The organism is Cupriavidus sp. WS (assembly GCF_000395345.1).
GTDB lineage: Bacteria > Pseudomonadota > Gammaproteobacteria > Burkholderiales > Burkholderiaceae > Cupriavidus > Cupriavidus basilensis_B.
In genome coordinates this window covers 1-57,377 of record NZ_AQPL01000034.1, presented here as the reverse complement: position 1 = coordinate 57,377, position 57,377 = coordinate 1, and the positions used below count along the sequence as shown (strand labels likewise).

General features: G+C 71.5%; 48 protein-coding genes and 1 pseudogene (1 of these 49 running past the window's edge). 24 read left to right on the top strand and 25 right to left on the bottom strand.

Annotated elements, in window-relative coordinates; genetic code table 11:
* On the top strand, positions 1 to 407 hold the end of the coding sequence (locus K206_RS0103820) for a LysR family transcriptional regulator (protein WP_020201088.1). 511 nt of this gene lie to the left of the window's left edge; 407 of the gene's 918 nt are visible here — the last part of the coding sequence; its start codon lies beyond the left edge, outside the window; its stop codon occupies positions 405 to 407.
* 16 nt (positions 408 to 423) lie between these two features.
* Here K206_RS0103820 and K206_RS0103815 read toward each other — a convergent pair whose 3' ends face one another.
* Entirely contained in the window at positions 424 to 1,212 is a 789-nt protein-coding gene (locus K206_RS0103815; RefSeq protein ID WP_020201087.1) for a carboxymuconolactone decarboxylase family protein, read from the bottom strand.
* Between the two features lie 158 nt (positions 1,213 to 1,370).
* Between K206_RS0103815 and K206_RS0103810 the strand changes: the two genes are divergently transcribed.
* The 5 genes from K206_RS0103810 to K206_RS0103790 all read left to right on the top strand — a co-directional run bounded on the left by K206_RS0103810 (position 1,371) and on the right by K206_RS0103790 (position 6,688).
* Positions 1,371 to 2,303: a LysR family transcriptional regulator gene (locus K206_RS0103810; protein ID WP_020201086.1), complete on the top strand. Its 933-nt coding sequence runs from the start codon at positions 1,371 to 1,373 to the stop codon at positions 2,301 to 2,303.
* A 172-nt stretch (positions 2,304 to 2,475) separates the two neighbouring features.
* Positions 2,476 to 3,360: a LysR family transcriptional regulator gene (locus K206_RS0103805; protein WP_020201085.1), complete on the top strand. Its 885-nt coding sequence runs from the start codon at positions 2,476 to 2,478 to the stop codon at positions 3,358 to 3,360.
* Positions 3,353 to 4,621, top strand: coding sequence for a YbfB/YjiJ family MFS transporter (locus K206_RS0103800; protein ID WP_020201084.1), 1,269 nt, complete (start codon positions 3,353 to 3,355; stop codon positions 4,619 to 4,621). The genes K206_RS0103805 and K206_RS0103800 overlap by 8 nt, the downstream gene beginning before the upstream one ends.
* The gene (locus K206_RS0103795; protein ID WP_020201083.1) at positions 4,618 to 5,736 is read left to right on the top strand and encodes a nitronate monooxygenase family protein; all 1,119 of its coding nucleotides are present in this window, start codon (positions 4,618 to 4,620) and stop codon (positions 5,734 to 5,736) included. The genes K206_RS0103800 and K206_RS0103795 overlap by 4 nt, the downstream gene beginning before the upstream one ends.
* 40 nt (positions 5,737 to 5,776) lie before the next feature.
* Entirely contained in the window at positions 5,777 to 6,688 is a 912-nt protein-coding gene (locus K206_RS0103790; RefSeq protein ID WP_020201082.1) for a LysR family transcriptional regulator, read from the top strand.
* Between the two features lies 1 nt (position 6,689).
* Here K206_RS0103790 and K206_RS37440 read toward each other — a convergent pair whose 3' ends face one another.
* From K206_RS37440 to K206_RS37435, 5 genes are all read right to left on the bottom strand, one after another.
* Positions 6,690 to 7,190, bottom strand: a complete 501-nt coding sequence (locus K206_RS37440) for a RidA family protein (protein ID WP_052165780.1) — start codon at positions 7,188 to 7,190, stop codon at positions 6,690 to 6,692.
* 66 nt (positions 7,191 to 7,256) lie between these two features.
* Complete coding sequence (locus K206_RS0103780) at positions 7,257 to 7,994, bottom strand: SDR family NAD(P)-dependent oxidoreductase (protein ID WP_020201080.1); 738 nt, start codon at positions 7,992 to 7,994, stop codon at positions 7,257 to 7,259.
* Between the two features lie 309 nt (positions 7,995 to 8,303).
* Entirely contained in the window at positions 8,304 to 8,780 is a 477-nt protein-coding gene (locus K206_RS0103775) for a nuclear transport factor 2 family protein (RefSeq protein ID WP_020201079.1), read from the bottom strand.
* 170 nt (positions 8,781 to 8,950) lie between these two features.
* Positions 8,951 to 9,571, bottom strand: coding sequence for a flavin reductase family protein (locus K206_RS0103770; RefSeq protein WP_029043201.1), 621 nt, complete (start codon positions 9,569 to 9,571; stop codon positions 8,951 to 8,953).
* 143 nt (positions 9,572 to 9,714) lie between these two features.
* Positions 9,715 to 10,419: a GntR family transcriptional regulator gene (locus tag K206_RS37435; protein ID WP_052165779.1), complete on the bottom strand. Its 705-nt coding sequence runs from the start codon at positions 10,417 to 10,419 to the stop codon at positions 9,715 to 9,717.
* Between the two features lie 40 nt (positions 10,420 to 10,459).
* On the opposite strand from K206_RS37435, the gene K206_RS42605 reads away from it, so the two are divergent.
* From K206_RS42605 to K206_RS0103745, 3 genes are all read left to right on the top strand, one after another.
* Positions 10,460 to 10,678: a hypothetical protein gene (locus K206_RS42605; RefSeq protein ID WP_155887937.1), complete on the top strand. Its 219-nt coding sequence runs from the start codon at positions 10,460 to 10,462 to the stop codon at positions 10,676 to 10,678.
* Positions 10,679 to 10,737: 59 nt separating this feature from the next.
* Positions 10,738 to 11,712 (top strand): tripartite tricarboxylate transporter substrate binding protein, encoded by a 975-nt coding sequence (locus K206_RS0103755; protein ID WP_020201075.1) that lies wholly within the window; start codon positions 10,738 to 10,740, stop codon positions 11,710 to 11,712.
* A 550-nt stretch (positions 11,713 to 12,262) separates the two neighbouring features.
* A complete protein-coding gene (locus tag K206_RS0103745) occupies positions 12,263 to 13,663 on the top strand; it encodes an NCS2 family permease (protein WP_020201073.1) in 1,401 nt (466 codons plus the stop codon).
* Between the two features lie 109 nt (positions 13,664 to 13,772).
* Here the strand turns inward: K206_RS0103745 and metC are convergent, their stop codons facing one another.
* From metC to K206_RS0103720, 5 genes are read right to left on the bottom strand one after another with little or no spacing between them, the layout of a single operon-like run.
* Positions 13,773 to 14,978: a cystathionine beta-lyase gene (gene metC, locus K206_RS0103740; RefSeq protein WP_020201072.1), complete on the bottom strand. Its 1,206-nt coding sequence runs from the start codon at positions 14,976 to 14,978 to the stop codon at positions 13,773 to 13,775.
* A gap of 28 nt (positions 14,979 to 15,006) precedes the next feature.
* Entirely contained in the window at positions 15,007 to 15,864 is an 858-nt protein-coding gene (locus K206_RS0103735) for an amino acid ABC transporter ATP-binding protein (RefSeq protein ID WP_020201071.1), read from the bottom strand.
* Complete coding sequence (locus K206_RS0103730) at positions 15,851 to 16,657, bottom strand: amino acid ABC transporter permease (protein WP_020201070.1); 807 nt, start codon at positions 16,655 to 16,657, stop codon at positions 15,851 to 15,853. Before K206_RS0103730 ends, K206_RS0103735 begins: the two co-directional genes overlap by 14 nt.
* Positions 16,644 to 17,390, bottom strand: a complete 747-nt coding sequence (locus K206_RS0103725; protein WP_020201069.1) for an amino acid ABC transporter permease — start codon at positions 17,388 to 17,390, stop codon at positions 16,644 to 16,646. Before K206_RS0103725 ends, K206_RS0103730 begins: the two co-directional genes overlap by 14 nt.
* Entirely contained in the window at positions 17,390 to 18,238 is an 849-nt protein-coding gene (locus K206_RS0103720; RefSeq protein ID WP_029043198.1) for a transporter substrate-binding domain-containing protein, read from the bottom strand. The genes K206_RS0103725 and K206_RS0103720 overlap by 1 nt, the downstream gene beginning before the upstream one ends.
* Before the next feature lie 262 nt (positions 18,239 to 18,500).
* Here K206_RS0103720 and K206_RS0103715 point away from each other — a divergent pair, with 262 nt between their 5' ends.
* A complete protein-coding gene (locus tag K206_RS0103715) occupies positions 18,501 to 19,508 on the top strand; it encodes a tripartite tricarboxylate transporter substrate binding protein (RefSeq protein ID WP_020201067.1) in 1,008 nt (335 codons plus the stop codon).
* A gap of 31 nt (positions 19,509 to 19,539) precedes the next feature.
* Here the strand turns inward: K206_RS0103715 and K206_RS0103710 are convergent, their stop codons facing one another.
* Positions 19,540 to 21,258 (bottom strand): rhodanese-like domain-containing protein, encoded by a 1,719-nt coding sequence (locus K206_RS0103710; protein WP_020201066.1) that lies wholly within the window; start codon positions 21,256 to 21,258, stop codon positions 19,540 to 19,542.
* Positions 21,259 to 21,280: 22 nt separating this feature from the next.
* Positions 21,281 to 22,501, bottom strand: coding sequence for a succinyldiaminopimelate transaminase (gene dapC, locus K206_RS0103705; protein WP_020201065.1), 1,221 nt, complete (start codon positions 22,499 to 22,501; stop codon positions 21,281 to 21,283).
* A gap of 258 nt (positions 22,502 to 22,759) precedes the next feature.
* On the opposite strand from dapC, the gene K206_RS0103700 reads away from it, so the two are divergent.
* The 4 genes from K206_RS0103700 (at position 22,760) to K206_RS0103685 (ending at position 26,926) form a co-directional block, all read left to right on the top strand.
* Positions 22,760 to 23,374 (top strand): cysteine dioxygenase family protein, encoded by a 615-nt coding sequence (locus K206_RS0103700; protein WP_020201064.1) that lies wholly within the window; start codon positions 22,760 to 22,762, stop codon positions 23,372 to 23,374.
* Between the two features lie 33 nt (positions 23,375 to 23,407).
* Positions 23,408 to 25,027, top strand: a complete 1,620-nt coding sequence (locus tag K206_RS0103695) for a rhodanese-like domain-containing protein (protein WP_020201063.1) — start codon at positions 23,408 to 23,410, stop codon at positions 25,025 to 25,027.
* 301 nt (positions 25,028 to 25,328) lie between these two features.
* The gene (locus K206_RS0103690; RefSeq protein WP_029043197.1) at positions 25,329 to 25,622 is read left to right on the top strand and encodes a helix-turn-helix domain-containing protein; all 294 of its coding nucleotides are present in this window, start codon (positions 25,329 to 25,331) and stop codon (positions 25,620 to 25,622) included.
* Complete coding sequence (locus tag K206_RS0103685; protein ID WP_020201061.1) at positions 25,619 to 26,926, top strand: type II toxin-antitoxin system HipA family toxin; 1,308 nt, start codon at positions 25,619 to 25,621, stop codon at positions 26,924 to 26,926. The genes K206_RS0103690 and K206_RS0103685 overlap by 4 nt, the downstream gene beginning before the upstream one ends.
* 22 nt (positions 26,927 to 26,948) lie before the next feature.
* Here the strand turns inward: K206_RS0103685 and K206_RS0103680 are convergent, their stop codons facing one another.
* Positions 26,949 to 27,665: an SDR family oxidoreductase gene (locus K206_RS0103680; protein ID WP_020201060.1), complete on the bottom strand. Its 717-nt coding sequence runs from the start codon at positions 27,663 to 27,665 to the stop codon at positions 26,949 to 26,951.
* Between the two features lie 263 nt (positions 27,666 to 27,928).
* Here K206_RS0103680 and K206_RS0103675 point away from each other — a divergent pair, with 263 nt between their 5' ends.
* Positions 27,929 to 28,813, top strand: coding sequence for a DMT family transporter (locus tag K206_RS0103675; RefSeq protein WP_081651310.1), 885 nt, complete (start codon positions 27,929 to 27,931; stop codon positions 28,811 to 28,813).
* 18 nt (positions 28,814 to 28,831) lie between these two features.
* Here the strand turns inward: K206_RS0103675 and K206_RS0103670 are convergent, their stop codons facing one another.
* Positions 28,832 to 29,425, bottom strand: a complete 594-nt coding sequence (locus K206_RS0103670) for a GNAT family N-acetyltransferase (protein WP_020423656.1) — start codon at positions 29,423 to 29,425, stop codon at positions 28,832 to 28,834.
* Positions 29,426 to 29,502: 77 nt separating this feature from the next.
* On the opposite strand from K206_RS0103670, the gene K206_RS0103665 reads away from it, so the two are divergent.
* The 8 genes from K206_RS0103665 (at position 29,503) to K206_RS0103630 (ending at position 43,828) form a co-directional block, all read left to right on the top strand.
* Positions 29,503 to 30,012: a winged helix-turn-helix transcriptional regulator gene (locus K206_RS0103665; RefSeq protein ID WP_020201057.1), complete on the top strand. Its 510-nt coding sequence runs from the start codon at positions 29,503 to 29,505 to the stop codon at positions 30,010 to 30,012.
* A gap of 318 nt (positions 30,013 to 30,330) precedes the next feature.
* Positions 30,331 to 31,647, top strand: a complete 1,317-nt coding sequence (locus tag K206_RS0103660) for an MFS transporter (protein ID WP_029043195.1) — start codon at positions 30,331 to 30,333, stop codon at positions 31,645 to 31,647.
* Positions 31,648 to 31,707: 60 nt separating this feature from the next.
* Positions 31,708 to 34,260 carry a nitrite reductase large subunit NirB gene (nirB, locus tag K206_RS0103655; protein ID WP_020201055.1) on the top strand — a complete coding sequence of 851 codons (2,553 nt, stop codon included), beginning with the start codon at positions 31,708 to 31,710 and terminating at the stop codon, positions 34,258 to 34,260.
* Between the two features lie 53 nt (positions 34,261 to 34,313).
* Positions 34,314 to 34,664 (top strand): nitrite reductase small subunit NirD, encoded by a 351-nt coding sequence (gene nirD, locus K206_RS0103650; RefSeq protein WP_020201054.1) that lies wholly within the window; start codon positions 34,314 to 34,316, stop codon positions 34,662 to 34,664.
* A complete protein-coding gene (locus K206_RS37430) occupies positions 34,661 to 35,890 on the top strand; it encodes an NAD(P)/FAD-dependent oxidoreductase (RefSeq protein ID WP_020201053.1) in 1,230 nt (409 codons plus the stop codon). Before nirD ends, K206_RS37430 begins: the two co-directional genes overlap by 4 nt.
* 44 nt (positions 35,891 to 35,934) lie before the next feature.
* Positions 35,935 to 38,694, top strand: a complete 2,760-nt coding sequence (locus K206_RS0103640) for a nitrate reductase (protein ID WP_020201052.1) — start codon at positions 35,935 to 35,937, stop codon at positions 38,692 to 38,694.
* A gap of 218 nt (positions 38,695 to 38,912) precedes the next feature.
* Positions 38,913 to 40,178, top strand: coding sequence for an MFS transporter (locus K206_RS0103635; protein ID WP_052165778.1), 1,266 nt, complete (start codon positions 38,913 to 38,915; stop codon positions 40,176 to 40,178).
* A 731-nt stretch (positions 40,179 to 40,909) separates the two neighbouring features.
* Complete coding sequence (locus K206_RS0103630) at positions 40,910 to 43,828, top strand: HD domain-containing phosphohydrolase (protein ID WP_020201050.1); 2,919 nt, start codon at positions 40,910 to 40,912, stop codon at positions 43,826 to 43,828.
* Positions 43,829 to 43,949: 121 nt separating this feature from the next.
* On the opposite strand, the gene pcaD is transcribed toward K206_RS0103630, so the two are convergent.
* The 6 genes from pcaD to K206_RS0103600 all read right to left on the bottom strand — a co-directional run bounded on the left by pcaD (position 43,950) and on the right by K206_RS0103600 (position 53,725).
* Positions 43,950 to 44,786 carry a 3-oxoadipate enol-lactonase gene (pcaD, locus tag K206_RS0103625; protein ID WP_020201049.1) on the bottom strand — a complete coding sequence of 279 codons (837 nt, stop codon included), beginning with the start codon at positions 44,784 to 44,786 and terminating at the stop codon, positions 43,950 to 43,952.
* 56 nt (positions 44,787 to 44,842) lie between these two features.
* Entirely contained in the window at positions 44,843 to 46,231 is a 1,389-nt protein-coding gene (gene mdtD / locus K206_RS37425; RefSeq protein ID WP_020201048.1) for a multidrug transporter subunit MdtD, read from the bottom strand.
* 229 nt (positions 46,232 to 46,460) lie between these two features.
* On the bottom strand, positions 46,461 to 48,623 hold the full coding sequence (locus K206_RS0103615) for a TonB-dependent receptor (RefSeq protein ID WP_020201046.1): 2,163 nt from the start codon (positions 48,621 to 48,623) through the stop codon (positions 46,461 to 46,463).
* An 89-nt stretch (positions 48,624 to 48,712) separates the two neighbouring features.
* Positions 48,713 to 50,875 (bottom strand): PQQ-dependent dehydrogenase, methanol/ethanol family, encoded by a 2,163-nt coding sequence (locus K206_RS0103610; RefSeq protein WP_020423654.1) that lies wholly within the window; start codon positions 50,873 to 50,875, stop codon positions 48,713 to 48,715.
* 188 nt (positions 50,876 to 51,063) lie between these two features.
* Positions 51,064 to 52,554: a phenylacetaldehyde dehydrogenase StyD gene (gene styD / locus K206_RS0103605; RefSeq protein ID WP_020201044.1), complete on the bottom strand. Its 1,491-nt coding sequence runs from the start codon at positions 52,552 to 52,554 to the stop codon at positions 51,064 to 51,066.
* Positions 52,555 to 52,699: 145 nt separating this feature from the next.
* Positions 52,700 to 53,725, bottom strand: a complete 1,026-nt coding sequence (locus K206_RS0103600) for a helix-turn-helix domain-containing protein (protein ID WP_020201043.1) — start codon at positions 53,723 to 53,725, stop codon at positions 52,700 to 52,702.
* Positions 53,726 to 54,057: 332 nt separating this feature from the next.
* Here K206_RS0103600 and K206_RS43565 point away from each other — a divergent pair, with 332 nt between their 5' ends.
* Complete coding sequence (locus K206_RS43565) at positions 54,058 to 54,228, top strand: hypothetical protein (protein ID WP_020201042.1); 171 nt, start codon at positions 54,058 to 54,060, stop codon at positions 54,226 to 54,228.
* Positions 54,229 to 54,418: 190 nt separating this feature from the next.
* On the opposite strand, the gene K206_RS0103590 is transcribed toward K206_RS43565, so the two are convergent.
* The 4 genes and pseudogenes from K206_RS0103590 to K206_RS0103575 form a co-directional block, all read right to left on the bottom strand.
* A complete protein-coding gene (locus tag K206_RS0103590) occupies positions 54,419 to 55,498 on the bottom strand; it encodes a porin (RefSeq protein ID WP_029043193.1) in 1,080 nt (359 codons plus the stop codon).
* A 373-nt stretch (positions 55,499 to 55,871) separates the two neighbouring features.
* Complete coding sequence (locus K206_RS44225; RefSeq protein WP_231401546.1) at positions 55,872 to 56,477, bottom strand: Wadjet anti-phage system protein JetD domain-containing protein; 606 nt, start codon at positions 56,475 to 56,477, stop codon at positions 55,872 to 55,874.
* A gap of 51 nt (positions 56,478 to 56,528) precedes the next feature.
* Positions 56,529 to 57,025: pseudogene (locus K206_RS44220) on the bottom strand (DUF3322 domain-containing protein); the annotation flags it as partial.
* A partial coding sequence (locus K206_RS0103575; RefSeq protein WP_304413121.1) for an SbcC/MukB-like Walker B domain-containing protein occupies positions 57,009 to 57,377 on the bottom strand: 369 nt, incomplete at its 5' end. The gene K206_RS0103575 and the pseudogene K206_RS44220, both read right to left, overlap by 17 nt.

Below are 57,377 nucleotides of genomic sequence, written 5' to 3'. Positions count from 1 at the left end.
CGGCCTACCTGCAGCGCCACGGCATGCCCGCCACGCTGGCCGACCTCGACCGGCACCGCTTCGTGAACTTCTTCTCGGCCAAGACCGGGCGCGTGTTCCCGTTCGATTTCCGGCGCGGCGACGAGGCGCATGAAATCAGCCGCCCGCACTGGGTCGCGGCCAACGATGCCGACACCTGCATCGCCGCCGCCGTGGCCGGCATGGGCCTGATGCAAAGCCCGCTCAACGGCGTCGTGCGCGCGCACCTCGCCAGCGGCCGGCTGGTGCCGGTGCTGCCGGACTGGAATGCCGGCACGCTGCCGATGCTGGCCCTGTACCCGCGCAACCGCCACCTGAGCGCCAAGGTGCGGGTCTTCATCGACTGGGTCGCGGGCCTGCTCGAGGCCAGGCAAGGCGTGGCGCCGTGAGGCGGCCTCGCTGCCGTCAGTGCGCGGCCACCACCTCCCTGGCCGCCAGCGCCGCATTGATGGCGCGCGGGAAACCGGCATAGGCCGCGATCTGGATGATGGCCTCCACGAGCTGCTGCCGCGTGCCGCCCACGTTCAGCAGGCCATGCATGTGCACCTTCAGTTGTGGCGTGGCCGAGCCCATCGCCGCCAGCGCGGCCACCGTCACCAGCTCGCGGCTGGCCAGATCGAGGCCGGGCCGCGCGTAGATGTCGCCGAAGGCGAACTCGATGATGAAGCGACCCAGGTCCGGCGCGATGTCCTGCAGCGAGGCGATCACGCGCACGCCGGCCTCGCCGTCGATCTCGCGCAGGCGCGCGAGCCCGGCCTCGTAGCGCGAGCCGGCGGCGGCCGGCCGCGCGGCCGCCGCCGCCACCACGACACCCGCGCGGGCAAACACGGCCCGCGCCGCCGCAATGCCGTTGAGCGCCGCCGGAAAACCCGCGTACACAGCCAGGTGGATCATGGCCTCGACCAGCTCCGCCGGCTGGCAGCCAACGTTCAGCGCGCCGGCCAGGTGGAACTCCAGTTGCGGCGCGAGCCCGCCCATCGCGGCGAGCGCGGCCACCGTGACCAGTTGCCGCTCGGGCAGCGACAGGCCCGCGCGCGGATAGATCTCGCCATAGACGAAGCCGATGGCGAGGCTGGCCAGATCGGGCGCGATGTCGCCGAGCGCGTCGAGAATGGAGGCATCGGCGCTGCCTTCGATGGCGGCAAGCCGGGCCCGGCCGAGAGACAGCGTGTGCGGAAGAGTATGCGGATTCATCGGGAAGGTGTTCCTTGGTTCGGTGACGAGTTGGAGATGTGAAGAGGTGAAGAGGTGAAGCAAACGGTGAAGCAAGCTTAGCCAGCGCGTGCGCGCGCCGCCAATGCCTTCGGCGTGATACCTTGCACGTATCAGCAACCCGTCCGAGCGCACCCCGCATGCAGCCCCGCCTGGAACTCTGGCAACTCGAATACTTCGTGGCCGTGGCCGACGAACTGAGCTTTCGCCGCGCGGCGGAGCGCCTGTCGATCACCCAGCCGCCGCTGACCCGGCAGATCCAGGCGCTCGAGGAAACCGTCGGCGCGCGCCTGTTCGAGCGCGACCGCAATGGCGTGGCGCTCACGCCCGCCGGCAGCCAGTTGCTGCCCGAGGCGCGCGCGCTGCTGGCCGGCGCCGACGCCATGCTCGCCCGCGCGCGCAAGCGCGCGCGGCGCAACGCCGGGCTGCGCCTGGGCATCACCACGGTGGTCGACGCCGCGCTGTTCACATGGCTGGCGCCGGCCCTGCAGGCGCGCGCGCCGGACGTGCGGCTGCTGCAGAAACGGCAGATCTCGCAGCAGTCGATCGCCGACCTGCGGCGCGGCGCGCTCGACGCCGCGCTGATCGGCCTGCCGTCCGGCACCGGCGAGCTGCACGTCGAGCACCTGTTCGACGATCCGCTGGTCGCCGCGCTGCCGGCCACGCACCGGCTGGCCCGGCGCAAGCGCCTCTCCATCCTGGAGCTGCAGGCCGATCCGCTGTTCTGGTTCCAGCGGCGCCTCAACCCCGCCTACTTCGACCACTACGAAGCGCTGTTCCGCACGCTGGGCTTCTCGCCGCCGCGCGTGCCCGAGCCGGCCGACCACCACGTGCTGCTCGGCCTCATCGCCGACGGCCAGGGCGTGGCGCTGGTGCCGGCCTCGCTGCAGGCGATGGCGCGCGCGGGCGTGGTCTACAAGCCGCTCAAGGAAGCCGCCGTGCTGCGGATCGGCGTGGCCGTGGTCCACGCGCCCGGCAATCCGGCGCCGGCCCTGCCGCTGCTGCTGGAAACGCTGCGCGAGCGCTACCGGCCAGCCCGGCCAGCCGCGAGGCCGCCCGCGCGCCGGCGCTGAACGCGCTGCCCTTCTCCTTACCCTTCCCCTCCCGCCTTGCAAGTCACCCCGGCGCGCGCAAACCCTGCGCGCGGCAAGGTCTTCTTGACTTAACCATCCCAATAAATGATAGTTAACTGAAATTTGTTCTTTTTTAAAGAACACACTTCAATCCCATATCGAGGAACCCGCCGTGGATCTGGCCGAGCTGGAAATCTTCAGGACGGTGGCGCGCGAGGAAAGCGTGACGCGCGCCGCCCGGGCGCTGGACCGCGTGCAGTCCAACGTCACCACGCGCGTCAAGCAGCTCGAGGAAGAGCTTGGCGTGGCGCTGTTCCTGCGCGACAGCAAGCGCATGACGCTCACGCCCGAAGGCCAGCGCTTCCTGGGCTACGCCGAGCAACTGCTGGCGCTGGCCGAGGAAGCCCGCCAGTCGATGCGCGCCGGCGAGCCCTCCGGCCGGCTGCGCGTGGGCAGCATGGAAAGCTCGGCCGCGGCGCGGCTGCCGCGCCCGCTGGCGCGCTACCACGGCAAGTGGCCGCAGGTGCAGATCGAGATCCAGACCGGCACCACGCAGGCGCTGGTGGACGCGCTGCTGGCGCACCGCATCGACTGCGCGGTGGTGGCGCATCCCGGCGAAGGCGCGCCGGACACGCTGGACATGGACGAGCTCGGCCCCGGGCTGGAAGGCAGCTTCCTGTTCTCCGAGGAACTGCTGCTGGTGCTGCCGCCCAGCCACCCGCCGGTGCGCGCGCCGCAGGACCTCGTGCTGCGCAGCCTGGCCACCTTCTCGCGCGGCTGCACCTACCGCCTGTGCGCCGAGAACTGGCTCGCCGGCGGCGCGGGCCCGCGCCCGGCGCTCAACATGCTGGAGCTGGCGTCCTACCATGCAATCCTGGCCTGCGTGACGGCCGGCTCGGCGGTCGCCGTCGTGCCCCGCTCGCTGCTCGCGCTGCACCCGGACGCGGCGGGCCTGCAGACCGTGCCGGTGCGCACCGCGCATACCTTCCTGGTGCGCCGCCAGGGTTTCACGACCGCGGCATACCAGGCCTTCCTGCAGGAGCTGCAACATGGCTGAAGCCCGACCTGCCTGCGCCGCCCGGCCCGCCGGCGACATCGAGAGCGGCAGCGAGCGCGGCGCCGAGCGCGCCGGCGCGCCCTGGCTGCCGGCGTTGGCTGCCTCCCTGGTGCTGGCGGTCGGCATGGGCTTCGGCCGCTTCGCCTTCACCGGCATGTATCCGCTGATGGTGCGCGACGGGCTGCTGAGCGTCGGCGCCGGCTCGCTGGCCGCGTCCGCCAACTACGCGGGCTACCTGGCCGGCGCGCTCGCGGTGACGCGCCTGTCGCCGCGCGCCACGCCGCGGCTGTGCCGCATCGCGCTGGCCGGCACCGTGCTGTGCCTGCTCGTACTGGCGCTGCCGGCGGCGCCGTGGTTCGTTGCCGGCACGCGCTTCGTGGCCGGCTTTTTCAGCGCGCTGGCGCTGGTGGCCGCCTCGGTGTGGCTGTTCCAGCTCGTGGGCCAGCCGCACGGCGCGCCGCTGCTGTTCGCGGGCGTGGGCAGCGGCATCCTGCTGTCGGCCGAGGCCATCGCCGCCGGCAACCTCGCCGGCTGGCGCAGTCCCGCGCTGTGGGCCGCGCTGGCCGCCGGCGCGCTGGCGCTGTCGCTGCCGGCATGGCGCCTGCTCGGCGGGCGCGCGCTGCCGCCGCATCCGGCCGGCGCGGCCGTGGCCGCCGTCGGCGCGGCCGATGCCGCCGATGCGGCCAACGTCCCGGGACCGTGGCCGCTGATCGCCAGCTATGGCCTGGCCGGCTTCGGTTACATCGTGACCGCCACCTACCTGCCGCTGTTCGTGCGCGACGCGCTCGGCCAGGTCGACCCGATCCACGTGTGGGCCGTGTTCGGCCTGGGCGCGGCGCCGTCGTGCTACCTGTGGCACGCCCTGCATGGGCGCCTCGGCACGCGGCGCGCGCTCGCGCTCAACCTGCTGGTGCAGGCCGCGGGCGTAATCCTGCCCGCGCTCAGCCATGCCGCGTGGTCCTACCTGGCCAGCGCGCTGCTGGTCGGCGGCACCTTCGTGGGCACCGTGACCATCGCCATGCCGGCGGCCAGGCGCGTGGCCCACGCGGTGCCATTCAACCTGCTGGCCGCCATGACCTCGGCCTACGGCGTCGGCCAGATCGCCGGGCCGCTGGCAGCGGGCGCGCTGATGGCCCGCAGCCACAGCTTCAACGGGCCGCTGGCCGCCGCCGCCGCGGCGCTGCTGGCGGCCGCCGCCGTCATCTTCGTGCGCGCGCCGGGAGCCGGCAAGCGCCCCTCTTCCGAAGGAGTCACGCAATGAACACCCCCAATTCCGCCACCCCGCCGCGCGCGCTGCTGTCCCGGCTCGGCCTTGCCGTGCCGCTCATCCAGGCGCCGATGGCCGGCATCGGCACGCCGGCGCTGGCCGCGGCCGTCTCGAATGCCGGCGGGCTGGGCTCGCTCGGCGTCGGCGCCACGGACGCCGAAGGCGCCCGCAAGATGATCCGCGACACCCGCGCCCTGACCGGCAAGCCGTTCAACGTCAACCTGTTCTGCCACGCGCCCGCGGTGGCGGACGCCGCGCGGGAGGCGCGCTGGCTGGCCTATCTCGCGCCGAGCTTCGCCGAGTTCGGCGCCACGCCGCCGGCCGCGCTGCGCGAGATCTACCAGAGCTTCGTGGCCGACGAAGCCATGTTCGCGATGCTGCTCGAGGAGCGCCCGGCGGTGGCGAGCTTTCATTTCGGCCTGCCGCCGCAGCCGTGGATCGCCGCGCTGCGCGAGGCCGGCATCTACCTGATGGCCACCGCCACCAGCGTGGAAGAGGCCCGCCAGGTGGCCGACGCCGGCGTGCACGCCATCGTGGCGCAGGGCGTGGAAGCGGGCGGCCATCGCGGCATCTTCGAGCCGGCCGCGCGCGACGAGCGGCTCGGCACGCTGGCGCTGGTGCGCCTGCTGGTGCGCAACACCACGCTGCCCGTGGTGGCGGCCGGCGGCATCATGGACGGCGCCGGCATCGCCGCCGCGCTGGCGCTGGGCGCGCAGGCCGCGCAGCTCGGCACCGCCTTCGTGCCGTGCCCGGAAAGCGCGGCCGACGCCGCCTACCGCGCCGCCCTGCTCGCCGGCCAGCCGGTCCGCACCACGCTGACGCGCTCGGTGTCCGGGCGCACCGCACGCGGCATCGTCAACCGGCTGACCGAGCTGGGCGAGGCGCCGGACTGCCCGCCGATCCCCGACTACCCCATCACCTACGACGCCGGCAAGGCACTGCACGCCGCGGCCAAGGCACGGGGCAGCGCCGGCTTCGCCGCGCAGTGGGCCGGCCAGGCCGCGCAACTCTCGCGCAGCCTGCCGGCGGCGGAGCTGGTGGCGCAGTTGCGCGCGGAGCTCGCGCAGGCGGTGGCGGACCTCGCCCACGCCGCCGGCGCCGCTGCCTGAATCAGGCCAGAACCCGAACGGGAACGCGGATGACACACCGATGAAGCGCCAGTTCGACGACCTCCAGCTTGGCAGCATCGAGCTGTTCTGCCTGGCGGCGGAACTGGGCGGCTTCACCGCCGCGGCGGTGGCGGCCAGCGTCACGCCGGCGGCGGTGAGCCGCTCGGTGTCGCGGCTGGAAGAGCGGCTCGGCGTGCGGCTGTTCGTGCGCACCACGCGGCAGATCCGCCTGACCGACGAAGGCCGCGCGTATTTCGAGCGGGCCCGGCGCGCGCTGTCGCAACTGGTGGATGCCGAGCGCGAGGCCACCGGCCAGCACGCCAGCCCGGCCGGCCTGCTGCGCATCAGCCTGCCCACGCCCTACGCGCATTACCGCGTGCTGCCGGTGCTGCCCGAGTTCCGGGCGCGCTACCCGCAGGTGGAGATCGAGACCCACATCAGCAACAGCAACGTGGATTTCGCCGACGACGGCTTCGACCTCGCGGTGCGAGGCCGCGCGCCGGACGACTCCAATCTCATCGCGCGCAAGCTGGAGGACGCCGAGCTGGTGCTGGTGGCGGCGCCGTCCTACCTCGCGCGCGCCGGCGTGCCCGGCACGCTGGACGCGCTGCAGGCGCACGACTGCATCCAGTTCGAGCTGCCCAGCAGCGGCCGGCGCATTCCGTGGCTGTTCATGGAGGACGGCGAGCTGGCCGAGGTGACCACGCGCGGCGGCTACGGCTGCTCGGACGACGTGCTCGGCGGCGTCACGCTGGCGCGCAGCGGCGCGGGCCTGTTCCAGACCTACCGCTTCGTGGCGGAGCAGGACCTGCGCGATGGCCGGCTGGTGGAACTGCTGCCGCAATTCGGCGGCGCCAGCCGGCCCTTCGTGCTGCTTTATCCGCATGCGCGGCATATGTCGTCGCGCGTGCGGGCCTTCGTCGATTTCCTGGTCGACAAGTTCGCCGGCTAGCTCAGGCCGGGGACACGCGCGGCGCGGGCGCCGTCGGCGCGATCGGCGTGACCTGCGCGATCACCACCAGGATCACCGCGGCATCGGCCGGCAGCTGCGTCTGCGAGAACGCGGCGCGCGCGTGTCCGGCCTTGTCGCCCAGCACCGCGGCGAACAGGTCGGAGGCGCCGTCGAGCACGGCCGGCTGGCCGAAGAAGCCCTGCGCGCTGCTGACGTGCCCCTCCACGCGGACGATGCGCGCCAGCCGGTCGAAGCCGCCCAGGTGCGCGCGGATCTGCGCCAGCACGTTGAGCGCGGCCAGTTGCGCCGCCTGGCGCCCGTCTTCCGGCGTCAGCCCGGCGCCGACCTGGCCCCGGTACAGGAGCTTGCCGTCGCGCAGCGGCAGTTGCCCCGAGATGAACAGCAGGTCGCCGGCCTCGCTCGCCGCCGTATAGCTGCCCAGCGGCTGCGGCGGCGCCGGCAGCGTCAGCCCGAGCGCCGCGATGCGTTGTTCCACTGACATGATCGTCTCCGTCATGTTGCCCGCATGCCGGGCGGCAACGGCATGCCGCCGCCCCGCATGGCCTGCTTACCAGCGGCCCGCCGTCGCGCCGCCGTCCACCGGCAGCACCACGCCGCTGGTGAACGCCGCGCCGGTCAGGTACAGCACCGCGTCCACCACGTCCCTGACCTGCCCGATCTCGCCGCTGGGCGACAGCGTCTTGAGGAAGTCGTGCGTGCCGGCGCCGTGCAGCGGCGTATCGATGATCCCGGGCGCGACCGCCGACACCTTGACCCCGTGCGGCGCCAGTTCCAGCGCCAGGCCGCGCGTGGCGTGGTTCAGGCCGCCCTTGATCAGCACCGGCAGCAGCGCCGGCACCTGCGCGGTCGGCTGCATGGCGAGGCTGGCGGTAATGCTGACGATATGTCCCGCGCGATTCGCTCTCATATGCGCGGCGGCCTGCTGGGTAATATAAAAAAATCCCTTGAGGTTGGTATTGACGATATTCTCGACGTCCTCCTCGGTATATTCGCCGACCGGCTTGGCGATAAAGATGCCGGCATTATTGACCAGCACGTCGACCTTGCCGAAGCGCGCGCTGGCGCGCTCGAAGATGGCGCGCGCGGTGGCGGGCAGCGCGATGTCGCCGGCCACCGGCAGGAAGTTGTCGGGATGGCCCAGGCGCGCGGCGGCGGCGTCCAGCCGTTGCTGCGTGCGGGCGTTGCCCACCACGTTGTCGCCACGCGCGAGATAGGCCTCGGCCAGGGCGAAGCCGATGCCGCTGGAAGCGCCGGTGATGACGACGGTCTTGGGATGGTTGCTCATTGCAGACTCCAAATGGTTTGACGGTTGGAAAATCGCGCCGTTAATCGATCGATTCAGTCGGGCGATTCATCGCGGATCTCGGTGTCGGCTGCTTGTCGGAAAATGCCAGAAACCTTGAGTCGAACTATAGGCAGGCGCCGCGGCGGGATAAACGGGCGGCCCGGTACATGACTTGATACATGGCGGAACAAGTCGCGGCGCGCCGGCGGGAGAATGCCGAGCGGGAATGAGGGGAAGGGAAAAGCAGAAGCGAAAACGCCGCCGCCCCGATCGGGACGGCGGCGTTCCCGCAAGAACAAGACGGCGCGCTTACAACCCGAGGTCGCTCAGGCCGGGATGGTCGTCCGGGCGGCGGCCCAGCGGCCAGAAGAACTTGCGGTCGGATTCCTTGATCGGCGCGTCGTTGATGCAGGCGAAGCGGCGCTGCATCAGGCCGGCCTCGTTGAACTCCCAGTTCTCGTTGCCGTAGGAGCGGTACCAGTTGCCGGAATCGTCATGCCATTCGTAGGCAAAGCGCACGGCGATGCGGTTGCCGTCGAAGGCCCACAGTTCCTTGATCAGGCGGTAGTCGAGCTCCTTCTGCCACTTGCGCGTCAGCAGGCCGACGATGGCTTCGCGGCCGTTGACGAACTCGGCGCGGTTGCGCCATGCGCTGTCGACGGTGTAGGCCAGCGACACGCGCTCGGGGTCGCGGCTGTTCCAGCCGTCTTCGGCGCCGCGCACCTTCTGGATGGCGGTCTCGCGGGTGAACGGGGGAAACGGCGGACGGGATTCGGCTTGGGACATGGGTGTTCTCCTGGCTAGGGTGCGGCTGGGGCGCGGTTGGGGGTGAAGAGATGATACAGGTCTGTCTACACATTGTTTGAGTAGACAGATCTGTATGTCAAGGAGAAATTCGAAAACCCCACGGCGGACGGCCCGCGGGCCGCCGCCCGCACCCCGCCCACACCCCGCGCTCAGCCCGGGCGCCGCATGCGGAACAGCATCTCGGGCACGATCTCGAAGTAGTCCGCCGGACCGCCGCCGCGCAGGATCGGCCGGGCGGCGGCCGTGTCATAGATGCCGTCCTTGAACAGCGACTTCTCCACGTGCACGCCGACCACCTCGCCCAGCACCAGCCATGTGGGCACCTTGTGGCCGTCCGCGCCCTGGAGCTGGATCAGCTGCGTGAGCTTGCACTCGAACGAGACCGGGCTTTCCGCCACGCGCGGCACCGCCACCATGCGCGAGGCCGCCGGCGTCAGGCCGGCCAGCGCGAATTCGTCCACCTCGGGCGGCACCGCCGCGCAACTGGCGTTCATCTGCTCGGCCAGCGCGCGCGTGGCGAGGTTCCAGCAGAACTCGCCGGTCTGCTCGATGTTGCGCACGCTGTCCTTGTAGCCCACGCTCGAGAACCCGACGATCGGCGGCGTGTAGTTGAAGGCGTTGAAGAAGCTGTACGGCGCGAGATTGGCGATGCCGTCGGCGGCGCGCGAGGAGATCCAGCCGATCGGGCGCGGCCCGACGATGGCGTTGAAGGGATCGTGCGGCAGGCCGTGGCCGCGCGCGGGTTCGTAGAAGTAGAAGTCGTGGGACACGGAGCGGGACACCCGGGAAAGACTGCGTTGAAGACCATGCCGGGCGGCGCAGGGGCCGCCCGGCAAGCTGCCTGCGATGCTACCAGTTGCGGGCGCCGCGCGTTTTGTGGCGCCGCGTTGTGGCGTCACGTCATGGCGCCACGTCATGGCGCCGCAGGCTCGTCGTAGGCGTCCCGCGCCAGCAGCACGAGGTCCGCGATGGCCTTGCCGCCCGCGGAGACATGCGCGCGCATGGCCGCCGCCGCGGCATCCGCGTCGCCGGCCAGCACCGCCGCCACGATCGCGCCGTGCTCGCGGAACGAGCTGGGCACGCGCGCCGCGTTGATGAGCCCGCGCTGGCGCCAGTAGATCGCCAGGCGCCGGCGCAGCATGCGGATCTGCTCGGCGAGGTAGGGATTGGCGCCGGCGTGGTACAGCACGTCGTGGAAGGCGCGGTTGGCCTCCACGTAGCCGGGCGTGTCGGCCGCCTCGACGTAGGCGCGCCCCTGCTCGAAGGCCGCCGCCAGCGCGGTCCGGCCCGCCTCGGTGATGCGCTGCGTGGCCAGCCGCGCCACCACGCCCTCCATCTCGGCCAGCGTCTCGAACATCGCCACCAGCTCGGCCACCGTCGGCTTGTGCACGAAGATCCCGGCGCGCGGCGCGATCGTCACCAGCCCCTGCGCCGCCAGCATCAGCAGCGCCTCCCGCACCGGCGTGCGCGAGCTGTCGAAGCGCTCGGCCAGCGCGCGCTCGTCGAGCTGCGAGCCCGGCTTGAGCTTGCCCGCGTGGATGTCCGCCTCGATGGCCTCGCGCACGCGGTCCTGGAGCGACTGACCGGGTAAACCTCGATTTGACTGCTCTTTTGGCATATCTAGAATCGTCTTAAATATATCTATACATCAATCTTATATGCAAAACCACGGCGAGCCACGGCTTCGCGTCGAAGAACGCGCAGCAATCATCACGTTGAGCCGCCCCCAGATGACCAGCCGCCTCAGCCCGCGCGACCTCGAGGTACTGCGCGAGCATATCAATGCCGTCGACGGCATGGAGCAGGCCCCGAACCGGATCGCGCGCAGCGCCACCGCGTGGCGCGGGAAGCGGCCGCCGACGTTCGCCGGCGGCTAGGCGCGCGCAGCCCAAAAAACCGCGAAGAAAACGCGGACAAACCGAGAAAGGAGACAAGCATGACCAAGCGGCACCCGATCTTGCTGTTCATGACGATGGCCTGCGCGCTGGCCGGCCCGGCGCTGGCCTCGGACTCGTTCCCGTCCAGGCCGGTGCGCCTCGTGATCGGCTTTCCCGCCGGCGGCGGCGCCGACAACGTGGCGCGGCTGTACGGCGACGCGCTGTCCAAGGAGCTGGGCCAGCCGGTCATCATCGACAACAAGCCGGGCGCCGGCACCACCATCGCCGCCGAAACCGTGGCCAAGGCGCCGCCCGACGGCTACACGCTGTACATCGCCACGGCCAGCGTGATAGGCGGCGACAAGGTGCTGTACAAGAACATCCACTACGAGCCGGCGGACTTCGCTCCCATCACGCGGCTGACGGTGTCGCCGCTGCTGCTGGCGGCCAACAAGGCGGCGGGCATCAACAGCGTGGCGGACCTCGTGGCCAGGGCGCGCCAGCAGCCCGGCTCGCTCAACTATTCGTCGTCCGGCAACGGCGTCATCACGCACCTGGCCGGCGTGCAGTTCGCCAAGCTGGCCGACGTGCGGCTCACCCACGTGCCGTACAAGGGCGGCGCGCCGTCCGCGCAGGCGGTCGCCGCCGGCGACGCGCAGCTTACCTTCGCCACGCCGGCCTCGGTGCAGGCGGTGATCGACACCGGCAAGGTGGTCGGCATCGCCGTGACCTCGGCCACGCGCTCGCCGGTGCTGCCCAACTACCCGACCATCGCCGAGGCCGGCATCAAGGGCTATGACATAACCAACTGGTACGGCCTGTTCGCGCCCGCGCAGACCCCGCCCGCGGTGATCGACAAGCTGTTCGCGGCCTCGGCCAGGGCGCTCGCCAGGCCCGATCTGCGCGCGCGGCTGGCCAGCCGCGGCGAGGAGGTCTCGCCGTCGGCCTCGCCGGCCGAGTTCAGGCAGTTCGCGCTGCGCGAAGGCAAGACCGTGACCGAGCTCACGCTCAGCAGCGGCGCCCGCATCGACTGACTTCCCGCGTTCTTCCAAGGAGCAAGATGAACCGCAATGCCGCGGGCCGCCCGCCCGCGGGCTTCACCGCCGCGCCGCGGCTCGATCAGCATCGCGAGCCGTTGCTGGCGGAATTCGCGGCGGCGCGCGACGACTGACCACTGACGACGGCGGCATCACCGGCTGTTGTCTCCGCTCTCCCGCGAAGTGGGCGAGCGGAGACAACCATCGGCATCTGGACCGGGGCGGCGCTACCCGAAGCGCATGCCAGCCTCGTGCGCCGACCTGCGCCCTTTCCCTCATACAAAAGCCGCAATGCCCGCCATGCGCCGCCGCGTATGGAGAATCGCCGCGTCTCCCTTAGTCTTCGCCATGCCGGACCACGGCCGCCAGCACGGAGTGGCGTCCACGTGGCCGGCACCCGCGCACCGCGGCATGCAGTGCAGCGCGCGGCACAGGCAACCGGCCTGTGCCGCCGCACCCGCCCGGCGACGACGAAAACAAAGCGAGACAGCCCGGATGCGAGTGGCGACGCCACCGCCCCGGCGCACCACAAAGGAGACACTCCGCCATGCTTGAGCAGCCCTTCCCCGGCACCGATGCCGTCGAGGCCAAGGCCGTCGATGCGATCGAAGCCATCGAGGTCAACGGATTCCTCGACAAGTATTTCCAGATCAGCGCGCGCGGCAGCACCGGCCGCCGCGAGGCCGTGGCCGGCGTGACCACGTTCATGGCGATGGTCTACTCGGTCTTCGTGGTGCCGGGCATGCTCGGCAAGGCGGGCTTCGACACCAGCGCGGTGTTCGTCGCGACCTGCCTGACCGCGGCCTTCGGCTCGCTGCTGATGGGCATGTGGGCGCGGCTGCCGATCGCCATCGGCTGCGCCATCTCGCTGACCGCGTTCACCGCGTTCGGGCTGGTGCTGGGCCAGGGCCTGTCGCCGGCGGTGGCGCTCGGCGCGATCTTCCTGATGGGCGTGGTGTTCACCGCGATTTCCGTCACCGGCGTGCGCGCGTGGATCCTGCGCAACCTGCCGGCCGGCGTGGCGCACGGCACCGGCATCGGCATCGGCCTGTTCCTGCTGCTGATCGCCTCCAGCGACGTGGGCCTGGTGGTGAAGAACGCCGGCGCCGGCCTGCCGGTCTCGCTGGGCAAGATCACGGCCTTCCCGGTGGTGATGTCGATCGTCGGGCTGGCCGCCATCTTCGGGCTGGAGCGGCGCCGCGTGCCGGGCGGCATCCTGCTGGTGATCGTCGCCATCTCGGCGCTGGGGCTGGCCTTCGACCCCGCGGTCAGGTTCGGCGGCGTGTTCGCGCTGCCCGCGCTGAGCGCGCCGGGGCACGCCTCGCTGATCGGCGCGATGGACATCAAGGGCGCGCTCTCGCTGGCGGTGCTGCCGAGCGTGCTGGCGCTGGTGATGACCGCCGTGTTCGACGCCACCGGCACCATCCGCGCCGTGGCCGGGCAGGCCGGCCAGCTCGACGAGAAGGGCCGGATCCCCAACGGCGGCCGCGCGCTGACCGCCGATTCGCTCAGCTCGATCTTCTCGGCGTGCTTCGGTGGCGCGCCGGCCGCGGCCTACATCGAATCGAGCGTGGGGGTGGCCGCCGGCGCCAAGACGGGCCTCGCCGCGGTGGTGGTGGGCCTGCTGTTCCTGGCGGTGATCTTCTTCTCGCCGCTGGCCGCGCTGGTGCCGTCCTACGCCACCGCGCCCGCGCTGATGTATGTCGGCCTGCTGATGCTCGGCAGCGTCGGCAAGCTGCATATGGACGATCTGGTCGACGCGATGGCCGGCCTGGTGTGCGCGGTGTTCATCGTGCTGACCTGCAATATCGTCACCGGCATCATGCTGGGCTTCTGCACGCTGGTGATCGGCCGCGTGGTGGCCGGCGAATTCCGCAAGCTCAACGTGGGCACGGTGGGCATCGCGCTGGCGCTGGCGGTGTTCTACGCGGGCGGATGGGCGATCTGACAGCCGCGGCCCGCGACCGCGTACTGGAAGCCGGCGCACGATGACGCCGGCTTCTTTGGAGGCGGATGACAGCCGCGAGCCGGCCCCCGCCTCCTCTTTTCCCGCGGCCTCAGGCTGCCGCGCGCGGCCGCGCCGCCTGGCGCTGCGTCGCCGCCAGTCCCTGCTCCAGATCCGCGATCAGGTCCGCCGCCGCCTCCAGCCCCACGTGCAGCCGGATCACCGGCTCGCTGCCGCGCCAGTAGGAATGCTCGGCCAGCCGTTCCCGCGCCGCCACCTGCGCCAGGCTTTCATAACCGCCCCAGGAAGCGCCGAGCCCGAACAGCGCCAGCGCGTCGACCAGCGCGTTCGCCGCCGCCGCGTCGGCGCCCGGCAGCGTGAACGACACCAGCCCGTTGGCGCCCGAGAAATCGCGCCGCCACAGCGCGTGGCCCGGGTCGGACGGCAGCGCGGGATGGAACACGCGGCCCACGGCCTCGTGCCCTTCCAGGAACTGCGCCACCGCCAGCGCGTTGCGCTGGTGCTGGGCCAGCCGCACCGCCAGCGTGCGGATGCCGCGCAGCGCGAGGTAGGCATCGTCCGCGCTGATGGCCAGGCCGAAACTGTCGTAGGTCTCGGCGATGCGGCGCGCCAGCGCTTCGTCCTTGACCACCACCGCGCCCTGCATCAGGTCCGAATGGCCGCTGACGTACTTGGTCGAGGCCAGCACCGAGACGTCCACGCCCAGCGCGAGCGGCTGCAGCAGGTGGCCCGAAGCCCAGGTGTTGTCGGTGGCCACGGTCACGCCATGCCGGTGCGCGATCTGCGACAGGCGCGGCAGGTCCAGCACTTCGTACAGCAGCGAGCTGGGCGACTCCAGGTACAGCAGCCGCGTATTGGGGCGGATCAGCGTCTCCAGGTCATCCCGCGACGGCGAGAAATAGGTCAGCTCGATGCCGAGCCGGCGCAGCAGCGACTGGTCCAGCCGGCGCACCGGCGCGTAGACGCTGTCGGCCACCAGCGCGTGATCGCCCGGCGACAGCAGCGCCACGAACACCAGCGAGATCGCCGCCAGCCCCGAGGGCGCCAGGAAGGCGCGGCTGCCGCCTTCGAGCGCGGCCAGCGCATCCTCCAGCGCGCGGTGCGTGTCCATGCCCTGGCGCCCGTAGGAACTGACGCGCTCGCCGCGCGCGTGGCGGGCGCGGATGTCGTCGTAGGCGGCGGTGCTCTCGAAACGCACGGTGCTGGTGCGCACCACCGGCACGTTGACCGGGCCGTGCCCGTCGGTAAACGGCGGCGTGCCGGCGTGGATCAGCTGGGTATCGCGATGGTGGCTCATGGTGCTCGGTGGTGGATGCGGGTGTGGCTCAGATGGCGAAGCGCAGCTTGTCGAAGCTGACGACGAAGGGATCGGCGGGCGGGCGCGCCTGGGCGCCGAGCGCGCGGTTGAGGAAGGCGCGCGTGCGCTCGCTGCCGGGCGCGCTGAAGATGCGGCGCGCCGGGCCATGCTCGACGATGCGCCCGCCCTCGGTGAAATACACCTCGTCGCTGATTTCCTCGGCAAAGCGCATCTCGTGCGTGACCAGCAGGCAGGTCAGGCCTTCTTCCACGAGGTCGCCGATCACGGTCAGCACTTCGCCCACGGTTTCGGGGTCGAGCGCGGAGGTGACTTCGTCGAACAGGATCAGCTCGGGCTCCATCGCCAGCGCGCGCGCGATCGCCACGCGCTGCTGCTGGCCGCCGGACAGCTCGCCCGGGTAGGCGCCGGCCTTGTCGGCCAGGCGCACCTTGCGCAGCAGCTCGATGGCGGTGTCCTCGGCCTGCGCGCGGCCGCGCCCCAGCACGCGCAGCGGCGCGATGGTGAGGTTCTGCAGCACGGTCAGGTGCGGGAACAGGTTGTACTGCTGGAAGACGAAACCCACGCGCTTGCGCAGCGCGATGCGCTCGGCCTCGCCGCGCAGCTCGCGCACCGCCACGCCGCCCACGGTCACGCTGCCCTGCTGTGGCTCCAGCAGCCCGGTGATGCAGCGCAGGATGGTGGACTTGCCCGAGCCGGACGGCCCGATGATGGACACCGCCTGCCCGCGCCGCACGTCGAGGTCGATGCCCTTGAGCACCGCGTTGCCGCCGAAGGACAGGTGCACGTCGCGCAGGGCGACCAGCGGCGCGGCCGGCGCGGGGAGCGTGGCCAGCGCGGGGCCGTCGGCATGTTCAGGCAACAGCATGTTTTTGTTCCAGATAACGGGTGAAGCGCGAGATCGGGTAGCACCAGGCGAAGAACATCGCCATCACGACGAAGTAGATCAGCACGGTGAAGGCGGTCTGGTTGACGGTATTGCTGGCGATCTGCGCGGTGTCGAGCAGGTCGTGCACGCCCACCAGCGAAGCCAGCGCGGTGCCCATCGTCAGCGTGGCGTAGAGGTTCATCCACGGCGGCAGCATGCGCCGCACGCACTGCGGCACGATGATCAGGCGCAGGATCTGCCGGCGCGAGAACGCCATCGAGCTGGCCGCCTCCCACTGCGTGAGCGGGATCGACTGCACCGCGCCGCGCAGCACCTCGGCCACGTTGGCGCTGGCCGGCAGCGCCAGCCCCACCACCACCTTGAACCAGTCCGGGAACGGCAGGATGTGGCGGCCGATGTTGATCTCGAACGGGAACACGTAGGTGGAGAAATAGATCAGCACCAGCCACGGCGCGTTGCGGAACACCTGCACGTACCAGTGCGCGGGCCGCGCCAGCAGCGCCACCGGCGACAGCCGCAGCGCGCCCACCAGCAGCCCGCCGGCGGTGCCCAGCGCGATCGCCAGCACGCTCACGCCGATGTTGACCAGGAAGCCGCGCAGCAGCGCCGGCGACCACTGCCACGCGCCGGCCAGCGCGCGCGCGAGGTCGGGATGGCGGCTGGCCGCCACCGCCAGCGCGGCCAGCGGCAGCAGCCACAGCAGGCCGGAGAAGCGCCGCGCCGCGGGCCAGGCGATGCCGGCGCGCGGCAGGCTTGAATCAGCGGTTGCCATAGCCGGGCATCCTCAGTCGGAGTTCGAGCCAGTTGCCGGCCCGGCTGACCACCCAGGTCAGCACGCCGAAGAACAGCAGCAACAGCACCATCAGTTCCAGCACGTTGTCGCGCTGGGTCCAGATCATGATCGAGGCGTAGGTGATGTCGCCCACGGCGATGGCCGAGGCCACCGCGGTGGCCTTGACCAGCTCCACCGAGTTGTTGACCAGCGCCGGCAGCGCGAAGCGCAGCGCCAGCGGCAGCTGCACGCGCCACAGCAGCGTGCGGCGGTCGAAGCCGAGCGACGCCGCCGCCTCCAGCATGACCTTGGGCACCGCCTCGATGCCGGCGCGCAGGGCCTCGGCGTGGAACACGCCCTTGTGCAGCGACAGCACCACCACCACCCACAGGAACGGCGTGAGCGGGTTGCTGCGCTGCGCGTCCTGCAAGGCGTGGGTGATCAGCATGTTGAGCACCAGGAAGGCGCAGTAGAGCTGCACCAGCGTCGGCGTATTGCGCGTGACCTCGACGAACGCGCGCGTGGCGCCGGCCACCAGCGCGTGGCGCGAGGTCAGCGCGGCGGCCAGCGCCACGCCCGCGGCCAGGCTGCCGGCCAGCGTGCACAGCACCAGCTCCAGCGTGACCCAGGCGCCGTGCACGAAGGCGCCGCGGTCATAGGCGTCGGCCAGGAAGGCGTAGTTCAGGCCGAGGTGGCGCGCCCCCGCGATCAGTGCGGCGATCGCGGCATCCATCAGCCGCGGCCGCCCTTGAACTTGTCATGCAGCTCGGTGAGCGAAGGCGACGGCGGCAGGATGCCGTTCTTCTTCTCGGTGCCGATCAGCCAGCCGCTGCGGTGCCAGCCCTGCACCACGCGCTCGACCGCCTGGATGGTGTCCTGCTCGCCCTTGCGCGTCCAGATCACCGTGGGCGCGGGGTTCAGCTCGGGCAGCACGATGCGGTAGTTCTGCCATTCCGGGTTGCCGCGCACCAGCGGCTGCAGCAGCGTGTTGTCGTGCACGGCGCCGGCGCAGTTGTCGCCGCGCAGCGCCAGCAGGGACTCGGACGAGCCCTTGAAGCCCTTCGGGATCGCGCCGTACTCCACCTGCACCGGGCGTGTATAGCTGCTGCCCTGCGAGATGCACACGGTCTTGCCCTTGAGGTCTTCCCAGCGCTTGATGTCGCTCTGCTTGGGCACGATCACGGCGCCGCCCACGCGGTAGTACGGCGTGGGCACGTAGCCGAGCTGCTCGCCGCGCTCGGGGGTGTATTCCATCGACGCGATCAGCACGTCGACCTTGCCCTGCTGCAGGAACTGCACGCGGTTGGACGGCTGCACCTGCACCGTCTCCAGCTCCACGTTGAGCTGCTTCGCGAGGTCCTGCGCGAGGTCCGCGTTGAAGCCGACCGGCTTCTGCGTGGCGGGGTCGATCGAGCCGAAGGCGCTGCCGGACAGCATCACGCCGACCACGATCTTGCCGCGCTGGCGGATCTTGTCGAGCGTGGCGTCCGCATGCGCGGCGCCGGCGAGGAAGGTGCCGGCCAGCAAGGCGGCGGCAAGGGCCGGCCAACGCGGCGACCGTGGCGAAAAAGTGCGTGTCATGGTGTGCTTCTGGTTGTTATGCGTGTCGTCATGCCGCGCGCCGGCCAGCGCGCGGCAGCCGGTGCGGTCGACCAACTGTACGCAAAGGCCCGGTGCCACGGAACGAATAAAAGAGGCAATCGTTATGCGCCGCGCGTTGCCACCGGGCACGCCGCATAACCATGCGCGGAAAGATTCGTTGGCCGCCGGCGGGGTGCGTTCCTAAGCTGTTCCTCCTCCTTCCATCCCGCACGTCCCGGCAACGCGCCGGGGCCGCAACGCCATGCAACGCCGCACTCTCTTTCGCACCTTCATCGGCCTCGGCGCCGCCGCCATCGCCGGCGCCCCGCTGCTGCTGCGCGCGCACGCCGCGCCCGCGGCCACCGAGGCCGACGCCTTTCCCGCGCACGCCGTGCGCATCGTGGTGCCGGTTGCCGCCGGCGGCAGCGCCGACAAGCTCGCGCGCACGCTGGCGCTCAAGCTCGGCGAGAAATGGGGCCAGCCGGTGGTGGTGGAAAACGTGGCCGGCGCCAGCGGCACGCTCGGCGCCGCGCAGGTGGCCAGGGCCAGGGCCGACGGCTACACCCTGCTGCTCGGCGGCGAGGGCGTGACGCTCAACGCCTCGCTGTTCAAGACGCTGCCCTACGACACGGCCCATGCGTTCCGCGGCGTGAGCAAGGCGGTGGTCAACCCGCAGATCCTGGTGGCGCGCCCGGACCTCGGCGTGCGCACGTTCCAGGACTACCTGGCGCTGGCCCGCAGGAAACCCGGCGAGGTGACGCTGGGCCTGCCCGGCAACGGCGGCATCGCCCACGTCGCGCACGAGATGCTGTCGCGCCAGGCCGGCATCCGCGTCAACTACATCCCGTATGCGGGCGGCGCGCCGGCCACGGTGGACCTGCTCGGCGGCCATATCGACGCCACCCTCATCACGCTCGCCGCCGTCACCGACTACGTGCGCGCCGGGCGCCTGACGGCGCTGGCCGTCACCACGCCCTATCGCTCGAAGGCGCTGCCGCAGGTGCCGACGATGGCCGAGGCCGGCGCCGCCGGCTTCGCCGTGGAAAGCTGGCAGGGCCTGATCGCGCCGGCCGCCACGCCCACGCCGGTGGTGGAGCGCATCAGCCGCGACGTGGCCGCCGTGCTCAGCGTGCCGGCCACGCGCAGCCAGCTGGAAGACGCGGGCTACGTGGTGGTGGGATCGACGGCGCAGGAGCTCGATGCGACGCTGTCGAAGGACATGCCGCGCTATGCGGCGGTGATCGCGGCTTCGGGGATTTCGTTGCGGTGAGGGAAACAAACCCCCAGGGCTTTTGTACCTTTCAGGCCTTGCGATAGTCCACCAGCTTCACCGCCAGATCGCCATCGCGCCCGAGCTGGTCCACCAGCCCGATTTCCCAGTTCAGGTAGGCATGCATCTCGGCCTTGCGCCGGCCTTCGTCTTCGTAGGCGTAGGCGCTGTACCAGGCATCCTCGTCGCCGGTCAGCACGCGCGCGGCGGCGGCGGAGCCGGCCGGCGCGGCTTCGGCCGGCAGCCCCAGCGCCTGCCAGCGCGCGTTGCCGCCGAGCAGCGCGCGCACGTCGCGCGCGCTGGCGTGGCGCAGCGCCGCGGCCACCACCTGCGCCAGCACGCCGTCGGCGGAGGTGACGACGATCACGTCGACCGGGCCGGCGTGGTCCAGCACCAGCGCCGCCTTTTCCGGCGTGGCGAACCAGGCGCCGGGAATGTGGCCGCGGCGGAAGGCCAGGCTGCTGTCGACGTCGGCCACCGTCACGCCGCCGCGCGCCTGCAGCGCGGACAGCGAAGCCGCCTCGATCCACGGCGCCTCGGCGGCCGAGGTGCGCAAGACACGCACCGGCTCGGGCCCGGCCTCGCGCGCGGCGCGCGGATCGGCGCGGAACAGGAACACTTCGTGCCCGCTGAACTGGGCCAGCCATGCCGCCGTGGTCTGCGCGCGCACGCCGTCCCAGTCGGCCAGCACGATGCGGGCGCGGCGGGTGCCGGCGTAGGCGTCGGTGGCCTGCACCAGCTGCCCGCCGGGCGCGCTGCGCCAGCCCGGCAGGTGGCCGGCGGCGTATTCCTCGGGCGAGCGCACGTCGAAGCGGTACAGCGTGCGCTCGTGCGCCTGCTGCTCGAACGCGGCCAGTTGCGCGGCGTCGATGTGCCGCACGCCGGCGCGTCCGGCCACGCGGGCGGCGCGCTCGCGCGCCGTGGCCTGCGCGGCGTCGCCGGGCTGCGGGGCGAAGCGGGTCTGGCCGTGGTCGAGCGCGTAGCCGGCCAGCAGCCATGCCATCGTGCCGTCCTTGAGCGACACCACGCGGTTGGGAATGCCGGCGTTGATCAGCGTCTGCGCGCCGACGATGCTGCGCGTGCGGCCCGCGCAGTTGACCACCACCAGCGTGTCCGGGTCGGGCGCGATCTCGCCGATGCGGTAGACCAGCTCGGCGCCGGGGCAGTCCACCGCGCCGGGAATGCTCATGTTCTGGAATTCGCTGAACGGGCGGCTGTCCACCACCACCACGTTGTCGCCGCGCTGCTGGTGCAGGCGCAGCGCCTCGGCGGTGATCCACGGCGTGTGCAGCTCGTGCTCGATGACTTCGCCGAAAGCCTTGCTGGGCACGTTGGTGCCGCTGAACACTTCGTACCCGGCGGCCTGCCACGCGCGCGTGCCGCCGGCCAGCACCGAGACGTCGGTGTAGCCGAAGCGCAGCAGCTTGCCGGCGGCGGCATGGGCGAGGTCCTCGGCCAGGTCCGTCACCACGATGCGCGTGTTCCGGCGCGGCACCAGGCGGTCGATCACGGTTTCGAGCCGGCCCAGCGGCGCGGGCACGGCGAACAGCAGGTGCGCGCGCGCGAAGGCGCCCTCCTCGCGCGCGTCCAGCACGGCCAGCTCGCCGCCGCCGGCGATGGCGTCCTTGAGCGCGGCCGGGCTTACCCGCGGATGGTCCGCGCGCGCGGCGGCGGGGTCGTCGGCAAAGGTTTGGGTCAGGTCGGTGATGGTCATGGCGGAGAAGAAAAAGGAGATCGTCGGATACGGCAAGGCGGCAACAAGCCGCGCGCGCTCAGGCAGCGGCCGGCTGCAACCCGCGCAGCAGGCTCACGAGGCGGTCCACGCCCTGCGCGCATTCCTCGGGGCTGGCGACCAGCGCGATGCGGACATGGCCCACGCCGGGGTTGTGGCCGTCGACCGTGCGCGCGAGGAAGGTGCCGGGCACCACGGCGAGGTTCTGCTCGGCCAGCAGCAGGCGCGTGAAGGCCACGTCGTCCAGCCCGCTGGCGCGGATGTCGAGCCACGCGAAGAAGCCCGCCTGCGGCGCTTCCAGCCGCGCCACCTGACGCAGGCGCGGCACGGCGAAATCGAACTTCTCGCGGTACAGGCGGCGGTTCTCCACCACGTGCGCCTCGTCGCGCCACGCGGCGAGGCTGGCGCCCTGCACGGCCGGGTTCAGCACGCCGCCGGAATAGCTGCGGTACTGGCGCAGCCGCGCCAGCACGTCGGCGTCGCCGGCGACGAAACCGGAGCGCAGGCCGGGCGCGTTGGAGCGCTTGGACAGGCTGGCCACCGCCAGCAGGCGGCGGCGGTCCCGGCCCAGCGCCTGCGCGGCAGCCAGCGCGCCGAGCGGCGGCGCGGCCTCGTCGAAATACAGTTCGGAGTAGCACTCGTCGGAGACCACGTGGAAGCCGTGGCGCTCGGACAGCGCCAGCACGTGGGCCCAGTCTTCCAGCGGATAGACGCGCCCGGACGGATTGTCCGGCGAGCACAGGTAGCACAGCCGCACGCGCGGCCAGACCTCGGCGGGCACCGCGTCCAGCGCGGCCACCAGCCCGCGCGCGGTGTCGATGTAATAAGGCTCGGCGCCGGCCAGCAGCGCCGCGCCCTCGTACACCTGGTAGCCGGGATTGCTGACCAGCACCACCGGCGCGCCCTCGCGCGGGCGGCTGGCGCCCAGCACGGCCTGCGCCAGGCTGAACAGCCCGTCCTTGGCGCCGTTGACCGGCACGATCTCGCGCGCCGGGTCCAGGTCGCCCACGCCGTGGCGGCGCGCGATCCAGGCGGCGATGGCCTCGCGCAGCGCGTCGCTGCCGGGCACCTTGGGATAGCGGCCGATCTCGCCGGCGTGCCGCGCCAGCGCTTCCTCGATGAAGCGCGGCGTGGCATGGCGCGGCTCGCCCCAACTGAAGCTGATCGGCGGCAGGCTGGTGCGCAGCGGCGTCTGTGCCGCCAGCGCCGCCAGTTTCTCCGTGGGATAGGGTTGCAGGCGTTCGTGCAGGGTCTGGCTCATGTGCGGTCTCCGTTCCGGGAACGGGGCCCGGCAATGGCTGGCCCCCGGGGCTTGCCCGGACCGGCTTGCGCCCAACTCTAAGAGCCGGGCGGGCGCCGCGGCAACGAATCTTTCCGCCATTGGAAATGCGAAGCGCGGCGCCCGCCCGACTGGGGCCTGGCGGCAAAACCGCATATGCATCGGCGATATTGTTCTTTCAGCCGCCGCCGCGCACTCCGTAGAGTGGAGGCCTGCCGATCAGAACGAGGATTCCCCCAGATGACCATCCAGAGCCAGCGCAGCGCCGCCGTCGCCACCACCCTTGCCGAAGTCCGCGCCCTCACCAGCCAGCGCGACGTGGACCGCGCCACGCTCGAGCGCGTGACCCACGCCCTGCAGGCGCTGGCCGACAAGAAGGCGTTGTTCGGCTTCGCCGATTTCCCGCCGCCCGCCGACGGCACCGCCACCTCCACGCGCTACCGCCTGAGCGAGGAAGGCCAGTTGCCGGCGCTGTACCTGAACTCCATCGTTCCCGGCAAGAAGACCATCCCGCACAACCACGACACCTGGGCGGTGATCGTGGCCGTGCAGGGCGACGAGCTGAACCGCGTCTACCGCCGCACCGACGACGGCAGCGATCCCGCCCGCGCCGCGCTGACGCTGGAGCGCGAGCAGGTGGTGCGCCCCGGCGCGCCGATCGCCTTCCTGCCGCAGGACATCCACAGCATCCACGTGGTGGGCGACGCGCCCACGCTGCATTTCCACCTCTACGGCCGTCCGCTGGAAGCGCTGACCGGGCGCATCGGCATCGAGCCGGAGACCGGCCGCATCGTCAACTACAACACCACCCAGATGAACCGCAGCGAACAGGTCCCGGCCCAGGCCGCGGCCTGAAGCGCCGTCCATCCCAGCCCCCAGGAGCCCGCCATGACCCGATCCATCGATGCCGCCACGCTGCGCGGCTGGCTCAACGACGGCCAGCCCCTGGCGCTGTTCGACGTGCGCGAGCACGGCCAGTATGGCGAAGGCCATCCGTTCTTCGCCGTGCCGCTGCCCTATAGCCGGCTGGAGCTGGACGTCGGGCGCCTGGCGCCGCGCCTGGCCGAGCGCATCGTGCTGCTCGACGATGGCGACGGCGTGGCCGCGCGCGCCGCGCAGCGGCTGGCGCAGCTCGGTTACGGCGACGTGACCCTGCTCGCGGGCGGCGCGCCGGCCTGGGCCGCGGCCGGCTATACGCTGTTCAAGGGCGTCAACGTGCCCTCCAAGACCTTCGGCGAACTGGTCGAGCACTGGCACCACACGCCGCGCCTGAGCGCGGACGAACTGGTGGCGCGGCGCGCGGCCGGCGAGAGGCTGGTGCTGGTGGACGGCCGCACCTTCGAAGAGCACCAGAAGATGACGATCCCCGGCGCCAGCAGCCTGCCCAACGGCGAGCTGGCGCTGCGCCTGGACGCGCTGGTGCCCGACGCGCGGACCACCGTGGTGGTGCACTGCGCGGGCCGCACGCGCAGCATCATCGGCGCCCAGACCCTGCGCAACCTCGGCCTGCCGAACCCGGTGCTGGCGCTGGAGAACGGCACCCAGGGCTGGTATCTCGCGGGCCACGCGCTGGAGCACGGCAGCCAGCGCCGCTATCCGCCGGCGCCGGATGCCGCCGCGCTGGCCGCGGCGCGCGCGCGCTCGGCGCGGCTGCTGCTGCGCTTCGGCCTGCCCGCGCTGTCGGCCACGCAGGCCCAGCAATGGCTCGACGATGCCGGGCGCACCACCTTCCTGCTCGACATCCGCACCGCCGAGGAATTCGCCGCGGGCACCATCGACGGCGCCACGCATGCGCCCGGCGGCCAGTTGATCCAGGCCACCGACCAGTACGTCGGCGTGCGCGGCGCGCGCGTGATCGTGTTCGACGACGACGGCGTGCGCGCGCCGGTGGTGGCAAGCTGGCTGTACCAGCTGGGCTACGAAAGCGCGGTGCTGGCCGACGGCGTCGACGCGGCGCTCAAGGTGAGCGCGCCGCCGCGGCCCCTGTCCGCCCGCAAGCTGCCGGTGCTCGACGCCAGCCTGCTGCGCGCGCTGCATGCCGAGGCGCCCGACGCCATCGCGATCGACCTGCGCGACAGCGCCGCCTACGGGCGCGGCCACGCCGACGGCGCGGTCTGGTCGATCCGCCCGCGCCTGCCGCGCACGCTCGGCGAGCTCGGCGCCGAGCCGGGCCGGCCGGTCATCCTGATCGCCGCCGACCCGCGCGTGGCCAGCCTGGCCGGCAACGACCTGCTCGCCGAGGGCTACACCCATGTGTACCGGCTGGCGCAGGGCTACGACACCTGGCTGGCCGCGGGCCTGCCCCAGGCGGTGCGGCCGGCGCCGCTGCCGGCGGCGGCGCGCATCGACTTCCTGTTCTTCGTGCACGACCGCCACGAGGGCAACCACGAGGCGGCGCGCGCCTATCTGGCGTGGGAAACCGGGCTGATCGCGCAGTGCGCGCCGGACGAGCTCGGGGTCTTCCGCCGGGCGCCGGGCCAGCCGGCCGTGCACGGCCGCGCGGCGTAGCGCCCCGGCGCCGCCGGTTCCCTGCCACCGGGCGCCGCCGCTGCCGGCCGCCGGCGTGGGCGGCGCGCGGCACCGGCGGCCGGAACCCAGGGCTTTCCCCGCCCGCCATCGCCACGGCGCGCGAGAGCCCACCGCCGCGCCGGCGGCGAGCGCCGGCCGAGGACCGGCCTGCCCGCGTCCGCGGCATCACATCCCGGCGCATTATGTTATGACATAGTTTAAATAACAAAATTATGGAATAGCATAAATCCGTCCGGCCATCTGCTATGCTATGACATATATATTCAGCTAAAACTATGTCATGGCATCATTCCAAGCACAGTTGCAGGCGCGCCGCGCCGCGCGCAAGGCTTCCCTGGCCGAGGTGGCACGCCTGATCGGCATGGCGCCATCGAACCTGACCACCGCGCTGAGCGGCAGGAGCGACGTGCGCGCCTCCACGCTGGAGGCCATCGGCGCCGCGCTCGACGCGGAATGGGTGCTGGTGCCGCGCGAGCACCTGCTGGCGGTGCGGCGCCTGCTCGAAGGCAAGGACAGCGGGCCCGACCGCGACGCCCGCACCTCGGTGGAAATGTTCCTGGAGCCGCAGCCGTGAGCCCCGGCCTGCGGCCCCGCTACCTCGAAGTCCATCTGCACGGCGTGCTGTGCGGGCATCTGTGCGAGGTCGAGCGCACCTGCCGCTTCGTGCCGGCCGAAGCGTTCCGCGGCGATCCGCTGCGGCCCACGCTGAGCCTGTCGCTGACCTTCCCCGGCAACGAGGCGCTGACCGCCACCGTGCTCTCCAACCCGTTCCATCCGGCGCTCTACAACACCAACGGCGCCTTGCCGCCCTACTTCGCCGGGCTGCTGCCCGAGAGCGAGCTGCGCAGGCGCCTAGAAGCCACCCGCCAGCACGCCGGGGACCGCGACGACTTCGGCATCCTGGCCGCCGCCGGCGACGACCTGCCCGGCGCCGTGGTGATACGCCCGGCCCCGCTCGACACGCTGCCCGGGCACGTGCGCACCGTGGGCGTGACCGGCGGCGCCGACAACCTCGAGATCGCCGTGATCGAAGGCGCCACCGAAGGCGCGGCCTCGGTCTCGGGCGTGCAGAACAAGCTCGCGCTGTCCACCGCGCAGGCCGGCAGGCGCTACACGCTGCCCACGCACGGGCGCCTCTCCGACCTGATCGCCAAGCTGCCCGCGCGCAACGACGACAGCCAGGTCTTCAACGAGTACGTCGCCATGCAGCTGGCGCAGGCCGCCGGCGTGGCGGTGGCGCCGTGCCGGCCGGTGCCGCTGGCCGCCATCGAGGTGGAAGGCCTGCCCGAGGCGCTCGGCGCCGGCCTGCATTTCCTCGCCGTGGACCGCTTCGACCGCGAGCCGGGCGGCCGCGTGCATGCCGAGGACGGCTGCCAGGTGCTCACGCGCATGCCCAGCCGCAAGTACGCCGGCCCCGAGGCCTACGCCGCGCTGGTGCAACTGCTGGAGCGCCTGAGCGTGCGCGGCATCGAGGACGTGCGCCAGTTCTTCATCCGCCAGGCCGTCAACACGCTGCTGGGCAACAGCGACGCCCATCTCAGGAACTTCTCGTTCCTGTACCGCAACGGCATCGCCGCCGAGCTGTCGCCGGCCTACGACATCGTCAGCGTGGCCGCCCTGCCGGGCTTTGCCGGCTTCGGCCAGAACGTCGCCATCGACCGCCAGCAGCGCGCGCAGACGCTGCAGACCTACCGCGAGTTCGCGCGCGCGGCCAGGGTCGCCGAGCGCATCGCCACCGCCGCCGCGAAAGACGCGGTGGCGATGGCGCACGAGCGCTGGCCCGCGCTGCTGGAACAGTTGCCGGCGCCGGCGGGCATGCGCGCCGTGGTGCTGGAACGGCTGGCGACCCTGCCGCTGGCGCGGCCCGGACCGGCATGAGGAACGCGGCGCCGGCGCCGGCCTAGCTCAACCCGTCCAGCACCAGATGCTGCCCGTGGATGGCCTGCGCGCCGTCCGACGCCAGGAACAGCACCGCGCGCGCGGCCGCGGCCGTCGACACCCAGGCGGCCGTGTCCGCATGGGGCATGGCGCGTCGGTTGGCGGGCGTGTCGAGAATGCCGGGGGCGATGCTGTTGACGTTGATGCCGGCCTGCCGGACTTCGTGCGACAGGCTTTCCACCAGGCGCTGTAGCGCGCTCTTGGAGGCGCAATAGGCACCCATCGCGGCGGCGCCGCTGGCCGCGCCGCGCGCGGACACGGCGACCACCTTGCCGGCGTGCTGCGCCAGCATGGCGGGAATGAAGTGCCGGGTCACGGCCACCAGCGACCACGCATTGAGATCCATCATGCGCAGCCACGACTCGCGGCTCAGCGCGTGCGCGGGCTCGCCCATCTCGAAGCCGCCGGCCACGTGCACCAGCACGTCGAGGCCGCCGAAGGCGTCGAGGATGGCGCGCGCGGCCTGCGCCATGCTGTCCGGCGAGGTCACGTCGGCGCCGAGCGGCAGGTGCCAGCCGGCGGCCTGCGCCACCGGCGCGTGCGCGCGCAGCGCTTCGGCGTCGAGGTCGATCAGGGCCAGGCGGTCGCCTTCGTCGGCAAAGGCCCCGGCGACGGCGCGGCCGAGCGCGCCGGCCGCGCCGGTGATCGCGACGCGGCGGGGAGAGGCGGAGGATGCCATCGGAGTTCTCCTGAAGGCGGTGGCGGGGCCGGCCATGCCGGCGTTCTCCTTCAACATAGACATCGCCCTCCTCGGCCGCCAGCACCATGCGGCGCCGCGGCACGCACCGGCGGCGTGGACCACCCGGTGCGCGGCGCGGGCGGGCCGGGTCCGCCATGCTGCACATGTCCTAGCCAGCGCCGGCAAGATCGTTCAAGATGCAGGCCTCGCCGCCGCCCGCCGGCCCGCCGGCTGCCCGGACACCCCCTTCCCGAGACTCGCAATTGCCGCTGAACCGACTGAAACAAAGCACAACCCTCGTTGCCGTGCTGGCGCTGGTCGGGTCGATGGCCTCGCTGTGCATCGGCACCTCGTTCGCCAAGACCCTGTTCGCCACAGCCGGCGCCCAGGGCACCACCGCGCTGCGCGTGGGCTTTTCCGCGCTGATCCTGCTGTGCGTGTGGCGGCCGTGGCGGCTGCCGCTGAGCCGGGCCAACGCGCGCGCGATCGCGCTGTACGGCGCGGCGCTGGGCGCCACCAACCTGCTGTTCTACATGGCGCTGCGCACGGTGCCGCTCGGGCTGGCCATCGCCATCGAGTTCACCGGGCCGCTGGCGGTGGCGGTGTCGTCGTCGCGCAGGGCCATCGACTTCCTGTGGATCGCGTTTGCCGTGGCGGGCCTGTTGCTGCTGCTGCCGCTCGGGCAGAACGTGGGCACGCTCGATCCGGTGGGCATCGGCTACGCGCTGGCGGCGGGGGTGGGCTGGGCGCTGTACATCATCTTCGGCCAGATGGCCGGCAACGCGCATGGCGGGCAGGCCACTTCGCTGGGCCTGACCGTGGCGGCGCTGGTGGTGCTGCCGTTCGGCCTCGCGCACACCGGCACGGCCATGTTCAGCCCGGCGCTGCTGCTGGCGGGGCTGGCGGTGGGCCTGCTGTCGAGCGCGATTCCCTATTCGCTGGAGATGGTGGCGCTCAAGCGCCTGCCGCGCCGGACCTTCGGCATCCTGCTGAGCATGGAGCCGGCGATGGGCGCGCTGGCCGGGCTGGTGTTCCTGCACGAGACGCTGAGCGCGCAGCAGTGGCTGGCCATCGCCAGCATCATCATCGCCTCGGTCGGCTGCACGGTCACGGCCGGCACGCGCCGGCGCGACACGGTGCCGGCGTAAGCCAGCCTGCGTTGCCGCTCAGCCCGCCGCCGCGCGGGCGGCGCCGGCCGCCGCGTCCTGGCCGGCGCCGCCGCGCAACACCAGCGTGACCTCGTGCAGCATGACGTCTTCCGGGTTGCGCCGGCTGGAGAAGCCGAACTCCCGCATCAGCGCCAGCATGCGGCGGTTCTCGCTGAGCACGTCGCCGCGCAGCAGGCGCAGGCCCGCGCCGGCCGCGGCGTCGCGCAGGCGCGCGATCAGCCGGCGGCCCAGGCCCTTGCCCTGCCAGTCGTCGGCCACCGCCACCGCGAACTCCGCCACGCCGGCGGCGGTGACGACATAGTTGCCGTTGGCGACGATGACCGGCTCGCCCGCCACCTCCGCCGTGACCACCAGCGCGAGGCCGTCCTCGTCATGGATGAACCGGCTGATCACCTCGTCGGACACCCGCCCGCCGGTGAGGAAGCGGTAATAGCGGCTCTCGCGCGACAGCGCCTGGACGAAGGCGTGCTCGCTCGCCGCGTCGGCCGCGCGCACCGCGCGCACCACCACCCGCTCGCCGCCGGCAAGCCGCCAGCCCTGGGCGCATTGCGGGCATCCGGCCGCGGCGGCGGGTGGTTGCGACGAGAGCATCGTCGACTCCTAACTACATTTTTAATAGTCAGGAGTATAGGCTATACCCTGACTTTTGCAAATGAAGTCAGGGTGCTATGCTGGTTCGCATGCAACCCACCGCCGAAGACCTCCAGCACTGCTCGATTGCCGCCACGCTCAACCTGATCGGCGAGAAGTGGACGATCCTGATCCTGCGCGACGTGTTCCACGGCATCCGGCGCTTCGACGACTTTCTCGCGCGGCTGCAATGCTCGCCCGCCGTGCTGTCCGCGCGCCTCCGGACGCTGACCGAGGCCGGCATCCTGCGCAAGGTCGGCTACAAGGAGCCCGGCGAGCGCGAGCGCTTCGAGTACCGCCCCACGCGCGCCGCCGTCGAGCTGCTGCCGGTGCTCGTGGGCCTGCTGCAATGGGGCGACCGCCACCTGGCGCCCCACGGGCAAGGCCCGGTGGCATTGCTCACGCCCCAGGGCCGCCACGTGCGCGCCGCGCTGGTCGACGACATGGACGCGCTGGTGCGGCCCAACGACATCGAGCTCAGCCGGGTACCGCGCGAGGCCCCTCCCGCCGCCGCCGCCGACGGGCGCCCCGCCGCGGCCGGCGCCTGAGCCGCGCGGCGGCGCCACGCACCGCCCTCGTTCACTGCACTGCACCATGACCGTGCCGCGCCGCCGCGGCTGCCCCAAGGCGGCGCACGGCCGCCGCCGCCGAAGCGCCCTTTCCCGCCAGAAGCCCCGCTCGCCATCACATCCGCCGCTGGCACGCCGCTTGCTCAACAGAACGCGAGCGGACCAACGGCGGCCCGCTCCCCCCACACACGGCGACAGCGGTCTTTACCGATGCCGCCAGGACAACGGCGTCCCCTGATCCTGTCTTCATGACCGGCTCGCGGGACGCCATTTGTTTTTCTGGAGTCTGGAGCCATGATGACCGGCAAAGCCACCCGCATCGAACTGCTGAGCCTGCGCACGCCGCAGATGCGCGCCTTCCACCTGACGTGGATGGCATTCTTCGTGTGCTTTTTCGCGTGGTTCGCCTGCGCGCCGCTGATGCCGGTGCTCAAGGGCGAGTTCGGCCTGACGCCCGACCAGATCGCCAACATCAACATCGCCGCGGTGGCGGTGACCATCCTGGTGCGGCTGGTGGTGGGCCCGCTGTGCGACCGCTTCGGCCCGCGCCGCACCTATACCGGCCTGCTGGCGCTCGGCGCGATCCCGGTGCTGGGCGTGGCGATGGCGCAGAGCTACGAAGCCTTCCTGTTCTTCCGCCTGCTGATCGGCGCGGTCGGCGCGAGCTTCGTCATCACGCAATACCACACCTCGGTGATGTTCGCGCCCAACGTGGTCGGCACCGCCAACGCCGCGGCCGCGGGCTGGGGCAACGCCGGCGGCGGCGCCGCGCAGGCGACCATGCCGCTGCTGCTGGGCGCGATCCTGATGCTGGGCGTGAACCACGCGCTGGGCTGGCGCCTCGCGCTGCTGGTGCCGGGCGTGCTGATGCTGGTGGTGGCCGTGCTGTACTGGAAGTTCACCCAGGACTGCCCGCAGGGCGACTTCATCGCGCTGCGCAAGCAAGGCATCGCCGTGGACAGCGGCAAGAAAGGCGGCTGGGCCAGCTTCGCCGCGGCCAGCGCCAACTACCGCGTGTGGATGCTGTTCATCACCTACGGCGCCTGCTTCGGCGTGGAGATCTTCATCCACAACGTGGCCGCCACCTACTACGTGGACCACTTCGGCCTGTCGCTGGGCAGCGCCGGCCTGGCCGCCGCCAGCTTCGGCCTGCTGGCGCTGTTCGCGCGCGCGCTGGGCGGCTGGCTGTCGGACAAGGCGGCGCTGCGCCGCGGCCTCGACGCGCGCTCGATGCTGCTGTTCGTGCTGATTCTCGGCGAAGGCCTGGGCCTGCTGTGGTTCGCCCAGGCACACAGCGTGGTGGCGGCGGTGGTGGCCATGCTGGCCTTCGGCCTGTTCACCCACATGGCGTGTGGCGCCACCTACGCGCTGGTGCCGTTCATCGACCGCAAGGCGCTCGGCGGCGTGGCCGGCATCATCGGCGCCGGCGGCAACGTGGGCGCGGTCGCGGCCGGCTTCCTGATGAAGGGCCTGGGCGGCAACCTGCAGCAGACCCTGACGGTGCTCGGCGCGGCCGCGCTGGCCTCGGCCCTGTGCGCCATCGCCGTGCGCTTCTCCGCCGAGCACAAGGCCAGCGAGCAGGCCCTGTTCGACAACGCGCTGGCCGGCTCCTGAGCCGCGCGGAACGACAAGAAGCACAGCAAGGCCCCGGCCCCACAGAACAAGGAAACCATCATGAAACTGATCGTCATCGGCCACGGCATGGTCGGCCACAAATTCCTGGAAAGCCTGGCCGAGGCCGGCTCGCAGGACATCGAGGTCACGGTGCTGTGCGAGGAGCCGCGCCCGGCCTACGACCGCGTGCACCTGTCGGAATTCTTCGCCGGCAAGTCCGCCGAGGACCTGTCGCTGGTGGAGGCCGGTTTCTTCGAGCGCAGCAACATGCTGCTGCGACTGAACGCGCGCGCCACCGGCATCGACCGCGCGGCCAGGACGGTCAGCATTTCCACCGGCGAGACGCTGCCCTACGACAAGCTCGTCATCGCCACCGGCTCCTATCCGTTCGTGCCGCCGCTGCCGGGCAAGGACCGCAAGGACTGCTTCGTCTACCGCACCATCGAAGACCTCGAAGCCATGCAGGAATGCGGCGCGCGCGCGCGGACCGGCGTGGTCATCGGCGGCGGCCTGCTCGGGCTGGAATGCGCCAAGGCGCTGCGCGACATGGGCCTGCAGACCCACGTGGTGGAGTTCGCCCCGCGCCTGATGGCGGTGCAGGTGGACGACGGCGGCGGCGAGATGCTGCGCCGGAAGATCGAAGACCTGGGCGTGACCGCGCACACGCGCAAGAACACCGTGGAGATCGTCGACGGCGAGGCCGGCACGCACCGCATGAACTTCGCCGACGGCAGCCACCTGGAGACCGACATGATCGTGTTCTCCGCCGGCATCCGCCCGCGCGACGAACTGGCGCGCGCGGCCGGCCTGGCGGTGGGCGAGCGCGGCGGCATCGCCGTGGACAACCAGTGCCTGACCTCCGACCCGGACGTCTACGCCATCGGCGAATGCGCGCTGTGGCAAGGCAAGATCTACGGGCTGGTCGCGCCTGGCTACGAAATGGCGCGCGTGGCGGCGAAGCACCTGCTGGGCCACCAGGCCGAGTTCGCCGGCGCCGACATGAGCACCAAGCTCAAGCTGATGGGCGTGGACGTGGCCAGCCTGGGCGACCCGCACGGCAGCGCGCCCGGCGCGCGCGCCTACCAGTTCACCGACGAGCGCAAGCAGGTCTACAAGAAGCTGGTGGTGTCCGACTGCGGCAAGTACCTGCTGGGCGGCGTGCTGGTCGGCGACGCCGAGGAATACGGCACGCTGCTGCAGATGATGCTCAACAAGATAGAGCTGCCCGAATCGCCCGAATTCCTGATCCTGCCGTCCTCCGACGGCCAGGCCAGGCCGGCGCTGGGCGCCGACGCGCTGCCCGACGCCGCGCAGATCTGCTCGTGCAACAACGTCTCCAAGGGCGACATCTGCGCCGCCGTGCGCGACGGCGCCGCCACCATCGGCGCGCTCAAGAGCCGCACCAAGGCCGGCAGCACCTGCGGCGGCTGCGTGCCGCTGGTCACGCAAGTGATGAAGGCCGAGATGAAGAAGCAGGGCCTGGCGGTCAACAACCACCTGTGCGAGCACTTCGCCTATTCGCGCCAGGAGCTCTACCACCTGGTGCGCGTGGGCGGCTTCAGGAGCTTCGGCGAGCTGCTGGCCGCGCACGGCAAGGGCCTGGGCTGCGACATCTGCAAGCCCACCGTGGCGAACATCCTGGCCTCGTGCTGGAACGAGTTCGTGCTCAAGGAAGAGCACGCCAGCCTGCAGGACTCGAACGACTACTTCCTCGGCAACATCCAGAAGGACGGCACCTACTCGGTGGTGCCGCGCATGCCGGGCGGCGAAGTCACGCCCGACGGCCTGATCGCGGTGGGCCAGGTGGCCAAGAAATACGGCCTCTACACCAAGATCACCGGCGGCGCGCGCGTCGACATGTTCGGCGCGCGCCTGGAAGAGCTGCCGATGATCTGGGAAGAACTGATCGCGGCCGGCTTCGAGTCGGGCCACGCCTACGGCAAGTCGCTGCGCACGGTGAAGTCGTGCGTGGGCTCGACGTGGTGCCGCTACGGCGTGGACGACTCGGTCGGCCTGGCCATCGAGATCGAGAACCGCTACAAGGGCCTGCGCGCGCCGCACAAGATCAAGTTCGGCGTGTCCGGCTGCACGCGCGAATGCGCCGAGGCGCAGGGCAAGGACGTGGGCATCATCGCCACCGAGCGCGGCTGGAACCTGTACGTGTGCGGCAACGGCGGCATGAAGCCGCGCCACGCCGAGCTGCTGGCCAGCGACCTGGACCGCGCCGCGCTGCTGCGCTACGTGGACCGCTTCCTGATGTTCTACGTGCGCACCGCCGACCGCCTGCAGCGCACCAGCACCTGGCGCGACAACCTCGAAGGCGGCCTGGACTACCTCAAGGCGGTGGTGCTGGAGGACAGCCTGGGCATCGGCGCCGAACTGGAAGCGCAGATGCAGCACGTGGTGGACACCTACGAGGACGAATGGAAGCTGGCCGTGACCAACCCGGAGACGCGCAAGCGCTTCCGCCACTTCGTCAACAGCGACCTGCGCGACGACAACCTGGTGTTCATGGAGGAGCGCGGCCAGGTCCGCCCGGCCACGCCCGAGGAACGGATCTTGCATCGCTCCCGGATCGAACAGATCCCCGTGACCGTCGTCAAGGCCGCCTGAGCCGCCCCGCCCGAGCCACCCACCCCACCGCGCCAGACCCAAGGAGAACAAGCATGAGCCAAGCCCGCCAGCCCGAGACCTGGACCGCCGTCTGCGCCCTGCGCGACATCGTGCCCAATACCGGCGTGTGCGCGCTGGTGGACCAGGCGCAGATCGCCGTGTTCCGCGTCGGCGCGGGCGAGGCCGAGCAGGTCTTCGCCATCGCCAACTACGACCCCAACTCCCACGCCGCGGTGCTGTCGCGCGGGCTGGTCGGCAGCCTGGGCGAGCGCGTGGTGGTGGCCTCGCCGATCTACAAGCAGCACTTCGACCTGCGCACCGGCGAATGCCTGGAGGCGCCCGAGCATTCCGTGGCGGCCTACCCGGCGCGCGTCCACGACGGCAAGGTGTGGGTGGCCGCATGAGCGCCAGCCCCAAGCCCCGCCTGGTGGTGGTCGGCAACGGCATGGCCGGCATGCGCACGGTCGAGGAACTGCTCAAGCTGGCGCCCGACCTCTACGACATCACCGTGTTCGGCGCCGAGCCGCACGGCAACTACAACCGCATCCTGCTCTCGCCGGTGCTGGCCGGCGAGAAGACCATCGCCGACATCATGCTCAACACGCGCGAGTGGTATGCGCAGAACGGCATCGAGCTGCTGGCCGGCGACCCGGTGGTGGCCATCGACCGCGCGCGCCGCATGGTGCGCTCGCAGTCGGGCCGCGAGGTGCGCTACGACCGCCTGCTGCTGGCCACCGGCTCCAAGCCCTTCATCATCCCGGTGCCGGGCCACCAGCTCGACGGCGTGATCGCCTTTCGCGACATCCAGGACGTGGAAACCATGCTGGCCGCGGCGCGCGACCACCGCCACGCGGTGGTGATCGGCGGCGGCCTGCTGGGCCTGGAAGCCGCCAACGGCCTGATGCGCCAGGGCATGGAAGTCAGCGTGGTGCACGTCACCGGCAGCCTGATGGACCGCCAGCTCGACGCGCCCGCCTCGGCCCTGCTCAAGCAGGCGCTGGAGCGCAAGGGCCTGCGCTTCCTGCTCAACGCGCATACCAGCGCCATCCTCGGCGAGACGCGCGTGACCGGCGTGCGCTTCAAGGACGGCACCAGCATCCCCGCCGACCTGGTGGTGATGACCGCGGGCGTGCGGCCCAACATCGAACTGGCGCGGCAGGCCGGCCTGCACTGCGAGCGCGCCATCGTGGTGGACGACACGCTGCAGACCTACGATCCGCGCGTGTACGCCGTGGGCGAATGCGTGCAGCACCGCCAGGCCACCTTCGGCCTGGTGGCGCCGATCTGGGACCAGGCCCGCGTGGCCGCCGCCCACCTGGCCGGCGCCGGGCACCGCCGCTACGTGCAGCAGGCCACCGCCACCAAGCTCAAGGTGACGGGCGTGGACCTGTACTCCGCCGGCGACTTCATCGGCGGCGCGGGCAGCGAGGACCTGGTCATGCGCGACGCGCGCCGCGGCGTCTACAAGCGGCTGGTATTGCAGGACGGCCGCCTGGTCGGCGCGGTGCTGTACGGCGACGTGCAGGACGGCCCCTGGTACTTCGACCTGATCCAGCGCGGCGCGCCGGTCGGCGCGATGCGCCAGCGCCTGCTGTTCGGCCGCGCGCAGTGCGAGGCGCTGGCGGCCTGAATGCCGCGCCGCCTCCGATAGAACCGTCAGCAACGAGCGCCACCGTGAACCTGTCCGATATTCCCGTCATCGCCGCCACCGGCACCGCGGCCACCGTCACCGACACCACCTGCCCCTACTGCGGCGTGGGCTGCGGCGTGCGCGCCACGCGCCATGCCGACGGCAGCGTCGAGGTGGCCGGCGACGCCAGCCACGGCTCCAACCAGGGCCGCCTGTGCGTCAAGGGCTCGGCGCTGGCCGAGACCACCGGGCTGGAAGGCCGCCTGCTGCATCCGCAGGTGCGCGGCGCCGGCGGCGCGCTCACGCAGGTCTCGTGGGACCACGCGCTCGACCGCGTGGCGCGGGGCTTCCGGGACATCATCGCCGAGCACGGCCCCGACGCCGTGGCGCTGTACGTCTCCGGCCAGTTGCTGACCGAGGACTACTACATCGCCAACAAGCTGATGAAGGGCTTCATCGGCAGCGCCAACATCGACACCAACTCGCGCCTGTGCATGTCGTCGGCGGTGGCCGGGCACAAGCGCGCCTTCGGCGAGGACCTGGTGCCGGGCAACTACGAGGACCTGGAGCTGGCCGACCTCGTCGTGCTGGTCGGCTCCAACACCGCGTGGTGCCATCCGATCCTGTTCCAGCGCCTGTCGCGGGCGAGGGAAGCGCGCCCCGGCATGAAGCTGGTGGTGATCGACCCGCGCCGCACCGCCACCTGCGAGCTGGCCGACCTGCACCTGCCGGTCAAGCCCGGCACCGACGTGTGGCTGTTCAACGGCCTGCTGCACTATCTCGCGCAGCACGGCGCCGCCGACGCGGATTTCATCGCCGCCCACACCAGCGGCTTCGATGACGCGCTGGCCGCCGCCGGCCCGGACTGCGCCGACCTCGACACGGTGGCCCGCGCCTGCAAGCTCGACGTGGCCGACCTGCGCGCGTTCTACGCGCTGTTCGCCGCCACGCCCAGGGTGGTCACGGCGTTCTCGCAGGGCGTCAACCAGTCCTCGGCCGGCACCGACAAGGTCAACAGCATCATCAACTGCCACCTCGCCACCGGCCGCATCGGCCAGCCCGGCGCGGGGCCGTTCTCGCTGACCGGCCAGCCCAACGCGATGGGCGGGCGCGAAGTCGGCGGCCTGGCCAACATGCTGGCCGCCCACATGGAGCTGGCCGAGCCGCTGCACCGCGAGATCGTGCAGTCGTTCTGGGGCTCGCCCGCCATCGCGGACAAGCCCGGCCTCAAGGCGGTGGAACTGTTCGAAGCCATCGAGCAGGGCCGCGTCAAGGCGGTGTGGGTGATCGCCACCAACCCGGTGGTGAGCCTGCCCGACGCCGACCAGGCCCGCCGCGCGCTGGCCCGCTGCGAACTGGTGGTCAGCTCCGACATCATGCTGCGCACCGACACCAACGACGCCGCGCACGTGCTGCTGCCCGCGCTCGGCTGGGGCGAGAAGGACGGCACCGTGACCAGCTCCGAGCGCCGCATCTCGCGCCAGCGCGCGTTCCTGCCCGCGCCCGGCGAAGCGCGCGCGGACTGGCGCATCCTGTGCGAGGTGGCCACGCGCATGGGCTTCGACGGCTTCGCCTACGCCGGCGTGCACGAGATCTTCGACGAGCACGCGCGGCTGAGCGCCTACCGCAACGGCGGCGCGGACGCCACGCACGCGCCGCGCGTCTTCAACATCGCCGGGCTGGCCGGCATGAGCCGCGCGCAGTTCGACGCGCTGCCGCCGGTGCAATGGCCGGTGGCGGCCAGCGCGCCCGCGCTGCGCGGCAGCCGCGGCACCGAGCGCCTGTTCGCCGACGGCCGCTTCGCCCACGCGGACGGCCGCGCCCGCTTCGTCGCCACCGCGCCGCGCGCGCCGGCCAACGCCACCGACGACGCATACCCGCTCGTGCTCAACACCGGCCGCGTGCGCGACCAGTGGCACACCATGACGCGCACCGGCAAATCGCCCAGGCTGGCCGACCACATCGCCGAGCCGTTCGTCGACATGCACCCGCAGGACGCGCTGCTGTGCGGCGTGGGCGAAGGCAAGCTGGCGCGCGTGAGCACCCGCTGGGGCGCGCTGGTGGCGCGCGTGCAGCACAGCGGCGGCATCGCGCGCGGCAGCGTGTTCGTGCCGATCCACTGGAACGACCAGTTCAGCTCCGACGCGCGCGTCGGCGCCCTGGTCAACCCGGTGGTGGACCCGCTCTCCGGCGAGCCCGAGTTCAAGCACACGCCGGCGCGCGTGGAGGCGTTTCCGGTCTCGTGGCACGGCTTCGCGCTCAGCCGCGGCGAGCTGTCCGGCAACGCCCTGACCTACTGGACGCGCGTGCAGGGCCGCCAGTTCCAGCGCTACGAATTCGCCGGCCGCGAGAACGTCGACGACCGCGCCGCGTGGGCGCGCGCCCTGCTCGGCATCACCGACCCCGACGCCGACTGGATCGAATACGAAGACCGCAGCGCCGGCATCTACCACGCCGGCCACGTGGTCGACGACCGCCTGCAGAGCTGCATCTACGTCGCCACCCGGCCCGAGCTGCCCTCGCGCGCGTGGCTGTCCACGCTGTTCGCCAGGGAGCGCCTGGAAGACGCCGACCGCATCGGCCTGCTGCTCGGCCAGCCGCTGGAAAAAGGCGTGGATGCCGGCCCCACGGTGTGCTCGTGCTTCGGCGTGGGCCGCAATACGATCTGCGACGCGGTGCGCAAGCACAACCTCGCCACGCCCGCCGAGATCACGGCCTGCGTCAAGGCCGGCGGCAACTGCGGCTCCTGCGTGCCGGAACTGAAGAAGCTGCTGACGGAGATCAGGGTGGCGGAAACGGCTTGAGCCCGGCGCGAAACCTCGCTTCGCGGCAGAAAATGCCGGCCCGCGCGCCGGCGGCGGCGCCGCCCGCCATGTGTAAGTACGATGAAGACCCTGCCGCGGACCGGGGATTAGCACGGTATTTGCGGGCCGCCAGCGCAAAGCGCGCGGCGGTGGTATGTTGCCCGTCTTTCCGGGTCGCGCCCCGCAGATCCGCAACAGACAAGCAAACGAGCAGACTCATGATGATGGAAGGCAGTCACCCCGCGGGTGACGCAACGAACAATCCCCACGCCGATTCGCCCCTGCGGGCGTGGCTGGCGGTCGGATCGGTAACGGTGGGCGCGTTCGCGTTCGTGACCACGGAATTCCTGCCGGTCGGGCTGCTGCCGCAGGTCGCCGCAGAATTCGGCGTGACGCCGGGCACCGCGGGACTCATGGTGACGACGCCCGGCATCCTGGCCGCCATCTCCGCGCCGGGCATGATGCTGGGCGCCGGACGCATCGACCGGCGCCTGATCCTGCTGGTTCTGTCGGTGCTGCTGCTGGCGTCGAACCTGATCTCGGCATTCGCGCCGAGCTTTACGGTCATGCTGGTCGGCCGCGCGCTGCTGGGCGCGAGCCTGGGCGGCTTCTGGACGCTCGCGCTGGCCGCGGCGGGCCGGCTGGTGCACCCCCATGAAGCGCCGAAGGCCACCGCGATGATCCTCGCGGGCGTGACGTGCGCCACCGTGATCGGCGTGCCGCTGGGCACCTTCATCGCCGGTCTCGCCTCGTGGCGCGCCTCGTTCATGGCCACCGGCGTGCTGGTGGCGGTCGCGCTGGTGGCCCAGGCCATGCTGGTGCCGGCGCTGCCGTCGAAAGCCGCGCTGCGCATGGCCGACCTGCTCGCGCTGCTGCGCCGCACGCATTCGCGCCGCAGCCTGATCATGGTCGCCTTCGTGTTCGGCGCCCACTTCTCGTCCTACACCTTCATCGCGCCGTTCCTCCAGCAATACGCCGACTTCAGCGCGCAGAGCATCACCCTGGTGCTGCTCGGCTTCGGCATCATCGGCTTCGTCTCCAACTTCGCGGTCTCGGCCACGGTGGGGCGCAACCTCAGCGCGTCGCTCGCGGCGATGATCGTGATACTGATGGTCTCGCTGCTGGCGATGCCCGCGCTGCGGCATGCGGCGCCGGCGGTGGTGGCGACCGTGCTGGCGTGGGGCATCGCCTTCGGCGCGATCCCGCTGTGCCTCAGCGTATGGATCCAGCGCTCCACCGCCGACCTGCCCGAGGCCGGCTCGGCGCTGTTCGTCGGCATCATCCAGGTGGCCATCGCGGTGGGCTCCTCGGTTGGCGGCGGCATCGTGGACCACGCCGGCATCCCGACCGACTTCGGCCTGGGCGCGGCCCTGGCGGTGATCGGCCTGGCGCTGCTCGGCAGCTTCCGCGCCATCGGCAAGGACCACGCCGCGGCCCCGGCGGCCGCGGGCGTGATCGCGCCCGCGCCGGACTGCAACTGCTGAAGCCAGGGAAAGCCGCCATGCGGGCGGCTCAGGGCATGAGGGCGGGGACGGCGGCGCAGAACGCCAGCCCCGCCCGTGCCGCGATATTCGGCTGATGCGCGCGGGAATGCGCCGCATGGAAAATCCGCAGGCTATCGCGAGCGGCACGAAAAAAACAATACCGGCCCGAAACGCCTCCAGGCATTTCCAGATCCACCCGCGGCATTCGGCCGCCGCGCCATGTTCGCCGCCTGGCGCGGATTCGCTCGCGCGCCGCCACCGGCCATAAGCGGGTTATGGCCGGCCAGGCGCGGCCGCGACAAATCATGGCGAAACCCGCTGCCCGCGAATTGGCGTCCGGCGTGGCTGCCACGGCCGCTGCGCGCCATCGACATCCGCATTGGCATAAGGAAACGCCGCGGAATTTTCGCAATCGGATTGAATTGCGCCATTTCCTGCCGTGCACGAATATCGCGCGCCGCATGTGGCAAAGGAGCGAATGCGCGGCACGCCATATCATTTGAAAAACGCTTATGACAGAATCAGCCCGACACACCGGCCGGCGGCATTTTCCCGGCCTTTGTGCATGGGCAGGCGGCAAGGGGACGACGCATCCGCCGCTTCATATCACCGTCACGATCGCGCGCCAGCGCGCCCGCGCCGTGATGCTGTTTGCGGTACGGACCAGGTCAACCGTACCTCCTCGGACCACTACCATGCATGCCGCCACTCCAGAGCGCCAGTCCGGAATCTTGTCGCCGTATTCGATCTACATCACGCTGCTGGTCCTCATGGCCGGCATGGTGCTGCTGCTCTACGGCGCGCTCACGCTGTACGAGCGGCATGCGAGCAGGCAGCTCATGCTGGTGCAGGCGCGAACCACCTTCGAGCGGGTCGGCCGGGAGGCGGTCGCCTCGGCCGAGGCCGAGCTGCGGCCCGCGCGGCTGACCGCCGTGCTGCTGGCGCAGACGCCGCTGCTGAGCGCGCCGGACCAGGCCACGCGGCTGGCGCAACTGCCGGTGCTGGCGACCGCGCTGCGGCACAACCCGTCGCTGTCGGCGGTCTACGGCGGCACCGGCGACGGGTCTTTCGTGCTGCTGCGCAACCTGCGCGCGGCCGGTCCGCAGGCCGTGCCGGACACGCCGGCCGGCGCCGCCTTCCTGCTGCAGTCGGTGGACCGCTCCGGCGGCGCGGCGCGCGGCCGCTTCGCCTTCTACGACGCCGAGCTGCGGCTGCTGGCCGAGCGCGACGAGCCGGACTACCGCTACGATCCGCGCGCGCGGCCCTGGTTCACCGCCGCCACGGCCGCCGCCGGCGCCGTGGTGCAGACCGGCCCCTACCGCTTCGCCACCACGCAGGAGCTGGGCCTCACGCTGGCCAGCGCGCAGGGGCGCGCGGTGGCGGGCGTCGACGTCAGCCTGCGGGACCTGTCGGAAATGCTGGCGCGGCAGCACATCACGCCGTCGGCGGAGTTGATGATCGTGAATGCGCAGGGCACGGTGCTGGCCTACTCGCGCGCCGGGCAGCCGGGCGGCGCGTCCGGGCAGGCGCCCGGCGTGGCGGCGCTCGGCGTGCCGGTCCTGAGCGCGCTGTGGCAGCAGCATGGGCGCGGCCCGCAGCCCGGCGTCGCCATGCTGTCGGTGGACGAGCGCGAGTGGGTGACGCGCCTGGAGCCGCTGCCCAATCCCGCCGGCGCGCCGCTGATGCTGGCCATCGCCGCGCCGCGCGACGAACTCCAGGCCAACGCGATCCGCAGCCGCAGGCTGTCTCTGCTGATCACCGGCGGCATCGTGCTGCTGATGCTGCCGCTGCTGCACTGGGCGGCCAGCCTGATCGCCCGGCCGCTGGAGGAACTGGGGCGGCAAGCGGCCGCGATCCGGCGCTTCGACTTCAGCTTCACCGGACAGCCGCGCAGCCACATCCGCGAGATCGACCGCCTCGCCACCGCGATGCTCGGCATGAAGGAGACGCTGCGGCGCTTCCTGGAAATCTCCGACGCCTTGTCCAGCGAGCATCATTTCGAGACGCTGCTAGACCGCATCCTGACCGAGACGATCTCCGTCAGCGGCGCCAGCGAGGGCGCCATCCACCTGCTGGCCACCGACGGCCGGACGCTCGAGCCGGCGGCCATCCGCGTGGGCGGCGCGCGCGGCGACCTCTCCGGCGTGAAGGGGTGGTCGCTGAACGACCCCACCAACCCCTCGGCCGCCATGCAGGCGGCGCGCGACGGCCGCACCGTCAGCATCGAAGCCAGCCAGGACGATCCGGCCCTGGCCACCACCTACGGACACCTGTTCGCGCGCCTGCGGTCGCCGCACTTCCGCGTGCTCGCGCTGCCCCTGAAGAACCGGCAGGACGAAGTGGTGGGCACGCTGTCGCTGGTGTTCCTGCCGGAGACCGGCATGGAAGACAATCTGCCGTCGTCGCGCGCGGCCTTCGTCGAGGCGCTGTCGGGCACGGCGGCGGTGGCCATCGACAACCAGCTGCTGTCGCGCGGGCGCAAGGAGCTGATGGAGAGCTTCATCCAGATGCTGGCGGGCGCCATCGACGCCAAGAGCGCCTACACCGGCGGCCACTGCCAGCGCGTGCCGGAACTGACCAAGATGCTGGCGCGCGCCGCCTGCGACGCCGACCGCGGCCCCTACGCCAGCTACCAGCTCAGCGAGGCGCAGTGGGAGGAACTGCATATCGCCGCGTGGCTGCACGACTGCGGCAAGGTGACGACGCCGGAGTTCGTGGTCGACAAGGCGACCAAGCTGGAGACGCTCTACGACCGCATCCACGAGATCCGCATGCGCTTCGAGCTGCTCAAGCGCGACGCCTACGTCGAACGATGCGAGCAGGCGCTGCGCGCAGGCGGCGCCGATCTCGCCGCCGTGCGCGCGGCGGCGGCGCCGGCGCAGGCGGTGCTGGACGAGGAGTTCGCCTTCGTGGCGGCCTGCAACCACGGCGGCGAATTCATGGCGCAGGAGAAGATCGAGCGGCTGCGCGCGATCGGCTCGCGCACGTGGCTGCGCACGCTGGACGACCGGCTCGGCATCTCCCGCGACGAGCGCAGGCGCAAGGAGGCGCAGCCCGCCCCGCCGCTGCCGGCGGCGGAGCCGCTGCTGGCCGACAAGCCCGAGCACCTGTTCGCGCGCCCCGAGCGCGAGCGCCTGCCGGCCGGCAATCCGTGGGGGTTCACGGTCAAGCCGCCCGAGCACCTGTACGACCGCGGCGAGCTCCACAACCTGTCGATCGGCCGCGGCACGCTGACCGAGGAGGAGCGCTACAAGATCAACGAGCACATCGTGCAGACCATCAAGATGCTCAGCGCGCTGCCCTTCCCGCGCCACCTGCGCAACGTGCCGGAGATCGCCGGCGGCCATCACGAGAAGATGGACGGCACCGGCTACCCGAAGGGACTGACGCGCGAGCAGATGAGCCCGGCCGCGCGCATGATGGCCATCGCCGACGTGTTCGAGGCGCTGACCGCCGACGACCGGCCCTACAAGAAAGGCAAGATGCTCTCCGAGGCGATGGAGATCATGGTGGCCATGAAGAACAACCACCATATCGACCCGGACCTGTTCGACCTGTTCCTGCGCTCCGGCGTCTATCTCGCCTACGCCCGGCGCTACATGCGGCCGGAGCAGATCGACGCGTTCGACCTGGAAGCCTGCCTGGCCTGAACGCGCGCGCGGCGGCGAGGTTGGCCTGGAAGTGGTTTCGGGGAGATCCCGGCGTCGTAGCGCAGGCGGGCCGCCGCGCGATCCGAATGCCCTGCTCCGCCCGGGCCAGGACCGCCGCGCTTCATCCTGAAACCGAGACAGATTCCTGGCGGCGCCCGGCGTCGCCGCCCGCGCTCGCCTCGGCGCCGAGGAAATCGCGCAGCGCATCGGTGAAGCGCGCGGGCTGCTCGAAGCTGGACAGGTGCGCGGCTTCCAGCTCCACGTATCGCGCGCCGGCAATGGCGTCCGCCAGCGCGCGGCCCGCCGCGGGCGGGGTCGACAGGTCGGCGCTGCCCGCGATCACCAGCACGGGAACGGGAATGGCCCCGACCGCCTCGCGCAGGTCGGCATCGCGCAGGGCGGCGCAGTTCGCGGCATAACCGCGCGCATCGAGCCCCGCCAGCACGGCGCGCAGGCCGTCGAGCCCGGCGCCCGCCGCCGACGCGAACGCCGGCGTGAACCAGCGCTGCACCGAGGCCGCCACCAGCGACGCCATGCCGCCGCGCAGCACGCCGTCGATGCGGGTGTTCCAGGACGCGGCCGTGCTGATCCTGGCCGCGGTGTTGGCCAGCACCAGGCGGGTGAAGCGCCGCGGCGCATTGACGCCGAGCCACATGCCGGTCAGCCCGCCCATCGACAGGCCGCAGAACGCGGCCTCGCGGATGCCGAGCGCGTCCATCAGCGCCAGCACGTCGCCGCCCAGCCCGGCCACCGTGAACGGTCCCGGCGGCAGGGTCGAGCGGCCGTGGCCGCGCGTGTCGTAGCGCAGGATGCGGAACTGCCCGCGCAGCGCTTCGGCCTGCGGCGCCCACATGGTGTGGTCGGTGCCGAGCGCGTTGGAGAAGATCAGGACCGGCGCGGAATCGGGGCCGTCCAGGGTGTAGAACAGCGAAGCGCCGGCGTGGTCGAGATGAGGCATCGGGTCTCCGGGGGGACGGGAATCGGTCTCGGCTTGGGGTTGGGTGGCGCGCCCCCTCACATCTCGCCCGCGTCCGCCATCTTCTTGCCCGCCGGCCGCGCCACGTCCGGCGACAACTGCAGGAAGATCCACGCCGAGGCCGAGGTGATCAGCCCCACGCAGATGAAGGTGGCATGGAACGCCGGCAGCGCCGAAGTCGTGCCGTGGCGGGCGAAGACGCCCTGGAACGTCGCCAGCAAGGCGCCGGCCGACGTCACCGCCAGGCTCATCGACAGCATCTGCACCATCGACAGCAGGCTGTTGCCGCCGCTGGCCCCGGCGGTGCCGAGGTCCTTGAGCGTGACGGTGTTCATGGCGGTGAACTGGATCGAGTTGACCGCGCCGAACACCGCCAGTTGCAGCAGGATCAGCGCGAACGGCTCGCGCGGCGAGATCACCGCGAACGACGCCATCGTCAGCCCCACCACGAAGGTGTTGGTGACGAGCACCCTGCGGTAGCCGTAGCGTTCGATCAGCTTCGTGGCCAGGCGCTTGGAGGCCATGCCCGCGGCGGTGACGGGCAGGATCATCATGCCGGCCTGCAGCGGCGAGTAGCCGAGGCTGATCTGCAGGGTCAGCGGCACCAGGAACGGCATGGCGCCGTTGCCGATGCGCGCGAACAGGTTGCCCAGCAGCCCCACGCTGAAGGTGTGGATGCGGAACAGCCGCAGCGCGAACAGCGGGCGGCGGTGCCGCGTGGCGTGCAGCACGTAGGCGGTGAGCGAGGCCATGCTGGCGATCAGCAGCATCAGCACCACGGCGTGCTCGAAGCCGAGCTCGGCCAGGCCGTCGAGCGAGAACGACAGCGTCAGCATGGCGATGGCCAGCAGCACGTAGCCGCTGGTGTCGAAGCGCGCCACGCCGTGCAGGCGGCTGTTGGGCATGTAGCGCAGCGTGGCCAGCCCGCCCAGCAGGCCCACCGGCACGTTGATGAGGAAGATCCAGTGCCAGGAGAACGCCTCGGTGAGCCAGCCGCCCAGCGTCGGCCCGATCAGCGGCCCGACCATGCCCGGGATGGCGACGAAGCTCAGCGCCTGCAGGTACTGGTCGCGCGGGAAGGTGCGCAGCACGGCCAGCCGCCCCACCGGCAGCAGCATCGCGCCGCCCACGCCCTGCAGCACGCGCGAGACCACCAGCATGGTCAGCGTGTTGGAGTACGCGCACGCCAGCGAGCCGGCCACGAACAGGCCGATGGCGGTCTGGAAGATGGTGCGGGTGCCGAAGCGGTCGGCCAGCCAGCCCGAGGCCGGGATGATGACCGCCATTGTCAGCGAATAGGCGATGATCACCGACTGCATGCGCAGCGGGCTTTCACCGAGGCTCCTGGCCATCGAGGGCAAGGCGGTGTTGACGATGGTGGAGTCCAGCGTCTGCATGAAGAAGCCGACGGCCACGACCCACAGCATGATCCTGCGGGTGTGGTCGTCGACGGCGGAAGGCGCGGAAGGCGCGGAAGGCGCGGAAGGTGCGGTCGGGGCCGGGGGCGTGGCGGATGTCGAGGGCTGAATATCGTCTTGCATGTGGTCTTGCATGTGGACGTGCGGAGCGGCGCCACGCGGCCGTGGCCATGCGACAGTTTAGTGCAGGCCGGCGGCATTGCGGCGGCATTGCGCCGCGCAGGCCGCCCCGGCGCCGTCAGATCTGCGCGCGCAGCCCCAGGAAAAAGCGCCGCCCGGGCGCCGGCTCGAAGTAGCGGCCGTTGCTTTCGTTGACGATCACCGAGCCGATGTAGCGCCGGTCGGCGAGGTTGTCGATGCGCCCGAACGCATACCAGCGCGTGCGCCCCACGCGGAAGGCGTAGCCGGCGCGCAGGTTGAAGCTGGCGTAACCGGGCGCGGCCTGGGTGTTGAGGTCGTCGGCGAAGACGCGCCCTTCCACGCGCATTTCCGCGCCCAGCACGAGGCCGGCCACGGGGCGGCAGGTCGCCTCGAAGTTCAGGCTGTGGCGCGCGGTGCCGGGCACGCGGCTGCCGGTGGCCACGGTCTGGCCCTGGGCGTTGACGAAGGCTTCGCCGAAATGGGCGTCCAGCCAGGTGTAGGCCAGCCCGGCACCGTAGCGCTGCCCCGCGCCGAACGCGCCGTGCCAGGCCAGCTCGAAGCCGCGCCGGCGCACGCCGTCGACGTTCTGGTAGACGCTGCGGCCGTTGTCGTTGGACAGCGGCACGATCTCGTTGCGGCTGTCGGCGTCGAACAGGGCCGCCTCGACGCGCTGGCTGGCGCCCTGCCACTTGACGCCCAGTTCGCCCTGGCGGCTGGTGGACGGACTCAGCCCGAGGTTGGTGCCGGTGCCGGCAGGGCCGTAGGCCACCTCGGTCAGCGTCGGGGTCTCGAAGCCGCGCCCGAGGTTGGCGTAGACGTTGACGGACTCGAACGCCTGCCACACCACGCCGAGCACCGGGCTGACGTTGCCGAAGGTGTTGTTGCCGCTGTCGTCGGGACTGGCCGCGGTGACGAAATGGTCGGCGATGCCGAGCCGGACCCGGCTCGCGCGCACGCCGCCCACCAGCCGCCACGCCGGGTGCCAGGTCCAGTCGAACTGGGCGTAGGCGCCGTAGCTGCTGGCGGTGTCGGTCTCGTCGCGGCGCGGCGCGCCCTGCGTGCCGTTCTGGTTGACGTAGCCGGTGCGCGCGTCGCGCATGCCGTCGGCCTCGATGCCGGCGCTCCACAGCAGCGGCAGGCCGGCGAAGCGCGTGTCGTGGTGCCACGACAGCGCCGCGCCGCCATAGCTGCGGTCGATGTCGACGATGCCGCCGGCGGAATTCGGCGCGGCGCCGCTGAAGCCCAGGTACTGGGTCAATGCGCGCGTGCCGCCGTAAGCGCGGGCCTCGATGCGGTCGCGCTCGCCCAGGCGCTGCTCCCACGCCAGCCCGCCCTGGGTCTGCCTGACGGTCTTGCCGGTGTCGAACTGCGCCGACAGCGGCACCGACTGGCGCGGGCGGGCCTCGGCCTGCGCGCGCGTGAGGCCGAGCGGGTCCTGCGCCAGCGGCTGGTCGAAGATGTTGAGCAGCGCGGTAAGGCGGGTGCCCGCCGCCGGCTCGGCCACCACCTTGGCGTTGAGCTGGCGCCGCCGCGCCGCGCCGTGGTCGCGGTAGCCGTCGGTCTCGAAGGACCAGGCGTCGAGCGTGGCGCCGATCTTGTCGTTGCCGCCGCCCAGCGTGACGCCGGCGGTCCACTGCCCGTCCGAGCCGAAGCCGGTGGACGCGCGCGCCATCGGCGCCCTGGGCGGGTCCGGCGTGAAGACCTGCACCACGCCGCCCGACGCATTGCCGTACATCTGCGCGAAGGGGCCGCGCAGCACCTCGATGCGGCTGGCGTTGTTGAGGTCGAAGGTCGAGGCCTGGCCCTGGCCGTCCGGCATGGTGGCGGGAATGCCGTCGACGAACAGCCGCACGCCGCGCACGCCGAAGGTGGAGCGGCTGCCGAAGCCGCGCACGGCCAGCTGCAGGTCCTGCGAATAGTTCTGGCGCTCGCGCGCGGTCACGCCCGGCACGCCGGCCAGCAGTTCGGAAAGGTTGACCAGCGCGCTGGGCGCGGCCATCGGGTCGACCGGCACGCTGTCGATGGCGGCGGGCGCATCGAAGCGCTTCTGTTCGGCGCGGCTGGCGCCGACCACCACGTCGGGCAGCGTGTCGTCGGCAAAGGCGCCGCCGGCGCCCGCCGCGAGCAAGGCGGCGGCCAGGCAGCACAGGCGCCGCGCGGGACGCGGCGGCGCATGCCGGCCAGCCGGTCCGCCGGCCGGTCCGCCGGCCTGCGCGCCAGCCGGCCTGCCACCCCGCGCGCGCGCCCTGTTGCCCGCCATGTGCCTGTCCCGGGTTCGTTGATCGGATCCTGCGCCACCGCCGCCCGATTGTGCCCGATCACGCGCGGTTTGCCAGGGCCGCCCGGCGCTCACTTGGGCCGGATCGCGTCGGCGGTGCCCTGGATGAACGCCTTGATCTTCTCCACGTCCTCCCTGCTCAGCTTGCCGGTGAAGTCCGGCATGCCGCGCGCCATCGCGGGCCCCTTGAAGACGATCTTGTCGAGATGCTCGATGTAGGTGGTGTCCAGGTAGCCCAGGTTGGGAATGTTGCCGCCGCGGTCCACGCCCGGCACGCCGTGGCACAGCACGCAGTTGCTGACATAGAGCGCGGTGCCGGCGGCGACGTTGGCCGGGTCGTACTTCACGCCCGACAGCAGCCGGCCGGCGCGGTACTGCGCGAACGCCGGCAGCGGCGCCTTGCCGCCCACGGCGAAGGTGTAGACCGTGCCCGGCCCCTGCCGGTCGGTGGCGCGCTGGGCCTGACCGTACACGCCGCCCCAGCCCACCGCGACGGACACGTACTGCCTGCCGTCCACCATGTAGCTGACCGGCGCGGCGATCACGCCGGTGCCGGTGGGCGACTCCCACAGCTTGGCGCCGCTGGCCGCGTGGTAGGCGATGAAGCGCCCGTCCGCGGTGCCCTGGAACACCAGGTTGCCGGCCGTGGTCAGCGTGCCGCCGTTCCACGGCGAGACCTGCTCCTGGGTCCACACCGCCTTCTGCTGCACCGGGTCCCACGCGATCAGGCGGCCGAAGGGCTTGCTCGCGGGCGGCTCGGCGTTGAGGAACTTGGCGGTGTTCCAGCCCACGTTGCCGTGCGGCTGGCCCGGCTGGCCGCCGTTGAAGGTCCAGTTCTTGTCGTCCATCAGGTTCAGCGGCACGTGCTGGGCCGGCAGGTAGACCAGGCCGGTCTGCGGGTTGAACGACATCGGGTGCCAGTTGTGCGCGCCGTAGGGGCCGGGGATGGCGTCGTAGGGCTTGTCGCCCTCGCGCGCCGCCGGGATCTCCACCGGCCTGCCGTTCTGGTCGTAGCCGCTGGCCCAGTTCACGTCGACGAAGTTCTGCGCCGAGATGAACTTGCCGTTGGTGCGGTCGATCACGAAGAAGAAGCCGTTCTTGGGCGCGTGCAGGATGACCTTGCGCGCCTGTCCGCCGATGTTCAGGTCGGCCAGGATCATCTGCTGGGTGGAGGTGTAGTCCCAGTTGTCGCCCGGCGTTTCCTGGTAGTGCCAGACGTATCTGCCGGTGTCGGGGTCGAGCGCGACGATGGAGGCCAGGTAGAGATTGTCGCCGCCGGCCGGGCTGCGCTTGCTGCGCGCCCACGGCGAGCCGTTGCCGGTGCCCACGTACATGAGGTTGAGCTCGGGGTCGAACGCCAGCGTGTCCCACGCGGTGCCGCCGCCGCCCGCCTCCCACCACTTGCCGGCCGGGTCCCAGGTCCTGGCCGCCGCGGCCATCGACTCGTCCTCGAACGGTTTGGCGGGGTCGCCGGGCACGGTGAACCAGCGCCATTTCTGCTCGCCGGTGCCGGCGTCGTAGGCGGTGATGTAGCCGCGCACGCCGAACTCCGCGCCGCCGTTGCCGATGATGACCTTGCCCTTGAACACGCGCGGCGCGCCGGTGATGGTGTACGAATGCTTGCGGTCGATGATGGTGTCCTTCTCCCACAGCTTGCGGCCGCTGGCGGCGTCCAGCGCAATCAGCCGGCCGTCGTAGGCGGCCACGAACACCTTGCCCTGGTACAGCGCCACGCCGCGGTTGACCACGTCGCAGCAGCCGCGGTAGCCGAGCGCGCGGTCGACCTTGGGGTCGAAGGTCCACAGGCGCTTGCCGGTACGCGTGTCCACCGCGTGCACCACGCTCCACGAGGCGGTGACGTACATGATGCCGTCCACCACCAGCGGCGTGGACTCGACTCCGCGCGTGGACTCGAGGTTGTAGGACCAGACCAGCCCGAGGTCCTTGACGTTGTCGGCGTTGATCTGCGCGAGCCGGCTGAAGCGGGTCTCGGCATAGTCCAGCCCGTAGCTGGGCCAGTCCGGCGTCCTGGCCGCGTTGGCCTCGATGAAGGCGCCGTCGACGCTGCGCGTGACGGCGCGGATGTGGTCGGGCGTGGCCGCGCGCGGGGCGGGCCGGCCCTGCGCGGCGGCCGGCAGGGATGCCGTCATGGCCGCGGCTGCCAGCAGCGCGGCGGCGGCGCACAACCGGCGCGGCAAAGCACGGAACGGAACCCGCGTGGATTCGTGGCGCATCGTGTCTCCTCTCTCTTTTGTTTTTTGCTTCTTCTGCGGGGCTGCGGGGGGCTGCAAGAGGGTGCCGCGCCTGCGGGGCCGGCGTGGCGGACCTCCTCCACCACGCCGGCGCATGCGGCAGGCCCAAGCATGTGTGCAACGCGGACCTTTTAAATACCCGGAATTACCCCGAGGGGGTCCGGCGCCGCTCAGTAGGCCATGCAGACCGACTTGATCTCGGTGTACGACTCGATGGCCGAATAGCCGTGCTCGCGCCCCACGCCGGACGCCTTGTAGCCGCCGAACGGCATGTTGGGGTCGACGATGTTGTGCGTGTTGACCCAGACCGTGCCGGCGTCGAGCCCGTCCACCAGCCGCTGCACCGCGCGCAGGTCGTTGCTCCAGATGCTGGCGCCGAGGCCGTATTCCGAGCGGTTGGCTTCGGCCAGCACGGCCTGCGGGTCGTCGAACGGCATGGCCACCACCACCGGCCCGAACACTTCCTCGCGCACCAGCGTGAGGTCCTTGCACGCCGCGTTGGCCACCACCGTGGGCCGCACGAAATAACCGGGACGCTCCGGCGCGGTGCCGCCCGCGACGATCTGCGCGCCCTCGCTGCGGCCGGTGCCGATCAGGCCCATCACCTTGTCGCGCTGGCGCGCCGACACCAGCGGCCCCATCTGGCTGGCCGGGTCGAGCCCGGCGCCGAGCACCGTGGCGTCGGCCACCTTGCCCAGCCCCTCGACCACCTGCTCGTAGTGGCGGCGCGCCACGTACAGGCGCGAGCCGGCCGTGCACACCTGGCCCTGGTTGAGGAAGATGGCGCCGGCCGCGCCCTCGATGGCGCGCGCCGGGTCGCAGTCCTCCAGCACGATGACCGGGCTCTTGCCGCCCAGCTCCAGCGACACGCGGCGGATGTCCTGCCCGCAGCGCGCGCCGATCAGCCGGCCCACTTCGGTGGAGCCGGTGAAGGTGATCTTGTTCACGCCGGGGTGCGCCACCAGCGCCGCGCCGGTCGTGCCGTCGCCCGTCACCACGTTGAACACGCCCGCCGGAAAGCCTGCCTCCAGCGCCAGCTCGGCCAGCCGCAGCGCGGTCAGCGGCGTTTCCTCGGCCGGCTTGAGCACCACCGTGCAGCCGCAGGCCAGCGCCGGCGCGATCTTCCACACCGCCATCAGCAGCGGGAAATTCCACGGCACGATGGCGCCCACCACGCCCACCGGCGTGCGCCGCGTGGACGCGCGGTAGCGCGTGCCCGGCGGAAACGGCACCGAGATGTCGAACGTGCTGCCTTCGATCTTGGTGGCCCAGCCGGCCATGTAACGCAGCCACTGCACGCTGCCGGCCACCTCCAGCCCCTGCGCGAAGGCCAGCAGCTTGCCGTTGTTGAGCGTCTCCAGCCGGGCCAGCTCGTCGGCGTGCTGCTCCACGAGGTCGGCCAGCCTGAGCAGCAGGCGCTCGCGCTGGGCCGGCGTCATAGCGGGCCAGGCGCCGCCGGCAAACGCGCGCCCGGCGGCGGCCACGGCCGCATCGACGTCGGCCGCGCCGCCCGAGGGCACGCGCGCGATGGCCTCGCCGGTGGCCGGATCGAACACGGCGAAGGTCTCGCCAGACGCGGCCTGGCGCCACTCGCCGTCGACCAGCATGGCATTGCGGATGGCCTGGTCCAGGCCGCCGCGGGCTTCCTTGGGTGCATTCATCTTCGTCTCCGGTCATTGTCGGCTTGCGCCTTGTCATGGAGAACGAAGTTAGCATCGGCCCCGCGCGCATGGCTTGTCTGGCCGTGCACAAAGCTTGCCGATGCGTGCAAGCGCGGCGAAAGCGGACCGCGGCCGGAGAGACGGATCAGTGCGGCAGCACAATATGCGCGCCCGCATGCCGCTGCCGCCATTGCGACGGGCTCATGCCGAAACGCTCGTGGAACACGCGGCTGAAATGCGCGGCATCGGCAAAGCCGAGCGCGAAGGCGATCTCGGTGATGGTGCGCCCGGGCTCGCCCGACAGACGCCGCGCGGCCTGGCGCAGCCGCCGCGACAGGATATAGGCGTGGGGCGTGAGGCCGGCCTCGCGGAACAGGTTGTACAGCGTGCGGCGGGACACGTTGAGCACGGTGGCCAGCCGCTGCGCGCACAGCTCGGGATCATGCAGCTGGGCATCGACGAACTCGGCCAGCCGGCGCATGCGCGCCTCGCCCAGGCGGCGCGCCACCGCAGAGCCCGCCACGCCGGCCACGCCGTCCATGTCGCAGGCCGCCGGCTGCGCCGCGCGCACGCCCTGCAGCGCGGTCTCCATCAGCGACACCACCGAGTCCTGCAGCACGGCCTGCCCGTGATGGTCCAGCAGGTGGCCCGCGCAGGTGTCGTGCAGCAGCGCGCCCAGCGCCGACACCGCGATGCGCGCCGCGCCCTCGCCCGGCAGCGCCTGCCCGCCCAGGTTCGCCGCCGCCTGGCGCCAGCCGAACGCGTGCGCCTGCGGCACCAGCAGCACCAGCACGCGGCTGCGCTCGCCCATGTCGATGCTGTAGGGCTGCGCGGTATCGTAGATGGACCACATGCCCGCGGCCAGCTCGGCCGCGTTGTTGCGCTGCGCCACGCGGCTGTGCCCGCTCAGTTGCCAGAAGATCTTGAAGAAGCCCGCGTCCGACGCCGCCGCGTGGCGCGGCTCGCGCGCCACGCGGTGCGCGTCGACCTCCAGGTCCGCCACCGCGCACGCGCCGAAGCGCGCATAGCTGAAGCTGCAATGAAAGCGGCCGCTGGCCTGGCGCGAATACGCGAGCGGCAGGAAGCTGGTGTCGATCGCCTCGCGCCATTGCTCGAAGGTCAGGCCATTGCGGCGGGACGCGGTCTGCGGCGGGCTTGGCACGGCGGGCATCGGGCATCTCCAGTGACCGGCGCTGCGGCGCCGGCGGGATCGGAAAGCAGTGGGCCAGCCTAATGGAAAGCCGCGGCTCGGACAATCGGCGCAACTACCCGGCCGGCGCCGCCGCGTGCGTCGAGGCCAGCCGCGCCGGCCGGCACGCCCCTGTCTGCGGCGCGCGCACATGGCGCACGCGGCTGTCTGGCGCTGCCCAACAGCGCGGCCGCGCCAGGCGCTCCCTGAGGCACGGCAAAGGCGGCTTTGTGCCCCGCGCGCGGCCGGCACGGGAAATGCGATGCATCCGGGAAACGCCGGCGCCGATGCCGCAACCGTCCGGAGGATTGGCCATGCGAAGACTGCCGCTTCTCACGCTCTGCCTGCTCGCCGCCCTGGCCGGCATGACCGTGTTCATCTGCCTGTCCGGGGCGCTCACGCTGCACGACACCGAATACGGCAGCGGCACGGCCCTCGCCCGCTGCCTCGTGGACGAGCCGATGGATGCCGCGCGGCAGCAATGACCGCGGCAGGCACGAGGCAGGCAGGAACGGGAATGACGGACGGAAAAAAGGCCGGTCGTCCGACCGGCCCAACGATCCCTGCGCCAGGCAAGGTCGATATGAGACTTGGCGTGCCGGGTCGTCCCCGGCACGCCCGCTGTCACTGCGCGGCGCGGACGAATCCGCCCCGCGTCAGGTGTCAGGCATCAGGTCAGAAGCGGTGGCGCACGCCGATGGTGGCGCCGGTCTGGTTCGCGCCCACCAGGGCCGTGCCCGCGCCGTTCAGGCCCAGCGACGAGCCGTCCTTGTTCTTCACGTAGCCGATGTTCAGGTAGGCATCGGTGCGCTTGGACAGCGAGTAGTCGCCCGACAGCACGAACATCCACGGATCCCCGCCGCTGTTCTTGGTGTCGGTGTAGTAGGCCGCGCCGGTCAGCTGGAAGGCAGGCGTGAACTTGTAGCTCGCGCCGGTCCAGTACACGTTGCTGCGCTGAACCGCGGCGGTGGTGCTGGCGGTGCCGTCGTCACGCAGCCAGCGGTAGCCGGCGAACACCTTGGCGTCGCCGAAGGCGAACGCGGCGCCGAGGGCCGCGCGCTTGGCGCTGCGGTCCTGCAGCGCGACCGATGCGCCCTGGTACTGGTCGTAGGCGCCGCCGATCGACAGGCCGCCCACGGCATACGACAGGCCCGCGCCGTAGTTGCGGCCGACCTTGTTCTCGCCCGGCACTTCGCTGCCGTTGGACACGGTGGCGTCGCGGCCGAAGCTGTAGAAGCCGGTGGCGGTCAGGCCGCCGAACTTGCCGGTGTACTTGATGGCGTTGTCGGCGCGGCCGTTGAACTGCGCGTCGACGTTGTTGAGCGAGTAGCGCGGGCCCACGCCCATCGGGTCATAGGCGCCGAACAGGTCGTACAGCGCGTTCTGCTGGCGGCCGAAGGTCACGGCGCCAAAGTCGCCCTGCAGCCCGACATACGACTGACGGCCGAACAGGCGGTTGCCCTGGCCGGACAGGCCGGTGTCAATGTCGAAGCCGCTTTCCAGCACGAAGATGCCCTTCAGGCCGCCGCCGAGGTCTTCGACGCCGCGCACACCCCAGCGCGAGCCGGACAGGTTGCCGGAATTCAGGCGGGTCACGGTGCCGCCGGCCGAGCCGGTGGCCGGCGTGTGGTTGATGACTTCGACGCCGGCGTCGACGATGCCGTAGAGCGTCACGCCCGAAGTGGTCTGGGCGAACGTGGCGCCCGACGCTGCGGCTGCGGCCGCGGCGGTCATTACGAGGAGAGCTTTCTTCACTGGGTTGTTCTCAGTCTTATGGATGGATGAGGCGATCTGCCACGAGCCTGAAGCTGTTGCGGCTGACGCATTCTCTCCACCTTTCGTGAAAGCTTTATGTCCGTACAACGCAATAATTCGGTCATATTGCGGCCCCGCGTGACCGCCCGTCCCCCTGCGCAGGGCGCAATGTGCTTCCGACAACACAGCCACGCCACGCGCGCGGCGAGGCGGACCGGGCGACGGATCCACTAGCCGGTAATCGGATATTCCGCGTCGAAGGCGGCGAAGCGCGCCTGCAGGAACTCGATCAGGCGGCGCTGCCGGTAGGACGGAAAGCGGCTTTGCAGGAGCAATGGAGGCAGCCGCAGCGAGCGAGAAACGCATCGGCACCCTATTGCTGCGTTTGCCCATGCCATGCGCCAAGCGCGGCAGCGACCGTGTCCGCCGGCAGAAACTCCTGCTCGAGCCGGCCACGTTCCAGTCCGCAGAGATACTGGTAGAAGGCCGCCTCCGTCGCGTCCAGGCCTTCCGGCGGCTCGGCACCCGCACGCACGGGTTCATTGACCGCGAGCGCCGGGGCGTAGCGATCGAAGCACGCGCGATCCATGAGCACGGGCCTGACACCGGGCAATGCCCGCCGGGCTCCGGCCAGCATCGCCAGGCCCCAGGTATCGAGATCGCCCCAGTACGCAACGTGCCTTCCGATCAGCCATTCCTGACGCATCCAGCCGAGGTGCAATCCCGCGCCCAGAATGGCCACTGTGCCGGCCAGCGCCGGCAACTGGTGCAGGCAACGTTCGTTCTCCACGATCAGGATGCGGCTGGCTTCTCCCGGCATGCCAGCCAGCTCTCCGACCGGCACGCGCTGCTGCGCGAACGGCAGCAGCCCCGGCACCAGCGGCGCCACCAGCAGCCAGTGATCGCTGTCCTCCGCCGCGCCCAGGAAGGCCTCCAGCCCGGCGCCACCCGCCAGCCCGCCGAAGCGGGCATCCAGCATCTGCGTCAGCAGTGCACGATTGCGCTCCAGGAACTTGCTGTCGATGTTGCAGACCGTCACGGCCCGCAACGGGCGCCCGCCGGCGCAGCCAGGCGACAGGGCAAGCGCGACCTCGCCCGCCTTGAAAACTTCCCCGGCGGGACGATCCAGCGCGAGGCTGCGATGACGCAGGATCAACGAGTGGAACAGCGGATCCACGCCTTCCACCAGCTGCCCCAGCGCCCGGTATTCGGCCTGGATCGCGGCGTCGCCGGTAGCCTCGTCCACTCCGATGGCGTGCCGATCTCCCATGCCACAGGCAGCTCGACCGGCGCTTCGCCGGCACGGTAGACCGTGCTTTCCCAGGCCACCTTGCCGACCCGCACCTGCCGCCAGGACTGGGCATGACGCCGGACCGCCTCGGTCTCGCGGGCGAAGATGCCCGCCGTGGGCCGCCCGATCATCAGCCGCAGCGGCCAATGGCCCCGCTCGAGCAGGCGTGAGGTCCGCAACGAAGCCGACTGCCATTGCCGGCCCAGCTTCGCGGCCAGCTCAGCCGGTGACTTCATCGCGCCTTCCTTGCCGCACGCGGGCCACTTCGTCCAGTTCTTCCCAGCTCAGCGAAGTCATGGTGGCCTGCTGTCCCCGGCGATGGATCAGGATCGCGGAACGGGTATGCGCGCGCAGCAGGCGCATTTCCTTGTTGGGCGTGACGAACAGCGGATGCAGGCCGAATTCCCGCAACGCAGAAATGATGCGGCCCGCCACCGCTTGCGAGCTCTTGGAAAAGGCTTCGTCCAGGACGATGGTGCCGAACAGCGGCCTGCTGCTGCCATTGGGGCACAAGGCGTAGCTCAGCGAAGCGGTCACCACCGCAACCACCACGACCGCGATGATTGTCATCACCCGGCCAATACCGCC

Coding starts and splice junctions, on each gene's coding strand:
- K206_RS0103815 (WP_020201087.1), bottom strand. CDS start 1,212: ATGAATCCGCATACTCTTCCGCACACGCTGTCTCTCGGCCGGGCCCGG.
- K206_RS0103810 (WP_020201086.1), top strand. CDS start 1,371: ATGCAGCCCCGCCTGGAACTCTGGCAACTCGAATACTTCGTGGCCGTG.
- K206_RS0103800 (WP_020201084.1), top strand. CDS start 3,353: ATGGCTGAAGCCCGACCTGCCTGCGCCGCCCGGCCCGCCGGCGACATC.
- K206_RS0103795 (WP_020201083.1), top strand. CDS start 4,618: ATGAACACCCCCAATTCCGCCACCCCGCCGCGCGCGCTGCTGTCCCGG.
- K206_RS0103790 (WP_020201082.1), top strand. CDS start 5,777: ATGAAGCGCCAGTTCGACGACCTCCAGCTTGGCAGCATCGAGCTGTTC.
- K206_RS37440 (WP_052165780.1), bottom strand. CDS start 7,190: ATGTCAGTGGAACAACGCATCGCGGCGCTCGGGCTGACGCTGCCGGCG.
- K206_RS0103780 (WP_020201080.1), bottom strand. CDS start 7,994: ATGAGCAACCATCCCAAGACCGTCGTCATCACCGGCGCTTCCAGCGGC.
- K206_RS0103775 (WP_020201079.1), bottom strand. CDS start 8,780: ATGTCCCAAGCCGAATCCCGTCCGCCGTTTCCCCCGTTCACCCGCGAG.
- K206_RS37435 (WP_052165779.1), bottom strand. CDS start 10,419: ATGCCAAAAGAGCAGTCAAATCGAGGTTTACCCGGTCAGTCGCTCCAG.
- K206_RS42605 (WP_155887937.1), top strand. CDS start 10,460: ATGCAAAACCACGGCGAGCCACGGCTTCGCGTCGAAGAACGCGCAGCA.
- K206_RS0103755 (WP_020201075.1), top strand. CDS start 10,738: ATGACCAAGCGGCACCCGATCTTGCTGTTCATGACGATGGCCTGCGCG.
- K206_RS0103745 (WP_020201073.1), top strand. CDS start 12,263: ATGCTTGAGCAGCCCTTCCCCGGCACCGATGCCGTCGAGGCCAAGGCC.
- metC (WP_020201072.1), bottom strand. CDS start 14,978: ATGAGCCACCATCGCGATACCCAGCTGATCCACGCCGGCACGCCGCCG.
- K206_RS0103735 (WP_020201071.1), bottom strand. CDS start 15,864: ATGCTGTTGCCTGAACATGCCGACGGCCCCGCGCTGGCCACGCTCCCC.
- K206_RS0103730 (WP_020201070.1), bottom strand. CDS start 16,657: ATGGCAACCGCTGATTCAAGCCTGCCGCGCGCCGGCATCGCCTGGCCC.
- K206_RS0103725 (WP_020201069.1), bottom strand. CDS start 17,390: ATGGATGCCGCGATCGCCGCACTGATCGCGGGGGCGCGCCACCTCGGC.
- K206_RS0103720 (WP_029043198.1), bottom strand. CDS start 18,238: ATGACACGCACTTTTTCGCCACGGTCGCCGCGTTGGCCGGCCCTTGCC.
- K206_RS0103715 (WP_020201067.1), top strand. CDS start 18,501: ATGCAACGCCGCACTCTCTTTCGCACCTTCATCGGCCTCGGCGCCGCC.
- dapC (WP_020201065.1), bottom strand. CDS start 22,501: ATGAGCCAGACCCTGCACGAACGCCTGCAACCCTATCCCACGGAGAAA.
- K206_RS0103700 (WP_020201064.1), top strand. CDS start 22,760: ATGACCATCCAGAGCCAGCGCAGCGCCGCCGTCGCCACCACCCTTGCC.
- K206_RS0103695 (WP_020201063.1), top strand. CDS start 23,408: ATGACCCGATCCATCGATGCCGCCACGCTGCGCGGCTGGCTCAACGAC.
- K206_RS0103690 (WP_029043197.1), top strand. CDS start 25,329: ATGGCATCATTCCAAGCACAGTTGCAGGCGCGCCGCGCCGCGCGCAAG.
- K206_RS0103680 (WP_020201060.1), bottom strand. CDS start 27,665: ATGGCATCCTCCGCCTCTCCCCGCCGCGTCGCGATCACCGGCGCGGCC.
- K206_RS0103670 (WP_020423656.1), bottom strand. CDS start 29,425: ATGCTCTCGTCGCAACCACCCGCCGCCGCGGCCGGATGCCCGCAATGC.
- K206_RS0103665 (WP_020201057.1), top strand. CDS start 29,503: ATGCTGGTTCGCATGCAACCCACCGCCGAAGACCTCCAGCACTGCTCG.
- K206_RS0103660 (WP_029043195.1), top strand. CDS start 30,331: ATGACCGGCAAAGCCACCCGCATCGAACTGCTGAGCCTGCGCACGCCG.
- nirB (WP_020201055.1), top strand. CDS start 31,708: ATGAAACTGATCGTCATCGGCCACGGCATGGTCGGCCACAAATTCCTG.
- nirD (WP_020201054.1), top strand. CDS start 34,314: ATGAGCCAAGCCCGCCAGCCCGAGACCTGGACCGCCGTCTGCGCCCTG.
- K206_RS37430 (WP_020201053.1), top strand. CDS start 34,661: ATGAGCGCCAGCCCCAAGCCCCGCCTGGTGGTGGTCGGCAACGGCATG.
- K206_RS0103635 (WP_052165778.1), top strand. CDS start 38,913: ATGATGATGGAAGGCAGTCACCCCGCGGGTGACGCAACGAACAATCCC.
- pcaD (WP_020201049.1), bottom strand. CDS start 44,786: ATGCCTCATCTCGACCACGCCGGCGCTTCGCTGTTCTACACCCTGGAC.
- mdtD (WP_020201048.1), bottom strand. CDS start 46,231: ATGCTGTGGGTCGTGGCCGTCGGCTTCTTCATGCAGACGCTGGACTCC.
- K206_RS0103615 (WP_020201046.1), bottom strand. CDS start 48,623: ATGGCGGGCAACAGGGCGCGCGCGCGGGGTGGCAGGCCGGCTGGCGCG.
- K206_RS0103610 (WP_020423654.1), bottom strand. CDS start 50,875: ATGCGCCACGAATCCACGCGGGTTCCGTTCCGTGCTTTGCCGCGCCGG.
- styD (WP_020201044.1), bottom strand. CDS start 52,554: ATGAATGCACCCAAGGAAGCCCGCGGCGGCCTGGACCAGGCCATCCGC.
- K206_RS0103600 (WP_020201043.1), bottom strand. CDS start 53,725: ATGCCCGCCGTGCCAAGCCCGCCGCAGACCGCGTCCCGCCGCAATGGC.
- K206_RS43565 (WP_020201042.1), top strand. CDS start 54,058: ATGCGAAGACTGCCGCTTCTCACGCTCTGCCTGCTCGCCGCCCTGGCC.
- K206_RS44225 (WP_231401546.1), bottom strand. CDS start 56,477: ATGCTGGATGCCCGCTTCGGCGGGCTGGCGGGTGGCGCCGGGCTGGAG.